57 protein-coding genes and 4 pseudogenes (2 of these 61 cut by a window edge) are annotated in these 54,582 nt (G+C 57.7%); 38 read left to right on the top strand and 23 right to left on the bottom strand.

What is annotated here, in order from left to right:
• From frr to lpxB, 12 genes are all read left to right on the top strand, one after another.
• Window positions 1-222: the final stretch of a ribosome recycling factor gene (gene frr / locus SULPSESMR1_RS08470; RefSeq protein ID WP_089420421.1), read on the top strand. The gene continues 342 nt to the left of window position 1, outside the view; only the last 222 of its 564 coding nucleotides appear in the window; the start codon falls outside the window, past its left edge; the stop codon is at window positions 220-222.
• 122 nt (window positions 223-344) lie between these two features.
• Window positions 345-1,019, top strand: coding sequence for a polyprenyl diphosphate synthase (uppS, locus tag SULPSESMR1_RS08465; protein WP_089420420.1), 675 nt, complete (start codon window positions 345-347; stop codon window positions 1,017-1,019).
• Window positions 1,016-1,810 carry a phosphatidate cytidylyltransferase gene (locus SULPSESMR1_RS08460; protein WP_089420419.1) on the top strand — a complete coding sequence of 265 codons (795 nt, stop codon included), beginning with the start codon at window positions 1,016-1,018 and terminating at the stop codon, window positions 1,808-1,810. The genes uppS and SULPSESMR1_RS08460 overlap by 4 nt, the downstream gene beginning before the upstream one ends.
• A gap of 6 nt (window positions 1,811-1,816) precedes the next feature.
• The gene (gene dxr, locus SULPSESMR1_RS08455; RefSeq protein ID WP_089420418.1) at window positions 1,817-2,995 is read left to right on the top strand and encodes a 1-deoxy-D-xylulose-5-phosphate reductoisomerase; all 1,179 of its coding nucleotides are present in this window, start codon (window positions 1,817-1,819) and stop codon (window positions 2,993-2,995) included.
• Window positions 2,996-2,999: 4 nt separating this feature from the next.
• The gene (gene rseP, locus SULPSESMR1_RS08450) at window positions 3,000-4,349 is read left to right on the top strand and encodes an RIP metalloprotease RseP (protein WP_089420417.1); all 1,350 of its coding nucleotides are present in this window, start codon (window positions 3,000-3,002) and stop codon (window positions 4,347-4,349) included.
• Between the two features lie 100 nt (window positions 4,350-4,449).
• Window positions 4,450-4,575, top strand: coding sequence for a hypothetical protein (locus SULPSESMR1_RS25725; protein WP_275888351.1), 126 nt, complete (start codon window positions 4,450-4,452; stop codon window positions 4,573-4,575).
• 123 nt (window positions 4,576-4,698) lie between these two features.
• Window positions 4,699-7,062 carry an outer membrane protein assembly factor BamA gene (bamA, locus tag SULPSESMR1_RS08445; protein ID WP_089420416.1) on the top strand — a complete coding sequence of 788 codons (2,364 nt, stop codon included), beginning with the start codon at window positions 4,699-4,701 and terminating at the stop codon, window positions 7,060-7,062.
• A gap of 8 nt (window positions 7,063-7,070) precedes the next feature.
• Window positions 7,071-7,643 (top strand): OmpH family outer membrane protein, encoded by a 573-nt coding sequence (locus SULPSESMR1_RS08440; RefSeq protein ID WP_089420415.1) that lies wholly within the window; start codon window positions 7,071-7,073, stop codon window positions 7,641-7,643.
• 79 nt (window positions 7,644-7,722) lie between these two features.
• Window positions 7,723-8,196, top strand: coding sequence for a 3-hydroxyacyl-ACP dehydratase FabZ (gene fabZ / locus SULPSESMR1_RS08435; protein WP_089420414.1), 474 nt, complete (start codon window positions 7,723-7,725; stop codon window positions 8,194-8,196).
• On the top strand, window positions 8,193-8,975 hold the full coding sequence (lpxA, locus tag SULPSESMR1_RS08430) for an acyl-ACP--UDP-N-acetylglucosamine O-acyltransferase (RefSeq protein WP_089420413.1): 783 nt from the start codon (window positions 8,193-8,195) through the stop codon (window positions 8,973-8,975). The genes fabZ and lpxA overlap by 4 nt, the downstream gene beginning before the upstream one ends.
• A 7-nt stretch (window positions 8,976-8,982) precedes the next feature.
• Window positions 8,983-9,774 carry an LpxI family protein gene (locus tag SULPSESMR1_RS08425; protein WP_089420412.1) on the top strand — a complete coding sequence of 264 codons (792 nt, stop codon included), beginning with the start codon at window positions 8,983-8,985 and terminating at the stop codon, window positions 9,772-9,774.
• Entirely contained in the window at window positions 9,774-10,928 is a 1,155-nt protein-coding gene (gene lpxB / locus SULPSESMR1_RS08420) for a lipid-A-disaccharide synthase (protein ID WP_089420411.1), read from the top strand. The genes SULPSESMR1_RS08425 and lpxB overlap by 1 nt, the downstream gene beginning before the upstream one ends.
• A 6-nt stretch (window positions 10,929-10,934) precedes the next feature.
• Here lpxB and mnmA read toward each other — a convergent pair whose 3' ends face one another.
• Window positions 10,935-12,077, bottom strand: coding sequence for a tRNA 2-thiouridine(34) synthase MnmA (mnmA, locus tag SULPSESMR1_RS08415; protein WP_089420410.1), 1,143 nt, complete (start codon window positions 12,075-12,077; stop codon window positions 10,935-10,937).
• A gap of 124 nt (window positions 12,078-12,201) precedes the next feature.
• Between mnmA and SULPSESMR1_RS08410 the strand changes: the two genes are divergently transcribed.
• Both SULPSESMR1_RS08410 and SULPSESMR1_RS08405 read left to right on the top strand, forming a co-directional pair.
• Window positions 12,202-12,492 carry a DUF1153 domain-containing protein gene (locus SULPSESMR1_RS08410; protein WP_089420409.1) on the top strand — a complete coding sequence of 97 codons (291 nt, stop codon included), beginning with the start codon at window positions 12,202-12,204 and terminating at the stop codon, window positions 12,490-12,492.
• A gap of 121 nt (window positions 12,493-12,613) precedes the next feature.
• A pseudogene (locus SULPSESMR1_RS08405) lies at window positions 12,614-13,147 on the top strand (response regulator); the annotation flags it as partial.
• Between the two features lie 106 nt (window positions 13,148-13,253).
• Here the strand turns inward: SULPSESMR1_RS08405 and SULPSESMR1_RS08400 are convergent.
• Window positions 13,254-14,240: a tyrosine-type recombinase/integrase gene (locus tag SULPSESMR1_RS08400; protein WP_089420408.1), complete on the bottom strand. Its 987-nt coding sequence runs from the start codon at window positions 14,238-14,240 to the stop codon at window positions 13,254-13,256.
• Window positions 14,241-14,257: 17 nt separating this feature from the next.
• Here SULPSESMR1_RS08400 and SULPSESMR1_RS08395 point away from each other — a divergent pair, with 17 nt between their 5' ends.
• The 11 genes from SULPSESMR1_RS08395 to SULPSESMR1_RS08350 all read left to right on the top strand — a co-directional run bounded on the left by SULPSESMR1_RS08395 (window position 14,258) and on the right by SULPSESMR1_RS08350 (window position 23,109).
• Window positions 14,258-15,655 (top strand): phage major capsid protein, encoded by a 1,398-nt coding sequence (locus tag SULPSESMR1_RS08395; protein WP_240311316.1) that lies wholly within the window; start codon window positions 14,258-14,260, stop codon window positions 15,653-15,655.
• A 107-nt stretch (window positions 15,656-15,762) separates the two neighbouring features.
• Window positions 15,763-15,951, top strand: a complete 189-nt coding sequence (locus tag SULPSESMR1_RS08390) for a hypothetical protein (protein ID WP_089420407.1) — start codon at window positions 15,763-15,765, stop codon at window positions 15,949-15,951.
• Entirely contained in the window at window positions 15,952-19,341 is a 3,390-nt protein-coding gene (locus SULPSESMR1_RS08385) for a hypothetical protein (RefSeq protein ID WP_089420406.1), read from the top strand.
• Window positions 19,338-20,270, top strand: a complete 933-nt coding sequence (locus SULPSESMR1_RS08380; RefSeq protein WP_089420405.1) for a hypothetical protein — start codon at window positions 19,338-19,340, stop codon at window positions 20,268-20,270. The genes SULPSESMR1_RS08385 and SULPSESMR1_RS08380 overlap by 4 nt, the downstream gene beginning before the upstream one ends.
• A complete protein-coding gene (locus SULPSESMR1_RS08375) occupies window positions 20,270-21,037 on the top strand; it encodes a hypothetical protein (protein ID WP_157728990.1) in 768 nt (255 codons plus the stop codon). The genes SULPSESMR1_RS08380 and SULPSESMR1_RS08375 overlap by 1 nt, the downstream gene beginning before the upstream one ends.
• Window positions 21,034-21,471 (top strand): hypothetical protein, encoded by a 438-nt coding sequence (locus SULPSESMR1_RS08370; RefSeq protein ID WP_089420403.1) that lies wholly within the window; start codon window positions 21,034-21,036, stop codon window positions 21,469-21,471. The genes SULPSESMR1_RS08375 and SULPSESMR1_RS08370 overlap by 4 nt, the downstream gene beginning before the upstream one ends.
• 3 nt (window positions 21,472-21,474) lie before the next feature.
• On the top strand, window positions 21,475-21,717 hold the full coding sequence (locus SULPSESMR1_RS08365) for a hypothetical protein (protein ID WP_089420402.1): 243 nt from the start codon (window positions 21,475-21,477) through the stop codon (window positions 21,715-21,717).
• Between the two features lie 67 nt (window positions 21,718-21,784).
• Window positions 21,785-22,438, top strand: coding sequence for a YcbK family protein (locus SULPSESMR1_RS08360; RefSeq protein WP_089420401.1), 654 nt, complete (start codon window positions 21,785-21,787; stop codon window positions 22,436-22,438).
• A complete protein-coding gene (locus SULPSESMR1_RS08355; RefSeq protein ID WP_089420400.1) occupies window positions 22,435-22,626 on the top strand; it encodes a hypothetical protein in 192 nt (63 codons plus the stop codon). The genes SULPSESMR1_RS08360 and SULPSESMR1_RS08355 overlap by 4 nt, the downstream gene beginning before the upstream one ends.
• Window positions 22,562-22,762, top strand: coding sequence for a hypothetical protein (locus SULPSESMR1_RS24950; RefSeq protein ID WP_162791884.1), 201 nt, complete (start codon window positions 22,562-22,564; stop codon window positions 22,760-22,762). The genes SULPSESMR1_RS08355 and SULPSESMR1_RS24950 overlap by 65 nt, the downstream gene beginning before the upstream one ends.
• A gap of 113 nt (window positions 22,763-22,875) precedes the next feature.
• Window positions 22,876-23,109: a hypothetical protein gene (locus SULPSESMR1_RS08350; RefSeq protein WP_157728988.1), complete on the top strand. Its 234-nt coding sequence runs from the start codon at window positions 22,876-22,878 to the stop codon at window positions 23,107-23,109.
• A gap of 268 nt (window positions 23,110-23,377) precedes the next feature.
• On the opposite strand, the gene SULPSESMR1_RS08345 is transcribed toward SULPSESMR1_RS08350, so the two are convergent.
• Window positions 23,378-23,938 (bottom strand): outer membrane beta-barrel protein, encoded by a 561-nt coding sequence (locus SULPSESMR1_RS08345; protein WP_089420398.1) that lies wholly within the window; start codon window positions 23,936-23,938, stop codon window positions 23,378-23,380.
• 404 nt (window positions 23,939-24,342) lie between these two features.
• Here SULPSESMR1_RS08345 and SULPSESMR1_RS08340 point away from each other — a divergent pair.
• The 4 genes and pseudogenes from SULPSESMR1_RS08340 to SULPSESMR1_RS08325 all read left to right on the top strand — a co-directional run bounded on the left by SULPSESMR1_RS08340 (window position 24,343) and on the right by SULPSESMR1_RS08325 (window position 28,587).
• A pseudogene (locus SULPSESMR1_RS08340) lies at window positions 24,343-25,147 on the top strand (DNA adenine methylase).
• A 344-nt stretch (window positions 25,148-25,491) separates the two neighbouring features.
• Window positions 25,492-26,682: a Hint domain-containing protein gene (locus SULPSESMR1_RS08335; protein WP_089420397.1), complete on the top strand. Its 1,191-nt coding sequence runs from the start codon at window positions 25,492-25,494 to the stop codon at window positions 26,680-26,682.
• Between the two features lie 20 nt (window positions 26,683-26,702).
• Window positions 26,703-27,152, top strand: a complete 450-nt coding sequence (locus tag SULPSESMR1_RS08330; protein ID WP_157728987.1) for a Hint domain-containing protein — start codon at window positions 26,703-26,705, stop codon at window positions 27,150-27,152.
• Window positions 27,153-27,597: 445 nt separating this feature from the next.
• Window positions 27,598-28,587 carry an AraC family transcriptional regulator gene (locus SULPSESMR1_RS08325; RefSeq protein ID WP_157728986.1) on the top strand — a complete coding sequence of 330 codons (990 nt, stop codon included), beginning with the start codon at window positions 27,598-27,600 and terminating at the stop codon, window positions 28,585-28,587.
• Window positions 28,588-28,767: 180 nt separating this feature from the next.
• On the opposite strand, the pseudogene SULPSESMR1_RS08320 reads toward SULPSESMR1_RS08325, so the two are convergent.
• From SULPSESMR1_RS08320 to SULPSESMR1_RS08300, 5 genes and pseudogenes are all read right to left on the bottom strand, one after another.
• Window positions 28,768-28,928 (bottom strand): annotated as a pseudogene (locus SULPSESMR1_RS08320) (transposase); the annotation flags it as partial.
• A 335-nt stretch (window positions 28,929-29,263) separates the two neighbouring features.
• Window positions 29,264-30,118 (bottom strand): DUF481 domain-containing protein, encoded by an 855-nt coding sequence (locus SULPSESMR1_RS08315; protein ID WP_089420394.1) that lies wholly within the window; start codon window positions 30,116-30,118, stop codon window positions 29,264-29,266.
• 122 nt (window positions 30,119-30,240) lie between these two features.
• Window positions 30,241-31,173: a LysR family transcriptional regulator gene (locus SULPSESMR1_RS08310; protein WP_089420393.1), complete on the bottom strand. Its 933-nt coding sequence runs from the start codon at window positions 31,171-31,173 to the stop codon at window positions 30,241-30,243.
• 241 nt (window positions 31,174-31,414) lie between these two features.
• On the bottom strand, window positions 31,415-31,942 hold the full coding sequence (locus tag SULPSESMR1_RS08305; RefSeq protein ID WP_089420392.1) for a hypothetical protein: 528 nt from the start codon (window positions 31,940-31,942) through the stop codon (window positions 31,415-31,417).
• A 223-nt stretch (window positions 31,943-32,165) separates the two neighbouring features.
• A complete protein-coding gene (locus SULPSESMR1_RS08300) occupies window positions 32,166-32,789 on the bottom strand; it encodes a PRC-barrel domain-containing protein (protein ID WP_089420391.1) in 624 nt (207 codons plus the stop codon).
• A gap of 352 nt (window positions 32,790-33,141) precedes the next feature.
• Here SULPSESMR1_RS08300 and SULPSESMR1_RS08295 point away from each other — a divergent pair.
• The 4 genes and pseudogenes from SULPSESMR1_RS08295 to SULPSESMR1_RS25720 form a co-directional block, all read left to right on the top strand.
• Window positions 33,142-33,345 (top strand): annotated as a pseudogene (locus tag SULPSESMR1_RS08295) (winged helix-turn-helix domain-containing protein); the annotation flags it as partial.
• A 165-nt stretch (window positions 33,346-33,510) separates the two neighbouring features.
• Entirely contained in the window at window positions 33,511-35,604 is a 2,094-nt protein-coding gene (gene ligA / locus SULPSESMR1_RS08290) for an NAD-dependent DNA ligase LigA (RefSeq protein WP_240311333.1), read from the top strand.
• A complete protein-coding gene (recG, locus tag SULPSESMR1_RS08285; protein ID WP_089420389.1) occupies window positions 35,601-37,691 on the top strand; it encodes an ATP-dependent DNA helicase RecG in 2,091 nt (696 codons plus the stop codon). The genes ligA and recG overlap by 4 nt, the downstream gene beginning before the upstream one ends.
• Window positions 37,692-37,803: 112 nt before the next feature.
• Window positions 37,804-37,932 carry a hypothetical protein gene (locus SULPSESMR1_RS25720; RefSeq protein WP_275888355.1) on the top strand — a complete coding sequence of 43 codons (129 nt, stop codon included), beginning with the start codon at window positions 37,804-37,806 and terminating at the stop codon, window positions 37,930-37,932.
• 183 nt (window positions 37,933-38,115) lie between these two features.
• Here the strand turns inward: SULPSESMR1_RS25720 and SULPSESMR1_RS08280 are convergent, their stop codons facing one another.
• Together SULPSESMR1_RS08280 and SULPSESMR1_RS08275 are read right to left on the bottom strand one after the other, a co-directional pair.
• Window positions 38,116-39,510, bottom strand: coding sequence for a methyl-accepting chemotaxis protein (locus SULPSESMR1_RS08280; RefSeq protein WP_089420388.1), 1,395 nt, complete (start codon window positions 39,508-39,510; stop codon window positions 38,116-38,118).
• A 58-nt stretch (window positions 39,511-39,568) separates the two neighbouring features.
• On the bottom strand, window positions 39,569-40,018 hold the full coding sequence (locus SULPSESMR1_RS08275; protein ID WP_089420387.1) for an iron-sulfur cluster assembly scaffold protein: 450 nt from the start codon (window positions 40,016-40,018) through the stop codon (window positions 39,569-39,571).
• Between the two features lie 69 nt (window positions 40,019-40,087).
• Here SULPSESMR1_RS08275 and hisI point away from each other — a divergent pair, with 69 nt between their 5' ends.
• Window positions 40,088-40,453, top strand: coding sequence for a phosphoribosyl-AMP cyclohydrolase (gene hisI / locus SULPSESMR1_RS08270; RefSeq protein ID WP_089420386.1), 366 nt, complete (start codon window positions 40,088-40,090; stop codon window positions 40,451-40,453).
• 270 nt (window positions 40,454-40,723) lie between these two features.
• On the opposite strand, the gene gluQRS is transcribed toward hisI, so the two are convergent.
• The 4 genes from gluQRS to SULPSESMR1_RS08250 form a co-directional block, all read right to left on the bottom strand.
• On the bottom strand, window positions 40,724-41,575 hold the full coding sequence (gene gluQRS, locus SULPSESMR1_RS08265) for a tRNA glutamyl-Q(34) synthetase GluQRS (protein ID WP_089420385.1): 852 nt from the start codon (window positions 41,573-41,575) through the stop codon (window positions 40,724-40,726).
• The gene (locus SULPSESMR1_RS08260; protein ID WP_089420384.1) at window positions 41,572-42,183 is read right to left on the bottom strand and encodes a class I SAM-dependent DNA methyltransferase; all 612 of its coding nucleotides are present in this window, start codon (window positions 42,181-42,183) and stop codon (window positions 41,572-41,574) included. Before SULPSESMR1_RS08260 ends, gluQRS begins: the two co-directional genes overlap by 4 nt.
• Window positions 42,184-42,225: 42 nt before the next feature.
• Window positions 42,226-43,578 (bottom strand): methylenetetrahydrofolate--tRNA-(uracil(54)-C(5))-methyltransferase (FADH(2)-oxidizing) TrmFO, encoded by a 1,353-nt coding sequence (gene trmFO / locus SULPSESMR1_RS08255; protein WP_089422231.1) that lies wholly within the window; start codon window positions 43,576-43,578, stop codon window positions 42,226-42,228.
• A gap of 329 nt (window positions 43,579-43,907) precedes the next feature.
• Window positions 43,908-44,693, bottom strand: coding sequence for an enoyl-CoA hydratase (locus SULPSESMR1_RS08250; protein ID WP_089422230.1), 786 nt, complete (start codon window positions 44,691-44,693; stop codon window positions 43,908-43,910).
• Between the two features lie 57 nt (window positions 44,694-44,750).
• On the opposite strand from SULPSESMR1_RS08250, the gene SULPSESMR1_RS08245 reads away from it, so the two are divergent.
• Window positions 44,751-45,170, top strand: a complete 420-nt coding sequence (locus tag SULPSESMR1_RS08245) for a PaaI family thioesterase (RefSeq protein WP_089420383.1) — start codon at window positions 44,751-44,753, stop codon at window positions 45,168-45,170.
• Between the two features lie 72 nt (window positions 45,171-45,242).
• Here the strand turns inward: SULPSESMR1_RS08245 and SULPSESMR1_RS08240 are convergent, their stop codons facing one another.
• Entirely contained in the window at window positions 45,243-45,476 is a 234-nt protein-coding gene (locus SULPSESMR1_RS08240) for a DUF1127 domain-containing protein (RefSeq protein WP_089420382.1), read from the bottom strand.
• Window positions 45,477-45,583: 107 nt separating this feature from the next.
• Between SULPSESMR1_RS08240 and SULPSESMR1_RS08235 the strand changes: the two genes are divergently transcribed.
• The 3 genes from SULPSESMR1_RS08235 (at window position 45,584) to rpsI (ending at window position 48,121) form a co-directional block, all read left to right on the top strand.
• Window positions 45,584-46,996 (top strand): PLP-dependent aminotransferase family protein, encoded by a 1,413-nt coding sequence (locus SULPSESMR1_RS08235; protein ID WP_089420381.1) that lies wholly within the window; start codon window positions 45,584-45,586, stop codon window positions 46,994-46,996.
• A gap of 160 nt (window positions 46,997-47,156) precedes the next feature.
• Window positions 47,157-47,618: a 50S ribosomal protein L13 gene (rplM, locus tag SULPSESMR1_RS08230; protein ID WP_089420380.1), complete on the top strand. Its 462-nt coding sequence runs from the start codon at window positions 47,157-47,159 to the stop codon at window positions 47,616-47,618.
• A gap of 2 nt (window positions 47,619-47,620) precedes the next feature.
• Window positions 47,621-48,121 (top strand): 30S ribosomal protein S9, encoded by a 501-nt coding sequence (gene rpsI, locus SULPSESMR1_RS08225; protein ID WP_089420379.1) that lies wholly within the window; start codon window positions 47,621-47,623, stop codon window positions 48,119-48,121.
• Window positions 48,122-48,258: 137 nt separating this feature from the next.
• Here the strand turns inward: rpsI and SULPSESMR1_RS08220 are convergent, their stop codons facing one another.
• From SULPSESMR1_RS08220 to SULPSESMR1_RS08185, 8 genes are all read right to left on the bottom strand, one after another.
• Window positions 48,259-48,948 carry a hypothetical protein gene (locus SULPSESMR1_RS08220; protein WP_089420378.1) on the bottom strand — a complete coding sequence of 230 codons (690 nt, stop codon included), beginning with the start codon at window positions 48,946-48,948 and terminating at the stop codon, window positions 48,259-48,261.
• A 173-nt stretch (window positions 48,949-49,121) separates the two neighbouring features.
• Window positions 49,122-49,865 carry an FkbM family methyltransferase gene (locus SULPSESMR1_RS08215; protein ID WP_089420377.1) on the bottom strand — a complete coding sequence of 248 codons (744 nt, stop codon included), beginning with the start codon at window positions 49,863-49,865 and terminating at the stop codon, window positions 49,122-49,124.
• Window positions 49,866-49,948: 83 nt separating this feature from the next.
• Window positions 49,949-50,566, bottom strand: coding sequence for a TetR/AcrR family transcriptional regulator (locus SULPSESMR1_RS08210; protein ID WP_089420376.1), 618 nt, complete (start codon window positions 50,564-50,566; stop codon window positions 49,949-49,951).
• Entirely contained in the window at window positions 50,559-51,428 is an 870-nt protein-coding gene (gene ppk2 / locus SULPSESMR1_RS08205) for a polyphosphate kinase 2 (RefSeq protein WP_089420375.1), read from the bottom strand. The genes SULPSESMR1_RS08210 and ppk2 overlap by 8 nt, the downstream gene beginning before the upstream one ends.
• A 56-nt stretch (window positions 51,429-51,484) precedes the next feature.
• Window positions 51,485-52,501 (bottom strand): alpha/beta fold hydrolase, encoded by a 1,017-nt coding sequence (locus SULPSESMR1_RS08200; protein ID WP_089420374.1) that lies wholly within the window; start codon window positions 52,499-52,501, stop codon window positions 51,485-51,487.
• Window positions 52,452-53,369 carry a homoserine O-acetyltransferase MetA gene (gene metA, locus SULPSESMR1_RS08195; RefSeq protein ID WP_089420373.1) on the bottom strand — a complete coding sequence of 306 codons (918 nt, stop codon included), beginning with the start codon at window positions 53,367-53,369 and terminating at the stop codon, window positions 52,452-52,454. Before metA ends, SULPSESMR1_RS08200 begins: the two co-directional genes overlap by 50 nt.
• A 30-nt stretch (window positions 53,370-53,399) precedes the next feature.
• A complete protein-coding gene (locus SULPSESMR1_RS08190) occupies window positions 53,400-54,272 on the bottom strand; it encodes an ATPase (protein ID WP_089420372.1) in 873 nt (290 codons plus the stop codon).
• Between the two features lie 139 nt (window positions 54,273-54,411).
• Window positions 54,412-54,582 carry the final stretch of an OmpP1/FadL family transporter gene (locus tag SULPSESMR1_RS08185; protein ID WP_089420371.1) on the bottom strand. Its footprint extends 930 nt past the window's final position, so only the last 171 of its 1,101 coding nucleotides appear in the window; its start codon lies off the right edge, out of view; it ends in the stop codon at window positions 54,412-54,414.

The raw sequence follows: 54,582 nt of genomic DNA, 5'->3' as shown, positions 1-54,582 counted from the left end.
GATCTGTCGAAAGTGGCGGGCCAATATGCCGAACACGCCCGCGTCAGCATTCGCAACGTGCGCCGCGACGGTATGGACCAGATCAAGAAGGGCAAGGCCGACGGTCTGTCCGAGGACGACCAGAAGATATGGGAAGGCGAAGTGCAGGACATGACCAACGCCTATATCAAGCAGATCGACGATGCGCTTGAACACAAACAGGCTGAGATCATGCAGGTCTGATCTGCATCCCACGTCGGGGACTATTGGTGCCCTGATGGCAGCCACTGGACGAATATTGATGCCCAAGGAACTTCACCATCGCTGATCACCCTCCAAACGGACCACGCCACGTCGCCATCATTATGGATGGTAACGGGCGTTGGGCCACCCAGCGCGGGCGCCCGCGTCTTTTTGGCCACCGCGCCGGTGCAAGGCGTGTGCGCGAGGTGGTGGAAAGCTGCCCTGATGTGGGCGTGGAATATCTGACGATCTTTGCCTTTTCGACCGAGAACTGGCGTCGCACGCAGGTGGAGGTGGCCGGTCTGATGAGCCTGTTTCGTCTCTATATCAGCCGCGAGGCCCGCGCCTTGGACGAGTTCGGCGCAAGGGTGCGCTTTATTGGCGATCGCGTGCGGCTGGATTCAAAGCTGGTCAAGCTGATGGACGAGCTGGAAGTGCTGACCGAAAACAACACCGCCGTTCACCTGACCATCGCGCTGAACTATGGCAGCCGCGACGAAGTGGCCCGCGCGACCCAGCGGTTGGCCCGCGATGTGGCCGCAGGCAAGCTTGATCCCGAAAACGTCGACGTGGAAACCTTGCCCAAATATCTTGACACCTGCGTGTTGCCCGATCCCGATCTGGTGATCCGCACATCGGGTGAGGCGCGGATTTCGAATTTTTTGTTGTGGCAGTCCGCCTATGCCGAATACGAGTTTATCGACACGCTGTGGCCGGATTTCACGAAAGAGGAATTCGCCAAGCTGTGCGCGTCATACGGGGACCGTGACCGGCGGTTCGGAGGGGTAAAGACATGAACACGAGCGATACCAAGTGGTCTGACCTGGCCGTTCGGATGGGATCAGCCGCAGTCATGGTGATCGTCGGTCTGGCTGGTGTGGCCATCGGCGGGCATCCGTTCAACTTGTTGGTCGCGTTGGTCTGCGGGCTGTCTGTGTGGGAACTGGTGCGGATGCTGGACCCGCAAAAGCCCGCGGTGGCGCTGCAACTGGCGCTGTTGTCGGGTACGGCGCTTTTGGTATCAGCTTATTTGCCTGCGGGCTGGGCGCTGCCGATCTTGCTGGCGCCGATGATGGTGGGCTTTGGTCAACTGTCACACCACCGCACGATATTTATGTCCTACGCGGTTCTGGTGCAGCTTGCGGGCTATGGCATCATGTCGTTGCGCGGCGATCTGGGATTTGGCTGGATGCTGTGGCTGATCGTGGTTGTGGTGGTTACCGATGTGGTCGGCTATTTCGCGGGCCGTATGATCGGCGGGCCAAAGTTCTGGCCGCGCGTCAGCCCCAAAAAGACATGGTCGGGCACCGCAACTGGCTGGATCGGGGCCGCGATTGTGGGCTGGATCACCGCCATATTGACCGGCGCCACCGGCGAGCTGATCGGTATTTCCATTGCAATTTCGATGGCCTCGCAGATGGGCGACATCGCGGAAAGCGCCATAAAACGGCACACCGGCGTCAAGGACAGCAGCAGGCTGATCCCCGGACACGGTGGTGTGCTGGACCGGTTCGACGGGATGATGGGCGCGTCGGTATTCTTGTTGATCGTCGGGCAGATCATCGGCTTTCCGCCCGGATTGGTCTGATCTGACATGACGCGCAGGCGGATTAGCATTCTGGGGGCTACGGGGTCCATCGGACAGAACACCATTGATCTGATCAAACGGGATGTGGACGCCTATGAGGTGGTCGCGCTGACGGGGGCGGGCAACATCGCGCAATTGGCCGCCGACGCACGCGCCTTGCGTGCTGACGTGGCTGTAACTGCCGACGAAAGCCGGTTGGACGATCTGCGCGCTGCATTGATCGGTTCCGGAATCGAGGCCGCGGCAGGGCAGGTGGCCCTGTCCGAAGCTGCTGCCCGGCCCGCCGATTGGGTGATGTCCGCGATTGTCGGCGCCGCAGGGCTGGCACCGGGTATCGCGGTGCTGCAACAGGGCGCGACGCTTGCGCTCGCCAATAAGGAATCGCTGGTTTGTGCCGGTTCGCTGATCCTTGAGACTGCACGCAAACATGACGCGCGTCTGTTGCCGGTGGACAGCGAACACAGTGCGGTGTTTCAGGCGCTGGTGGGCGAGGAAATGGCAGCGGTCGAGCGGATCGTGATCACCGCCTCGGGCGGCGCGTTCCGCGACTGGCCGCTGGCCGATCTGCCCAATGCGACGCTGGCGCAGGCGTCAAACCATCCCAATTGGAACATGGGCCAGCGGATCACCATTGATTCCGCGTCTATGTTTAACAAGGCGCTGGAAGTTATTGAAACACGGGAATTTTTTGGCGTGGAGCCGGAGATGATCGAGGTTCTGGTACACCCCGAATCCATGATCCACGCGCTGGTGGGGTTTCACGACGGGGCGCTGATGGCGCACGTCGGCCCGCCGGATATGCGCCACGCCATCGGCTATGCGCTGCACTGGCCCGAACGCCGTGCGCTGCCGGTCGAGCGGCTGGATCTGGCGGCCATCGGCAGCCTGAGCTTTCGCGCGCCCGACATTGCCCGCTGGCCCGCATTGCGGCTGGCGCGCGATGTGATGGCACGCGGCGGACTGGCAGGCGCGGTGTTCAATGCCGCCAAGGAAACCGCGCTGGACGGGTTTATCGCGGGGGCGCTGTGCTTTACCGCGATGGCCGAGATCGTCGAAGAAGTTTTGACGCAGATCGACGCGACGGGCGGTCATATTGACGCCCCAATGACACTTGATAACGTCGCCGCTGCTGACCATCTGTCACGCAAGACAGCACGAGACATAATAGAAAAAAGAGCAGGGTAGAGTTTTGGACATCATTGGATTGCTTCCACAGGCCGGCGGCCTGATCTGGATCATCGTCACTTTTGTCGTGGCGTTGAGCGTTATCGTAACAATCCATGAATACGGCCACTATATCGTCGGGCGCTGGTCGGGCATCCATGCCGATGTGTTCTCAGTGGGGTTTGGTCCGGTGATCTACAAGCGCACCGACAAACGCGGCACCCAATGGCAGATCGCTGCGCTGCCGTTTGGCGGCTATGTGAAATTTGCAGGCGATGCGAACGCGGCGTCGGGCAAGGATGTGGACGCGATGCACGAAGTTGGCACTGACGCGGCAGCCTTGCGGCGCACGATGCACGGTGCGCCGCTTTGGGCGCGTGCAGCCACGGTGGCGGCTGGCCCTGCGTTCAATTTTGTCTTTTCCATTCTGGTTTTTGCTGCGGTCCTGCTGACCACGGGCGTCGCCCGTGATCCGTTGACGGTGGGTGAATTGCGCCCGCTGCCCGCCGAGGTGAACCAACTGCAAACCGGCGATACAGTTCTGCAGATCGCAGGCGAACCCGTACCCTCGATCCGCGACGCAGCCTATGCCACATTTCTTGAAAACATGCCTAAAACCGCGGTGCTGGATTACCGCGTCGAGCGTGACGGGGCCGAAATGGACGTGCAAGGCCCCTATATTTTCCCACCGCTGATCGCAGCCCTCAGCCCGCGCAGCGCGGCAGTGGCGGCAGATCTGGACGTGGGCGACGTGATCGTGGGGGTGAACGGCACTCCGATCGTCGCCTTTGATCAACTGAAAACCGTCGTCGAGGCATCGGATGGTGCCCCCGTGGCGCTGTCGGTCTGGCGTGATGGCGCGGTTCTGGACAAAACCCTGACCGCCAAGCGCGTGGACGAACCGCAAGCGGATGGCGGGTTTGCCACGCAATGGCGTATCGGCATACAGGGCGGCATGGCCTTCGAACTGGGCACCGAACCTATGGGCGCGGGGCAGGCGCTGGGTGGCGCTGTGGCGCAGACGTGGCGGATTGTAACGGGGTCGCTGTCGGGTATGGGGCATATGATTACGGGCACGATCAGCACCTGTAACCTGTCCGGCCCCATCGGTATCGCCCAAACCTCGGGAACGCTGGCCAGCCAAGGTGCGGAATCCTTCGTGTGGTTCATCGCGGTGCTTAGCACTGCGGTTGGGCTGTTGAACCTGTTTCCGATTCCGGCGCTGGATGGTGGGCATTTGGTGTTTTACGCCTATGAGGCTGTGATGAAACGCCCGCCCAGCGATGGCGCGCTGCGAATTCTGATGGGAGTCGGCATCGCACTTGTGCTGACGCTGATGGTTTTTGCGCTTGGCAACGATGTGTTCTGTCCCTGACCGACGGGAAAGGGGTTTTTGCCTCATTTCCGCCATAATTAGCCAAACTGACGCCATAATCGCTGCATAGACATGATCCCGACATAAGGGGACATGCGTCATGCAAACACTGCAAAACGGATACAAAGGCCTGAGCCTTTTGATGCTTCTGAACTGGGATCGTGCGCTTTATCTGGCTACGATTGCTGCGGCTTTGTGGTTGGGCGCCTATCTCGGCAGCCTCTAAGTTGGCAACATCATTACAACATGTAACAGCTCGCCGTTCGCGGCGAGCTTTGTCGTTTTGACAAGGCCCGTCTTCTTGGGTACTCAGAGGGCCAATGGGTGTCTAAAAGAATGGGTCAAAACCATGAGACTGGGGAAAGAGGGCGGTGCTGCCAAGCGACTGGGTCGCGTTTACATCGCGACGGGGCTTTTGCGAGCCCTTGTTTTTTTTGTAGCAATAGCAGCAGTTTATACAATCACCACAACGCAGGCGCAGGCACAGTCCTATCGTTTTGACAGTGTGGTTATCGAAGGCAATGCACGGATCGGCCAATCAGCGATCCTTAGTCAGGCCGGAATCGGACGCGGTCAAACGCTGACAGCGGGCCAATTGAACGACGCATATCAGCGTCTTTTGTCCAGTGGGTTGTTCGAAAGCGTCGAAATTTCGCCGCAAGGCAACACATTGCGGATCACTGTAGTTGAGTTGCCGACCATCAACCGCATCAGTTTTGAGGGTAACCGGCGCATCAAAAACGATGCACTGATCACTTTGATCAACTCGTCCGAGCGTCGGGTCTTCAACCCCAGCCTTGCCGAGAAAGACGCAGCCGCGATCGCCGAAGCTTATTCCAACGACGGGCGACTGGCGGCGCGGGTCACACCGCGCGTTATCAAGCGTCGTGACAACCGCGTCGACCTGGTCTTTGAAATCTTCGAAGGCGATGTGGTCGAAATTGAACGTCTGAGCTTTGTTGGCAACCGCGTCTTTTCGGACCGACGCTTGCGCCGCGTTCTGGACACCAAACAGGCGGGCCTGTTTCGGGCGCTGATCAAGGCCGACACATTCGTTGCGGACCGGATCGAGTTCGACAAGCAAATGCTGCGCGACTTTTACTTTTCGCGGGGCTACGTCGATTTTCGCATCAATTCCGTTAACGCGGAACTGACAAACGAGCGCGACGGCTATTTTCTTGTGTTCAATGTGCAGGAAGGCCAGCAATTCAAATTCGGAGAGGTGACCACGGTCAGCGAAATGCCGGGTGTGGATGCAGACGAATACCAGGCGGTCACGAAAATCCGTCCCGGTGTGATTTACTCGCCCTCGCTGGTCGAGCAGGAAATCTCGCGCATGGAAGCGCTGGCAATCCGCAACAGCGTTGACTTTATGCGGGTCGAGCCGCGCATCACCCGCAATGATCGCGATCTGACGCTGGATATCGAATTTGTCATCAGCCGTGGCCCGCGAGTCTTTGTCGAGCGTATCGACATCGAAGGCAACACGACCACACTGGATCGCGTTTTGCGTCGCCAGTTCCCGGTGGCAGAAGGCGACCCGTTCAACCCGCGTGAAATCCGCGAAAGCGCGGAACGCATCCGTGCGCTGGATTTCTTTGAATCCGCCGAAGTGAACGCCCGCCAAGGCTCTGGCCCGGATCAGGTGATCGTTGACGTGGATGTGGTCGAAAAGCCCACGGGCTCGCTGAGCTTTGGCGGGACATTTTCGTCCACGGGTGGCTTCGGTCTCGCTGTGTCCTTTGTCGAACGCAACTTTGTTGGTCGCGGACAGGAACTGACGCTGAACTTTACCACAGCAGAAGAATCAGAATCCTATGGGCTGATTTTTGTAGAGCCTGCTCTACTAGGTCGTGATCTGACATTCGGATTGCAACTGCAGTATGGAACGACTGAGAGTGAATACTCGGATTATGATACGCAAGAGATCATTTTTCAGCCAAGTCTGGGCTTTCCAGTTAGTGAAAATGGTCGTTTGCAGGTGCGTTACACCGCCGAAGCGATTGATGTGCAGGCTAGAACTGCTGCCCTTGTCGGGTTGGTCATCGCTGACGATCTTTCAGTGGGCCGGCAGTTCCGCTCGTCGGTGGGTTATACGTATACCTACGATACACGCCGTTCAGGGCTGAATCCTAATGCTGGTGTTTTGCTGCAATTCGGTCAGGACTTTGCTGGTCTTGGTGGTGACAGCGAGTTTATCCGTACTACCGCGAAGATCGTTGGCCAGAAGCGTATTCTCAATGATGAGGTTACGTTGACTGCGACGCTGGAAGGCGGCGCGCTAAGCTGGCTGGGGGGCAACAACCGTGCGGTGGATCGCTTTATTTTGGGGCCCAGCATCATGCGTGGCTTTGAGCCGGGTGGTATTGGTCCGCGCGAATCGGATGGTACATTCGATAATGCTTTGGGCGGCAACCTGTACCTGACAGCGCGCTTCGAGGCGCAATTTCCGTTGGGTCTGCCGGAAGAATACGGTATTCGCGGTGCTGTCTTCTATGACGTGGGCAATCTGTGGGATCTCAGCGACGTGAATGGCGTTGCTGGTAATCCCAATGTAGTGGGCGCGGATGGTTCTTTCCGTCACGTCGTGGGGCTTTCGATCCTATGGGACACTCCTGTTGGTCCGTTGCGGTTCAACTTTACCGACGCGATCAAGAAAGAGACGTTTGACCGCGAGCAAAGCTTCGATCTGACCCTGTCGACCTCGTTCTGAGGATTGTGATGCGACGTTTTGCGCGCGTCTTTTTGACCCTGCTGGCCACTGCGCTGGCAGGGTCTTTTGTTGTTGCACAGGAACAGCCTGCGCCGACCCCCGCACCTGCGCAACGCAGTGCCGTGCAAACACCGATCCTGACGATTGACACCGAACGTCTGTTTTCCCAAAGCGCATTTGGCCTGCGTGTCGCGCGCGAAATCGAAGAGCGCGGCGCGGCTTTGTCGGCAGAAAACCGCAGCATCGAGGCCGAACTGGGCGCAGAAGAGCAAGAGTTGACAGAGAAACGCAGCGCAATGGAGCCGGGGGCATTTAGGGTGCTGGCCGACGCCTTTGACCAAAAGGTTCAAGACACAAGACGGGCGCAAGAAGCCAAGGGCCGCGAACTGTCGCAGCTTTTGGAAAAAGAGCAGATCGCGTTTTTGAACACGGCGGCGCCTATTTTGGAATCCCTGATGCGCGACTCGGGTGCGGGGGTTATCCTTGAACGGCGCAGCGTCTTTCTCAGCGCCAATGCCATCGACATCACCGATGCCGCCATCGCGCGCATCAACACCGCTTTGGGCGACGGGGCAAACTAGCTGCACCGCGCCGTTCCCTTGTCCAGTCGCGCGCGGCTTGGTACGCTAACAGCCTGATACACCACAGAAAGAGCAGCCTATGACATCCGAGCTTCTGAGCGCCGATATCCATCTGATCCAGCGCATCCTGCCACACCGCTATCCGTTTCTGCTGGTGGACAAGGTCGTGGATATCGACGGCTATCAGACGGCACGCGGCATCAAGAACGTGACGATGAACGAGCCGCATTTTCAGGGCCATTTTCCGGGTAAACCGATTATGCCGGGCGTGACCATCGTCGAGGCGATGGCCCAGACGGCCGCCGTAATGGTGGGCACCGCGCTGAACATGGCCGACCGTGATATGCTGGTTTATTTCATGGCAATCGACAGCTGCAAATTCCGCCGCATGGTCATTCCCGGCGACGTGTTGGAGCTTAAGCTGGAAACCCTTCGCGGCAAGCCTGGCGGCAAGGTCTGGAAATTCTCGGGCGTGGCGGAAGTCGAGGGCGAAATGGCCTGCGAAGCTTCGTTTACCGCGATGATGGATCTGCCCAAGGATGTCGCAGTATGAGTGGCATCCACCCCTCTGCTGTCGTCGAGGACGGCGCGCAAATCGACCCAAGCGTCACGGTTGGGCCGTTCTGTCTGATCGGTCCCGAGGTTGTGTTGGGACCGAACGTGGAATTGAAAAGCCATGTGGTGGTGACAGGGCGCACTACTGTCGGCGAGGGCACGGTGATCTTCTCTTTTGCGGTGATCGGCGAGATCCCACAGGATCTGAAATTCAAAGGCGAAAGCTCGGCCCTCGAAATCGGTAAACGCAACCGCATCCGCGAGCATGTAACCATGAACTGTGGCACCGAAGGTGGTGGCGGCGTGACCCGTGTGGGCGACGACGGGTTGTTCATGGCGGGCTGTCACATTGCGCATGACGCCCGCGTGGGAAACCGCGTTATTGTGGTCAACAATGCCGCTGTGGCCGGTCACTGTGTGCTTGAGGATGATGTGATTATCGGTGGTCTGTCCGGCATCCACCAGTTCGTGCGCATCGGGCAAGGTGCGATCATCGGCGCGGTCACGATGGTGACCAACGATGTCATTCCCTACGGTCTGGTACAGGCACCGCGCGGTGATCTGGACGGGCTTAATCTGGTCGGGCTGAAACGCCGCGGCGTGAAGCGTGCCGACATCACAGCATTGCGCGCCGCCTTCCAGATGCTGGCACAGGGCGACGGCACCTTTCACGACCGCGCCGAACGTTTGGGCACCGAAACCGACAGCGATTATGTCAAACAGATCGTCGATTTCATCTTGGGTGAATCCGACCGATCCTTTCTGACGCCAAAGTGAGACCGCGATGCTGGCGCTGATTGTGGGAACGGGGCAGATGCCCAAGGTGGTTGCCGATGCGCAGGACAGCCCGCCGCTGATCTGTGTGTTGCAGGGCAATGCACCAGACAGGTTGGTGCCTGATCTGACATTCCGGTTGGAAACATTGGGGTCTTTGCTGGTTGATCTGGGTGCGCGCGGCGTCACGGATGTGTGCTTTGTCGGCGGGATCGCGCGACCAGTGCTGGACCCTGACGCGCTGGACGCCGAAACGGCCCCGTTGGTGCCGCTGTTCCAGCAGGCGTTGAAGCAGGGCGACGATGGCGCATTACGCATTGTGTTGGATATCTTTGAAAAGACAGGCTTTGCCGTGCGCGGGGTCGAAGACCTTGTGCCGTCGCTGTTGGCCACTGGCGGTGTTTATGGCGACGCGTGGCCAGACGCCAGGATGCGACGCGACGCCGAAGTCGGGGCCGCCCACATCGCCAGCGAGGGCGCGCGTGACATTGGTCAGGCTTGTGTGGTGGCAGGCGGCAAGGTGATCGGCATGGAAGACGCCGCAGGCACCGACGCGTTGATTGCGCGCATGGGAGGCACCTCGAAAGACGCCCGCGCAATCCTGTTCAAAGCCCCCAAGCCGAAACAAGAGCGGCGCATTGACCTGCCGACAATCGGTCCCGACACGGTGGCCGCCGCGGCTAAGGCAGGCTTTGCCGGTATTGTTATAGATGCAGGCGACGTGCTGGTGCTGGACCATGCCGCGTGTGTGGCGCTGGCTGATCGGCATGGCATCGTCCTTTGGGCGCGGACGGGCGACTGATGCGGGTGTTTATCATTGCGGGCGAACCATCGGGCGACAAGCTGGGTGGCGCGCTGATGGCAGGGCTGCGAACATTGGTGCCGGATGTGACATTCGACGGTGTTGGCGGCGCCGAAATGCAGGCCCACGGGCTGGCCAGCCGCTTTGATATGTCCGAGTTGAGCATTATGGGCATCATGGAAGTGCTGCCCAAGTACCGCCACTTGAAACGCCGCATCGCGCAGACAGCCAAGGCGGTGATCGATACGGCACCCGATGTGGTGATCACCATCGACAGCCCCGATTTCTGCCTGCGCGTGGCGCGACTGGTTAAGGCGTCCAGCACTGTGCGCACGGTGCATTATGTAGCCCCGACGGTTTGGGCTTGGCGGCCCAAACGCGCCGGACACATGGCCGAGGTTATCGATCACGTTTTGGCGCTGTTCCCGTTCGAGCCACCCTATATGGAAGCCGCCGGAATGGACTGCGACTTTGTCGGGCACCCCGTGGTGTCCGAACCGCAGCCTTCGGCGCAGGATGTTGCGAATTTTCGTGTGCAATACGGGATGGAAGCAGCAGAGCCGCTGTTGCTGGTCCTGCCCGGATCGCGCAGGGGCGAGGTTTCGCGCCTTGCTCCGCGTCTTGGGGCGGCTTTGCGGCCTGTTCTGGCCGTATATCCGGATTTGCGCGTCGTTGTGCCCGCGGCCGCGTCCGTGGCAGAAATGGTGACCGCCGCAGTGGCCGACTGGCCGCTGGTGCCCAAGGTTCTGGACCCGCGCGGGCTGGACGTGGAAACCGCAGCATCTGCCAAACGCGTGGCTTTTGCCGCTGCTGATGCGGCCCTAGCAGCCTCTGGCACCGTGGCGCTGGAACTTGCCGCAGCCGATACGCCGATGGTCAGTGCCTATGACATGAACTGGCTCAGCCGCCAGATCGTGCAGCGAATGATGCAAATAGATACCGCCAACTTGATTAATATCGTTTCGGAAACCCGCACCGTACCCGAGTATATCGGGGGGCGGTGTCGGTCGGACCTGATCGCAGAGGGTGTGCTGGATTTGCTGCAAGACCCCGCCCCGCAACGTGCCGCAATGCACACCACAATGAAGCTGCTTGGCCGCGACGGAGAAGACCCCGGTCTACGTGCAGCCCGCGCGGTGCTGGCACGGCTTTAGCGGTTGTTAACCCTTGTGAATCCAGCCGCCACCAAAAATGCGGCTGCTGTCGCGATCATAGAACACACAGGCCTGTCCGGGGCTTACGCCTTCTTCGGGCAGGGTCAGTTCCACGGTCGCCTCGGTGGCCGAGATCGGACGCAGCACCGCGTCGGTGGGGGGGCGTGTTGACCGGACCCGAACCGCGATCGGCCATTCGCTGCGCGACATCATCGGTTCGTCGCCCAACCAGTTGATTTCGCGCACGGGAACGGTGCGGGTGGCCAGCATCTCTTTGGGGCCGACAACCACGCGGGCGGTGTCTGCATCCAGTTTGACCACATACAGCGGATCGGCCAAGCCACCGATGCCCAGACCACGCCGTTGACCGATGGTATAGTTAATCACACCGTCGTGGTTGCCCAGAACCTTTCCATCCATATCTACAATCTTGCCCGGAGCCGCAGCTTCGGGGCGCAACTTGCGAATAACGCTGGCATAATCTCCGTTGGGGACAAAGCAGATGTCCTGACTGTCGGGTTTGTCCGCGACGCTAAGTCCGTATTTTGCGGCCAGCGCACGGGTGGCGTCCTTGGACGGCAAATGGCCCAATGGAAAGCGCAGGTAATCCAGTTGCTGTGCTGTGGTCGAGAACAGGAAATAGCTTTGATCGCGGGCGGCATCGGTGGCGCAATGCAGCTCGGCCCCGCCGTCACCCATCTTGCGTTGGATATAGTGGCCGGTGGCCATGCAATCGGCTTCCAGATCCTTGGCTGTCTCCAGCAAGTCCTTGAACTTTACCCGTTCGTTGCAGCGGATGCAGGGCACAGGTGTGGCGCCGCCCAGATAGCTGTCGGCGAATTCGTCGATCACCGCGTCCTTGAACACGTTTTCATAGTCGAGAACATAGTGGGGGAAACCCATTTCCTCGGCCACGCGGCGCGCATCGTGGATGTCACGGCCTGCACAGCACGCCCCCTTTTTGGCCAGCGCCGCCCCGTGATCATAAAGCTGCAATGTCACACCCACCACGTCATAGCCTTCTTCGGCCAGTTGTGCGGCCACAACCGAACTGTCGACGCCGCCGGACATGGCAACAACGACTCGGGTCTCGGCGGGCGATTTGGCAAAACCCAGCGAATTCAGCGGGTGTGCAGTATCTAGTGGCATGACAAACTCCGGGAAGGTCAGGCAATATATAGGAAAATCCTAATTACTCTCAAGGGGCGGTTTCACCTAACCTTAAGTACGAAACACTCAGGTTGCCCCGATGAAGGCGCAACACGAGACAGTCATGTATCTGAAAAAAGTCTATGGTCCAAGGGCGGTCACGTTGCTGGACGGAACTGTGATGACGCAGGCCGATCTGCCCGATTCCAGGACGCGCCGCTGGGTGGCGTCGCGCAAGGCAGCTGTGGTGCGCGGTGTCCTTTACGGTCTGATCGGGCAGGACGCCGCACTGGAACGGTATTGCATCAGCGCCGAAGAATTCGAGCAGTGGGTGCGTGCCGTCAGCCTGCATGGCGAGGAAGCGTTGAAAGCGACAGCTTTACAGCGTTTCCGTACGCCCAAGTCTGGTTTGTGACAGATTAATTAATGACAACCTAAAGTTGCTCAGTTTACAGTTACGTATGGTAACGGGTGATTAACCTTTTTTGCCCAGAGTGAGATGACTGATATTTTAGTGACGTGATGCGGAGATTGTAATGCGCGTTTTGCTTGTTGAAGACGATCCCACGACCTCGAAAAGTATCGAACTGATGCTGACCCATGCCAACCTGAACGTCTATGCGACGGATCTTGGGGAAGAGGGGATCGATCTTGCAAAGCTCTATGATTACGATCTGATCCTTCTTGATCTCGATCTGCCTGACATGAACGGCCACGAAGTGTTGCGCCAATTGCGTCTGGCACGGATTGAAACGCCAATTCTCATCCTGTCGGGTGCGGACGACACCGAAAACAAGATTAAGGGATTCGGGTTTGGTGCAGATGATTACCTGACCAAGCCTTTCCACCGCGAAGAACTGGTGGCGCGCATTCATGCCATCATCCGCCGTTCCAAGGGGCATTCGCAGTCGGTTATCGAAACCGGGCTTATTTCGGTAAATCTGGATGCGAAAACTGTCAGCGTCGACAATAAATCGGTCCATCTGACGGGCAAGGAATATCAGATGCTCGAGCTTTTGAGTCTGCGCAAGGGCACGACGCTGACCAAAGAAATGTTTTTGAAGTATCTTTAGGAGCATACTTTATTGTTTACTATCAATATATTGCAAGCCTTGCAGTTCAGGTGGTAAAGGACGGTTCTAACATTCACCTTTCGTTTACGGTCCGTTCCAAACCTTACTTCCTCGCTTTTTGGGCTTCGGTTGCGCGCGCCTTCTGACCTGCTGGGCCTGAATACAGTCGAACCATGTTCGATGAGGTGTGGCCCGTCAGTGCTTTGACATGTTCTTCAGTCATACCGGGCAGGGCGGCGATTTCGGATGCCGCGGAGTGGCGCAGGGCATGGTTGTCATACTCCTCAGCACCAATTTCCCTGCGAAGTTCCATCATGCGGTTATAGGCGCTGTTGTACTTCATGGGGCGACCGTCGGGCAGGGTGATGATGTGCAGGCCGCGACGGGGTATCCCTGACAGCATATCCAAGAGCCGTGCGGTGAAGGGAACGTAGAGGCGAGCACCCGTCTTTCCTTGGCTGACCCATATCCCATCATCTTCGATTTGGTCCCATTGCATGGCCAGTACGTCGCTAATCCGCTGCCCGGTGCCTAACATCATCTCGAACAGCAGGCGCGTGTCTGGCGGTGCTTTGGCGCGCGCTGCGTCGATTAAATCTTGCGGCCAAGGCTTGCGTGGCGCCTTCTTGGTTTTCAAGTGTTCAAACTTGTGAATTGGGTTGCGATCTATCCACCCGATTTGCACTGCATGTTGCATCAGTACCGAAAGAGCGCTGACCCGTCGCTTTGATGTGGTCGGCTTGTCTGCCATACTGTCACGCATGTCGTATACGTTGTGCGGCTTGATGCTTGCCGGATCGAATGGCCCGATCTTTTCTTCGAGATACCGGAACGATTGGCGATAGCTTTTCTGCGTGTTCAGCTTTTTCCCCCGCCACTTTTCGGACGCCATATAGCTTGCAATCAGCTTCTTGATGTTGCGCTTTGCTTTCGGAACGGCGCGTCCACTACGTAAGCGGGCGTATTCTTGTGCAAACTCGGCGCTGGCGGGGTCGTCTGGCATACGATGCGAAACGCCGTCGCGTCGGTAGTAGAGATAGCCCATGCGGCCCATCTTGTAGACATAGGGCGGCAAGTTACGCTTCACCATTTCACGTTGTCCAGAGATTGAACGGCTTTCGCGTCAGCAAATTCCAATTCGATGCGCTTCCCATCGATGATGACTTTGCGGACAACACGCCCCTCTGCTTCGCACTCACGGACAAGGGGATCGGCTTTGCCTTCATGGTGCATGCGCTGGCCAACAGCAAAGGCGACAAGGACCGCGCTGTTGCACGGCTCGACAAGGACGGGCACAGCGGCATGTCGGCGGCCCTGTCGGGGGCCAGCGACAGCGCGGGCGGGGTGACCATCCCGCAGGCGCAGGCCGCCGAGGTCATCGAGCTGCTGCGCCCGCGTGTCACTGTGATCAACTCCGGCGCGCGGATCATCGACATGCCTGCAGGTGAAGTGCGCAATGCCCGTCAGGCCACCAGTGCGACGGCCAACTACGGGGCAGAAAACCACGTCACCGAAGAGAGCGAGCCGACCTTTGACAAGGTGGACCAGAGCTTCAAGACCCTGCGCACGCTGGTGCCGGTGGGCAATGCGCTCTTGCGTCACAGCGGGGCGGCGGTGATGCAGCTGGTGCGCGACGACATGCTGGACGTGATGGGCTTGCGCAAGGATCTGGCGTTCCTGCGCGGTGACGGGACGGCAGATACGCCCAAAGGTCTGGGCGGCTGGGTGCTGGCGGGGCACACGCAAACGGCGGTGGCCAAGACGGCGGCGGCGGTCGAGGCTGCACTGCGCCAGATGGTGTCGAAAGTGCAGGATGCCAATGTGGCGATGATCTCTTGCGGCTGGATCATGCGGGCTTCGACGCGCAACTTCCTTGCCAGCCTGCGCGAGCCCAACCACGGCTCCTATCTGTTTCCCTCGATCGACCAGAGCAACACGCTGCTGGGCTATCCGGTCAAAACCACCTCGCAGCTGCCGGACAATCTGGGCGTCGGGGGCGACGAAACAGAAGTGTTCTTTGCCGACTTCAACGACTGCATGGTGGGCGACAGTATGAAGCTGGTGATCTCGTCCTCCACCGAAGCCGCCTATGTCGACACCAGCGGCGATACGGTCTCGGCTAGTCCCATGAGCGCGCGGCGCGGGGCAATTCCCTTCGAGGTCGATGGCACAAGCTTCCGGATGCGCTTCTCGGTCAACGCCATGCTGGCCTATGAAGAGACCTTCAGCGAGAACTTTGTCGATGCGCTGCGGGCGATGGAAGGGCGCGATGTGCCCGACTTTACCCGTCTGCGTCGGATCTTCTGGGCCGGTGTCGGCCCCGATCAGCACACGCTTGAGGATGCAGGCGAGCTGATCTCGGATGTGGGCTTTGCGCAAGCGGTGGATCTGATCACGCAGGCGGCCCAAGCAGCCTTCCCCGAGGCCGCTTCGGGACAGGGAAGCGCCCCGGGAAACGCGCCAGCGGGGGGCAAGCCCCGCCCGAAGGCAAAGCCCGCGACCTGATTGATGCGCTTCAGGCCAGCTGGCTTGAGGCGGGTCAGGACTACGAGCGGTTCTGGCGGCTGACCCCGCGCGAGATCATCACGATCCTGCACGCTGCAGTCGCCAGAATGGAAAACGAGCACGAGCTGGCGCGGGCGCGCAACTTCGAGATGGCGGGGCTTGTGGCACTTGCCTTCCACGCCCCGAAAAAGCTCCCGAAATACTCCAAAACCAAGAGCAAATCTGCGGTGCCAGATGAAGTGGCACAAGCGCAGGTGCGCGCGTTCTTCATCGCAATGGCAGGAAGGAAGACATAGATGTCGCAATCGGTGATCGGCGCGCTGCGCGTCAACCTTGGCCTTGACAGTGCGAAGTTCAGCAAGGGGGCCAGCGAGGCGGACCGCGCACTGAGTAAGATGAAGCTGCAGTTTGCCGCTGTCGCCGGTGCGGCGGCGGCCTTCGGCGCGGCTTTGGCGACGGCGGCGCTGGCGGGGGCCAACCAGATCGATGCGGCGGCCAAAGCGGCGCGGCGTCTGGACAGCTCGATCGGGGGCTTTCGGGCACTTGAGCTGTCGGCAGGCGAGGCGGGGGTGAGCCTGTCTGGGCTCACCAACGACATCCAGACCATGAACCGCGAGCTGGCCAGTGTCGGCACCTCGGGCAACGGCAAGCGCGCGCTGGAGGCTTTGGGGCTGGAGCTGGCGGATCTGCAAGGCATTGATGCCGACGAAAAGCTGGCGGTGATTGCCGACAGGGTCAAGGCGCTGGGGCTGTCCTCGGGCAAAACCACGGCGATCCTGCGCGATCTGGGCGTGCGCAACCGGGAAATGGCGCTGCTGGTACTGCAGGGCGGCGATGCGATCCGCGACGCGCGGGCCGACATCAGGGCTTACGGGCTCGAGGTCAGCAAGGTCGATGCGGGTGCGATCGAGACGGCAAACGATCAGATCGGGCGGCTTGGCCTGATCTCGCAATACGCAGGCCAGCAGCTGGCGATTGCCCTTGTGCCATCACTTGGTGCAATGGCGCAGGCGATGACCGACAGCCTGAAAGAGGGCGGGTTGCTGCGGGCGATGATCGACGGGTTTACGCAGAACCTCGGCACGTTGGCCGGTGTGGTGACTGTCGCAGTTACCGCCTTCGGAGTGCGCTATGTCGGCGCTCTGGTGCTGGCCAAAGTGGCGACCTTCTCGCTCGGCGGGGCTTTGGTCGCATTGCGCGGTGCGCTGCTCTCCTCGGGCATCGGGGCGGTTGTGGTGGCAGCGGGTGTTCTGGTCGGCAAGTTTATCGATCTTTCCGGCTCGGTCGGCGGCTTTGGTGTGGCGATGAACCTGCTGAAGGATGTGGCGGCAGAAGTCTGGAGCCGGATTGTTCTGGCCTTTGATGCGGCTGGTTTCCAGATGGAGGCGGGCTGGCTGCGGACCAAGGCGGACGCCGTCGATGCGCTTGCAGGCATCGTGGAATTTACGCTTGAAACCAACAACAAGATCATCGGTGCTTTTGTCGGGGCGTTCAAGGCGGTGACCACAGCGTGGAATGCGCTGCCTGCGGCCTTCAAGCGGATCGGCGCGGAGGCGATCAACGGGCTGATCACAATGATCGGCAACGGCATTGGCGGTGTTCTGGAGCCCCTGAACGCGATCATCACCAAATTTGGAGGCACAGCCATTGCCCCGCCGGACCTTTCGGCGTGGAAGGTCGAGGTCGGCGATGCCGTGGACATCGCAGGCCAGGCCGGTGCTGCGTTCAGCGACGCGTTCAACACGCAATACATCGATGTCGGTATGGCGACCGGTGCAATGCGCGAGATGTCGGGCGAGCTGCGTGCAACCGGAGAACTGGCGTCTGGTGTGGGCGAGGCGTTGAAAGCAGGCGTTGTGGCCCCGCTGGCCTCGGTGGGGGTGCTGACCGACAGCGTGGCGGCGGCGCGCGCAGAGGCAGAGCGCACGTCGGATGCCGGTCGGGATCTGAATGAAGTTCTGGATGAGACCGCTGCGGCTGGCGGCAAGGCGGGCAAGGGGATCGACAAGGCCTCGAAAGCCCTGACGGAGGCGGAGAAAGAAGCCAAACGCCTGCGCGAAGAAATGCAGCGCCCGCTGGTCACCGCGATCGGCGGCGTGGCCGATGCCTTTGGCGACTTTATGGCGCGGGGCTTCAAGGATTTTAAGGGCTTTGTCGGCTCCATTCTGGGCGGCTTCCAGCAGATGCTGTCACAGATGATCAGCCTTGCGGCCCGCAACCGCATCATGCTGTCGATGGGGATGACGGGCGGCGGCGCAGGTGCTGCAGCTGCGGGCGTTCCCGGTGTGGGACAGGTTGGCGGCATGTTTGGCGGGGCCGGTGGTGGCGGTGGCCTGCTGGGCGGCTTGGGCGGTCTTGGCAGCGCGCTGACAGGCGGATTTATGAACTCGGTCGGTTCGCTGTTCAGCAGCGGTGTCGGCGGTATGTTCGGCAGCATCGGCGCGCAGGTGGGCACGGCCTTTGCAACCGGCACCGGCACCGCCATTGCGGGTGCGATCGGGGCCATTGCCGCACCGGTTCTGGCGGTGGCAGCCGTCTTCTCCTTCTTCAAAAAGAAGGTGACGGAACTGGATGCAGGCCTGCGGATCACCGTGGATGGCATGGATGCGCTGGTCGAGACCTTCAAAACCATCGAGACCAAAAAGTACTGGGGGCTGAGCAAGAAGGTCAGCACCTCCTACAAAGAAGCAGCGGATGATGTGGCAGCGCCCTTGCAGGCGGCGATCGGGGACATTGCCAAAAGCGTCATGGATATGGGCAGCTTCATCGGCTTTGATGCAGACAACATCGATCTCGCCAGCTTCCGGTTCAAGATCTCGACCAAGGGCAAGACCGAAGAGGAGATCCGGACGGCCATCACCGAAGAGATGGGGCGGCTGTCGGATGTCTTTGCGGACGCGATGGTGGGCAGCTTTGACGAGATCATCACCACCACGTCCAACATCTTTGGTGGCACTGCGCTGTCGGGGCTGTTCGGCAAGCTCTTCAACCGGACCACCACCGAAACGATCAGCCATGTGAACGAGAAGTTCGAGGCGCTGAAGCGTGTGGGCGAGGGGTCGTTTGATGCGCTGCAGCGGATCGTCAGCAGCCTGCAGGCGGTCAATCCGATGATGGATGCGCTGGGGCTGCAGCTTTATGATCTGTCACTGGTGGGCGGCGATGCCGCCAGCAGCTTTGTCGATCTCTTCGGCAGCTTGCAGGACTTCGGCACTATCACCGGCGCCTATTACCAGGAGTTCTACACCGCACAGGAACGCACGGCCAAGGCGACGCAGCGGTTGACGGAGCAGCTGTCGGATCTCGGGATCAACGCACTGCCCGCCAGCCGCGCGGCCTTCCGGGCGTTGGTGGATGAGGCCGACAGTCTGGGCGACAGCGAGCTGGTGGCAGCGCTGATCAAACTGTCACCGGCCTTTGCCGACATTACGGCCGCCTCGGATGCCCTGAGTGCCAGTCTTGCCAACAACACGCTGTTCAAAACCAAAGCGGACCAGATTTATGCGCAAACCGCAGGTGGGTATCGCGCCAGCCTCGAGGACATCCGGACCGCTGCGGGGGATGATGTCACCACGCTGCTGCGCGAGGTGGTGCGCGCGATCCGCGAGGGCGACCAGAGCAACGCGCGGCTGACCAACCGGCTCTTTAATCAGGCACGCCGTGCCGAACTGGAGCCCGGCACATGAAAATCATCCTGCCGGTGCCGGTCACCGGGCTGACCCTGACAGCCACCAATGTGGCCGAGGATGACCATGCGGTCTGGTCCGCACTCACGACCTACGCGCGGGGGGAGTTTGCCATCAGTCTGGTCACGCACGCGGTTTACCGGTCGCTGCTCGATGACAACACCGGCAACGATCCCGACCTAGAGGTGGCGGCGCTTGCGGATCCGCTGGTGGACAATCCCGACCCTGTCTACTGGCAGATCATCGGGGCCACGAACCGCTGGCGGGTCTTTGATCGAAAGCCGTCACAGCCTGCGGTGCAGGCGGGCTCGATCGAGTTTGAAGTGACACCGGGCGTGTTTATCGGTGGCCTTGCCGGATACGGGATTGTTGCCGACACCGTGCGGGTACGGGTCTATGCCGATCCGGACCTGATCTATGACCGCACGGTGGAGATGAACGACGAAAGCGCCGTAACCGACTGGCTGGCTTATTTTGTCGAACCGTTCCGCCCGCTGGAAGAGTTCGTGCTGACCGACCTGCCGGTGCTTGGCACGCCGCGTATCGTGGTGACGGCGACGGGGCCGGAGGTTGCGGTGGGCCAGATCGTGCAGGGCTATGTCTCCGAGCTGGGGATCACACCGCAGGACGGGATTGCGGCCTCGGGTCTCGACTTCAGCTTTGTGCAGACCGACGACTTTGGCAATCTCGAGACGATGAAGCGCGAGGCCACGCGGCTTATGGACTTCGACGTTGTGGTCAAGCGCAACAGCGTGGCAGCTGTGACGCGGATTCTCAAGGGTCTGCGCGGCGGGACACCTGTGGTCTGGATTGCCAGCGAAACCAACGAATATGCGGCGACAAACTACGGGTTCTATCGTGGCTACCGGACGCTCTACACCGGCGCGGATCACGCCATCATCTCAATCGAAGTACAAGGAATAGTCTGATGCCAGCACCAGTGCCCCCAACAGTGCCACCGCCCGCCTTGCGCAGCGAGCCCGCGACCTTCAAGGCACGGGCCGAGGCCAATGTAACCTTCTTTGCCACGCTGGTGGCCTATATGGACGCCGTGGTCACCTGGATCGGCACCAAGGTGACCGAGATCACCGCCATCGCCATGGCGGGCGATCTGCCGGAGCTGACCGGCAAAGCGGGCACGGTGCTTCAGGTCAACGGGGCAGAGGACGGGCTGGGGTTCCTCGACACCGGCACAACGGGCCGCGCGGTTCTCGAAAGTGAAACCGACGCCGAGGCGCGGAGCGTTCAAGGGCTTGGGGACGTCGCTCTGCTGAACTTCGCGGACCTGATCAATACCGACGCAGAGTGGGAAGGCGGCGTTGTAACAGACTACGCCTACATCACCCCTGCACAACTTAAACTCGCTATCCACACGTTCCGAGCGGCGGATTACACCAGCCAAACTCCGTGGAATGCCAGTAACCCGATATCTGCCCTTCACGGGTTAGGTCAAACCCCATCACGTTGGCGAGTGATGCTAGAGTGTACTACTCCCAGTCAAGGGTATTCTGTAGGAGACCGCATTGACATTACAAGCACTTCCGAAGGCAGTGGTGCTAGAGGCAACACTAGTTACGTTAACGCAACCAGCATAGTACAAGTTGGATCATCTATCTTTATACCTCCAGCCGGTGGAGGCGCTATCGCAGGCATGACCACGGCAAACTGGGACATAATTTTTGAGGCATGGCTATGAGCGACGAAACTGAATCAGCCGAAACCAAAGCAGGTGTTCCACAGCAATCGGGCCACCACGCTTACGATGGCGTCTCGTACAAGGGGTACTTTGTCGCGACGCAGGACCAGATTGCGCAGCTTGGTTACACATCAGGGGAGGCACCTGTGCCCGCTCCCGCAGTCGTCTTGTCGCAGAAATGTGCCGCGATCAAGGCCGAGGCCGCGCGCCGCATTCTTGCGATCTGTCCCGAATGGAAGCAGCGCAACCTGACAGCGCAGGCCGCCATCCTTGCCGAAAAGGGCCGGTCCCAATGGACGGCAGGCGAGCTGGACGCATGGACGGCGGGCGCGGCGCTCTGGGCGCAGGTGGCGGCGATCCGCGCGGCCTCCGATACGCTCGAGGCTACGGACCCGATCCCCGACGACATCACCGACGACACGCACTGGGCCTGATCCATGACCGTTTATGATTTGATACGCGACTTCTGGGCGGCCCTTGCTGCGGTCTTTGCCTTTCTTCTGTGGATGGTCCGGCTCGAGGCCAAGGCGATCGGCAACGAGCGCGAGATCCGGCGGCTCTGGACGCAGCGCAAGGAGGATCTGGAAGTTGCTGCCAGCGCCCGCAAGGAAACAAACGACATGCTCGGCGAAATCCGCACGGACGTGAAGCAGATCCTGAGCCGCGACAACCGGCCCTAGCAGGTCAACCACCCCGCAATCTGACCACCATGCCCCGCCAGCGGGGCTTTTTTGTATTGGAGACACCATGACCAAACTTTACAAACACTGGCGCGACTATCCCGTGTCGGATTGGCGCTGGCCGGACTTCAGCCCTCAGGAAATCGCCTGCCGTGGCACGGGGCGGCTGATGGTCGTGCCGGAGGCGATGGACAAGCTGCAAGCGCTGCGCAGCAAGCTGGGCGCGCCGATGATCGTCAACAGTGCCTATCGCAGCCCGGAGCACAACCGCGCTGTGGGCGGGGCCAGGGCCAGCAAGCACATGGAGGGGATCGCCTTTGATGTGCGGATGGATAACCACGACCCCGACACCTATATCGCGGCGGCTTTGTCTGTCGGCTTCAAAGGCATCGGAACCTATCCGAAGCAGAACTTTGTGCACGTCGACGCACGGCCCATGCGTGCAAGTTGGGGCAAGCCCTTTGCCAGGCGGCGCGCCACGCCAAAGTTTGCACCCGAAGAGCCCCGCGAGGCTGACACCGTTGCGAAAGACGGGCAGGCTAAGGCGACGCTGGCAGGTCTGGGCGGCGCAGTTGCGGCCTCGGGCGGCGTGGTCACCGGCGTCGGCGGGCTTGACCCAGTGGCCCAGTACATCGTCGTGGCGGGCTTCGTGGTGACCGGCGTGGCGCTGGTCTACCTGTTTCGGAAGCGGCTGGCGCGGCTGGCGCGGCTGGCGGAATGAGGCGCGCGGTTGCCGCCGTTGCCGTGCTGCTGGTGATTGTGCTGCTGGACTACCGGCAGGGCGGTGAGGACCGTGCGCGCGACCAGCGTGAAGACACCCTGCAACGATCAAAGGACATCTCCGATGCTGTCAAGGATACTGATGCTGCCCCTGATTGGCGTGACCAGCTGCGCCATCGGCACCAGTGACGCGGCCTTTTGTGGGCCCGACTACACCGGCGCCATCGAGCGGCTGGCCGAAGCATTGCCCGATCCGCTGACGCCCGATGATGTAGGGAGGGCAGGGACCGCCGTTGTGCGGGGGCATGACGCGGGGTGTGGGTGAGCCCTGATCCACAGCAGGTGGGCTTTCAAAAATTTGATCGAGGGCCGCGTAGTGCCCGGCTTGGCCATGCGCCGTCCAGGCAATTGCGAATGCTGCATGAAGGGGCTGGCTACGTGACACGCGTCGTCGCTGATCGTGATGCCCGTGTGGCAGTTGCCGTGGTTGCAGCACTGTCGCGCTCAGTTTCATGGAAAGCCTATTGCAGCGGATTTCTGGGCAAACAGCCAATTTGCCACACATGGAGGCAAAGCACGAAGGGCATTGATAGCATGACATTCGCCACAAACGATGTTTTGACTCTGATCATATTGGTTTTGGTCGCATTGGTGATCTGGCTGATGACGTGATGAGCAGGGTCACTACAGTTGCTTTTGCAGTCTGGTGCCGGACGCAGTCGGACGGGGCAGGGACCGCCGTGGCGCGGACCATGATACGGGCTGTGCGGAAGCCATCAGCACATACATCGTTTGCCACCAGCAATGATCATTGCAGCGTCCCACGTCGGAGATCGTTACATAGTGCCAAGGCCAACATGAACTTCGCTGAAGTATCTGGAATATCCAGTTGCAAGGCAGCCAGTAATCGAACTGCAAGACTTCTTTTGAGTGAAGCGGATTAGAAACGGTACCCTACGAGAAAGGATGTGCTGTTGTACCCGACATCAGCGCCAACGATTGTCGCGTCCTTAAATGCTTCTTGGTACTTCAGCTCGGTGAATATCTGACCTCTTGGTAGGGCGTAACTTGCACCAAGGCTGATTTGACCACCTGCGACAGCATCACTTCCTGAGAAAGCGGGAAATGCCGTGTTGCCATCATATTTGACATCTACAACACCCAAGCCAAGACCGACATAGCCCTCGATCGTGCTGCTAATTGCAAAGGGGTAGCGCGCATTCACCATAAGAGAAGCTGTTTCAACGCCGCTGACGAAGCCGTCGTAACGACGGTCGGTCACCATGATATCAAGCCCGAACTCGAAGCCACGTATAGGATCCAGATAGGCACCGACACCAAAAGTACTTCCATGGTCCATCGCAAAGTTTGTGCCACCGTAATTCAGGCCAGAACTATCTTCGAGTGCGACGCCGCCATAGATTTCGTAGGATATATTCTGGGCATTTGCTCCGGTGCCAGCAAGGCACACTGCGGCAATCGATAGTCCAAGAATTTTCATGTGATGTCTCCAAGAATAACTAATTAAAACCAAAAAGACGGTATTTTCAACTTATCTTAGGTGAACTTACCTCAACTTTCTCAAAACACGAAGACTTTTTTGCGATAGCGGTTGCAGCGCTCCAGCAGAACCCTGCTGCCGTCGGGCGGGCAGGGACCGCCGTGGTGCTACGGCATGATGCGGGGTATGCGTAAGCCCTGATCCACAGCCTGTGGGCCTTCAAAAGATTTGACCGGTGGCTGACCGTCGCCGGAAGAAAACCCGCCCGTCACGGGCGGGGGTGACGCTATGCGCCACCACGCAGCCTAGTTTGGAGACCAGCTGCGCCGACATCCGAGAAGGATTATGTCGCCCGACTCCCGCGAGAGTGGGGCACGTCTAATCCGGAATCATAAAACATGACAATGACGAGAGTTTCTGCAGCCGCACCTGTTGCCCCTTGGCTTGGAGGAAAGAAGGCCCTGCACCAAAAGATCATCGCGCGGATCGACCGCATCGAGCACGCTGCCTACATCGAGCCCTTCGTGGGCATGGGTGGTGTGTTCCTGCGGCGCGCATGGCGGCCCAAGCTGGAGGTGATGAACGACCTGAACGGCGAAATCACCAACCTGTTCCGGATCCTGCAGCGTCATTATCCGCAGTTTCTGGACATGCTGCGTTTCCAGGTGGCGTCACGCCGCGAGTTCGAACGCCTGCGGCAATGCCAGCCCGACACGCTGACTGATCTGGAACGGGCCGCACGGTTCATCTACCTGCAGCGGTTGGCATTCGGCGGCCAGCTTGGTGGTGTGTTTGGCGTCAGCAACGGCCACGCACGCTTCAGCCTGTCCAAGCTCGAACCGCTGCTGGACGCCGCGCACTCGCGGCTGGAAGCGGTCGTCTTTGAAAACCTGGACTGGCTTGATGTGATCCGTCGCTATGACGGACCCAAATCCCTGTTCTATCTCGACCCCACCCTACTTCGGCGGTGAAAACGACTATGGCAAAGGCATGTTCGACCGGTCGCAGTTCGAGGTGATGGGCGAAGCGCTGGCTGAGATAGAGGGTGCATTTGTTTTGTCGATCAACGACACGCCGGAGATCCGCGACGTGTTTGGGCAGTTCCACCTCGAGGAGGTTCAGCTCAAGTACACCATCTCCGCGCAGTCGGCCAAAGTGGCGCGCGAGCTGCTGGTGTCAAACCGTGAGATTGTGACGGGATTGATTTAGGGGGCAGTCGGCAGCCGGGTGGGCGTCAATATCCAAATTTGTAGTCTCAACGGGCGGACCGCCGTGGTGCAGGGGCATGACGCGGGCTGTGGGTAAAGAGCGCGTTGTGCGTGAGGGAAGCGACAGCACAGCTTCATTGAGGTGGCTGGCCCAAACACAGATCACTTAATAAGAAACATAAAATTGAAAGCTTCTTCAACAACCACTGATTGAGTGAATATCCACAGAGCGAACATTGCTATCCGAAACATGTAAAACAAAACCTACTTACTTGCCAAAACTCAAGTGATGATCCTTATCAATAGATTAGTGCAAAATCGGGTATGGATTCTGGAGTAGTTTAAATGGCACAGCAACATTCGTGGGCTTGGGTTACCGACCGGGGACTTGCGCCGAACTCACCAGAGAACCTAATTGGATACAAATTTCAAAGCGATCCTACATATAGTCGAGTGATATATCGGGATGGTGATGAGAACGGTTCCGTTGGGAGTACATCAACAGGCACCAGTCATACCAACGATGGTGTGGCGTTCGATGGGGAGACCTACAATATATCGCATCATTGGTCTTATGATGCACTGATTACCTATGCCGACGGTACCACTTTACAAACACAAATTATGGTGATGCGATTAGTTGACGATCCGGATAATCCAGGCGTGGGCCCTAGTGATAAGAAGCTAATATTTCGTCTTCATGATAATGCCATTCAGAAAGTGTTCGAAGGCTCAGACGGACCTGGTGGAGAAGATTATGCGCTTGATAAGATTGCATCAATTGAAATCACTGAGTTTATAAGCCAAGTAAACGCGCGAAGCACAAGCAACGCTTTGGAAGATGACTATCCGATGGTCTGTTTTGCCAAGGGGACGTTCATTAAGACACTAGAAGGTGAGGTTGAGGTTGAAAATTTAAAAGTTGGTGATTTCGTTCTTACGTTGGATTCGGGGTACCAAAAACTAGAATGGATTGCTTCAACAAAGGTCGACGCAGAAACTCTAAAAAGAAACCCAAGCCTGTACCCTGTAACAATTAAGAAAGATACTATTGGTAAAGGAATGCCTGGTAAAGATTTATATGTTTCGCAGCAACATCGTATTTACATATCTTCGCAAATTTCAAAAAATATGTTTGGTGAAAATGAAATTCTTGTTCCTGCAAAAAAGCTAGTTGAGTATTCTGGAGTGGAAATTGATACATCTCTCACTGAGGTGGAGTACTATCACATTCTGCTTGACAGTCATGCCCTTGTTTTTAGCAATGGTGCGATAACAGAAAGTTTATACTTAGGAGTCGAAACTCTTAAAACGCTATCTTCCGAGCAAATTAGTGAAATCTCTCTCCTTTTCCCTGAACTTTTACCTGAGACTGGGCTTCAGAATAGCGCACGTCTAGTAATTCAGAAGCAGTCGTTTATTTCAAACTTGATCAGGCGACATAAAAAACACAATCGTTCACTAGTTTCGGTTGAGAAACACCACACCTTCAATAACCTTGGGAGCGATTTTCTTTTTCAGGGAGCACGCTCGTGATTGCGCAAGGCTCTAAGGTGATGATCGATTCAGACAGAGGTGCGCGGTCAGTTCAAAAACTTTGTGCTGGTGAGTACGTGTTAGCTCCATTGTCTGAAAAGTTATGCCCTATCCAATATACGAGGAAAAATTCAATTTTCACTGAATTGTTATCTGATTGGACAGCGAAATATCGACCAGTAGTTATTCCAATGGGCGCGATTGGATCTAAGATTCCTTATAGCAGTGTCATAGTAAGCGCTAGTCAAGAGATTTTGATAGCGATTCGAAAGCCACGCATCAGATATAAGGTATGTGAGTGGGTGCGTGCATCAGACCTTTGGACGCATGGAATCTTAACGGAAGAATATCCCTATCCATATATAGAGTATTTCGAGGTGGCCTTATCAGAAGGAGCTATGATCGGTGTCGAAGGGCTAATTTTAAAATCCCTCTCATCTGATATGGCTGTTATTAATAAGAAAGGATAGCGTTTAGGGATGGAATACCTTTTGTCATTTCTTGCATTGACGTCTTTGGTGTCCTTCTCGATTGCTATGGGAGCACCCTTTCTCGCATCCCTTTTTATCTATATCGTCTCGATATTATCTATTCTGTTCGTTATATGTCGAACTTCATAAAACTATCTAGGGTGTGTAGTTTGAAGTTTATTGTGTCAAGTTTGGCCTTATAGGGGAAGGCGATCGAAGCCTGAAGTTATTATATATATGAAATACGGAGAGTGGAGATGTTTTACTTTTCAATTTTATTTCTTGTAGTTCCGCACTTTACTCTCCAGTTAGGTGTACTACATTATACTCAGAATACAATATGTCTTGTTGATCTGTGCAGAGGGCAATCTTTCAATTAAGTCAAAGCCTTGCGGAGAATTGGCTTGGATCCTGAGTTGCCTATGTTCGTTGATGGGAGATGATTTTGGCTGGACTTTTTCACACTTCGTCGACTATTGATACACTTGCGAATGCTTGGGATAGTCCCATGTTCGGAAAGGCTAAGAAATTTAGATTTATTTCGGACCGCACAAAATTGACCGAAGAGTCAATAGCTCTTCCTAAATCTGGGTTTCGTTTGACTAGGCTGTTTTCTACAGGCCACGAAATAGAGATTAGTGTGCACGACACAGGTGCGCTTCTCCTCCCGCTCAACGGGCGTGTTGGAATTCGGGTTGCAGGTTCAGAAGTCTGGGCCAACTCTGGGAAGAGTGCCCTTTTAAGTCGCCCTTGCGATCGCTGGTCTGTTGTGGATCCGCTTAATGATGAATTTTGTCAATGTTTGGTGTTCCAGTTTTCTAAAGATCTCTATTCAGATAGAGACTCTGAAGGCTTAATTTCTGGAGAGTTGCTTGAAATTCTTCCATATGGGATGGAACTGCGTTTTAGTGATGCGCATAACTATCGTCTAGTACGATATTTGCAGTTGCTTTCTGATGAGTTGAGTCCAGGGTCTCCTGTTGTTCCTACTGAACGATATCTAGAGGGCATGGAAATCCTGCTTGAAGAGTGTGTTAAAGACGCTATTTTTCATTTAACGATCTCGGATTATTCCCAAGTTGCTAGTTCTCGCGACGTCGAGAGAGCGAAGCTAGTAGAGGCGTTTATCCGTGAAAAATTTCATGAACCGCTGCGTGTAGCTGAAATTGCAAGAGATATTGGAATGGGAGTGAGAAGTCTTCAGACAGCATTTAGAAAAACGTATGGTATAACAATACGGCAAATGATTGCAGATACTCGAATTGAGTATGCACATCGTCGACTGTGTGATCCGCATCCCCAAGACCAAGTTTCAACAATAGCTTATGAATGTGGGATTACACATTTGGGTCGGTTTTCTCAGGCGTACGCCCGGAAGTTTGATGAACATCCAAATGAAACAATCTCTCGCGCACGCAATACTTCAATTTCTTAACCTTACAGGAGGGTTGGCGTAGTTCAGGTAGTGTTAGGGAGCGTCTGATCTACTGCTTCGGCTGCGCTGACTTCGGATCAATCGGGCTTTGATTTTGCGGGTGGGGCCTGACTTCGCGCTGGGAATGCCAGAATTGGCAGCCCTGACGCGCTCAACGGCTGATTTTGGGCAGAGCCCACCTTATGCCATCAGCTTTCGTCGGACGAGGAACAGGTTGCCAAGGGCGAACAGCGTGAACAGCTCGCGCGGTTCTTCGCCAGACCCCGATAGCGGGTCTTGATGTAGCTGAACTGGCGCTTGAGTGCGCGGAAGGGAAGCTCGACCCGAGCCCGCAGCTTGGCTATGATCCGGTTGATGTCTTCGTCGATGGGATGAAGCGCGCCGCCTGTCGGCGCCTGGCGCCCCAGAACTTATCGGGGCCAGACAATACAGCCTCTGACCTGATCCTTGGTCAACAACCTGCATCTGATCGGCGGGGCAGGTCAATGCCCACGTGGGGTATATCTTCAAAGCCGTGAAAATGACGCATTGCGTAAGTTTATGAAGAATGGGTTGGCGTTCCACGTCATCAACAAAGGCGAGCGCACAGACAGAAACAGGGAATGGTATCCCCATTCCCTGTTCAGATTGCCCTTGGGCGGCGCGAGGTAAATCCCACCCAAGGAATTCGTCTGATTTAGAACCCCATCACAAGCGAAACGCCAAGAGTGTTGTCTGTAGATTTCAGACCGGCTGTCGGGTCGGTATTATAGTCGGTGCGGTAGCTCAAGCGTGTAGACAGGTTGTTCGATACTTTAAAATTGAGACCAGCATCGTTCGAGACAATCGTGTTTGTGTCAGAACCAAGTACGTCGGTATCATTGGTGAATGAAACCGTATCAGTAAGCGCGTAAAAATAACGCGAGGACACGATGAAACCAACCTCAGTGTCAGACACGCCAGTCGCGTCTTTATAATAACGCGCGCCAGGGCCTGCTTGAACACGCCAAGTCTGGTTCGGCTCGCTCAGCACCCGGTAGCCCGGACCAAAGCCAAGGAACGCATCGGTTTCCGAGCCGGGCAGGATTGCCCCGGTGTTGTTGGTCAACAGGCCATCATACTGGAAGCGGCCAATCCCGAACATGTAGAATTCCGGTGTAAAGTAACGGCTGGCCTCGTAGGTGCCAAAGAACTTTTCTTCGTTCTTCGTGCCGTTTGCTTCGCCGTATTCGACCGCGAACCCAATAAGGTGGCTCCAATCACCTACTCCGTAAGTGAGACGGCCCGCACCAGCCAATTCCCCATTATCGGTATTGCCGGAGGTGCCCGAGGCAGTTAGGGCGAACGAGCCGCGCCAACCTTCTGCGACACCATTCGGGCCAAAGCGGTCTGCGTCATTGCCGTTTCGTTGGTCACGTTCAACTTGAGTAGTGACGTCGTCTATCTGATCGTTCAGACCGGTGACACCTGTCACAGTGCTTTGTGCCATTGCAGGATTAGCAATGATCAGAGCCAGTGCAGAGGCAGTGGCAATTTTTGTGAGCATTTTCATGGGACAATCCTTCCCAATAGAAGTGATCCGAACCGTATTTGGTTCGAAAGCATTGCTGCTAGGTTTGGATTTATCACCCACCGATACATGAGGATAATTCGGATTGTTTATAGATAAAGCGACTATTTCTTGTCTTTAAAATTAACTTTGGGGACAGGTTCATAGCCTTCCATGAGATCCAGTTCACCCAAGAGCGATTCCTGAGCCTTTTCAGCACCCTGCACTACGGCCTTCAACGTCCGTCCGGCTAGCTCTGCAAGATCCGGAGTTAAGTCTGCCCGCAAGACCACCCAAGACGGGTAAGGAAATCGTGGCGCATCTGCCACAAGGTGGAGCTTTCCATTGTCCAGATATCTTTTTACCGACCTTGCGGGCAGAAATGCAGATGCACACCGGTTGACGACATATTCCATTGTAAGCGCCCCCAACGCCATGGAGCGGCCAGAATCTATCAAATGGGGGAGCGCGAACGCAAGCGCATGGGTGAACTCAGGCCCCCAATCTACGGACACATATCCCAATAGCCTTTCCAAGCTTGCGTCCGGATAAGAGGCCACTAGGATCAACTCATCATCCAAGGCCGGTTCCACGATCAACCCGGGGCGCAGTTGGGGTGTATAAAGTAGTGCTGCCTGCACGATGCCCTCGACCAGAAAACGTGTGATACGGTCTGGCGAACCTACTTCTGCATGGATACTCAATTCTGGCATTTCAGTTTGGAGAGAATCCAGCCAGCGAAATCCTAACCCTGGCCAGAGTGAATATTGTGCACCGATACTGATTGCTCTCTTGTAGCCATCCGGAATGGAGATTTTTTGACGGGACTCTTCCCAGATTTTTAGAAGACTCAGGGCATAGGGTTCAAATTGCTGACCCTCGGCTGTGAGTACCGCCCCAGCCTTTGACCGAGTGAACAGTTGGTGACCCAGACTGTCCTCGAGACGTTGAATACGTAGGCTGATAGCAGATTGCGTCACGAAGAGCCGACCCCGCGCCGCGACGAACGAGCCGGTGTTGGCGACTTCGATAAATGTCTTGATCAGGGTGATATCCATAAGAATAATATGCCTCAACGATCTTTCTGACGAGCTTTAAGTAACCCCCCCGAACCCCTCAAGTAGAGACTCTAAGTCTTGATATGCTGAAAGCTAAATAGATGCAGTTTTGTTTAATTTTCAACTCAATAGGGCAGCTGTCTGCTCGTTTCCACCGAAGAAACCGGGAGGACGGTGCCTTTACAAACGCAAGTGGTCGCCGCAACCAGCGACGACCATTCGTGTAAAAATTAGGTGAAAGTTAATTCTTGCCGCCAGATGTGGCTGGGTTCAACTTTTCGACTTCTGCTACAACGGAATCTGCAAAGCCGTTAATCATCGCTGTATAAAAATCGCTCTGTGAGGGGGCGATTACCACATATCCCTCTGGTATGGCTTGGTCTGCTGCATATGCTGCAATGTTGACTGGGAAGCTTTGACCGCCGATATCGTTATTTGGGTCAGAAATATCCACCACCCCTTGGATTTCATTGAAATCGTTGGAGCCAACCAGCATCGGATTGCCGTTCAGGGAAATTTGACGAATATCGATGCGGATTGTGGGGTCACTTGCATCATCACTTGTCAGTACGCGAGAGGCTATGGCTGTCTGCAGGTCAGCTTCGATTTCTGGGAAGACCTGCAAGGCGTTGCTGTTTGTAGCAGCTGACATTGAAGCTTCGACATTGATGTCCGAGAATTCCACTTGTTCCTGAGCCGCAGCCGCCGAACACCACATTGCAACGCTCACTCCAGTTGCAAGTCCGATTATCTTGAGAGAATCTAACATTGTTGAGTCCACTTCTAATTTTATGCTGCGAGCCAAAATGCTCTTAGCGAATATGAGAGCACAACGTCTGTTAGAGTGGATTGGTTCCTCAACGGCAGCCAGAGGTAGGCGGAGTTATGCCTGCGGTGGTCAGACGTATTGACCAAATGGTTCAGGTGAAAATCTGGGACTCGTCTTTCAAAACAGCCCCCAATCTTAAAGGTTTGGGGGCTACTTACCTCGGTCAGTCGGACAGCTTGTCCTTTGTTTCTTCGATGGAATTGGTATCGTCCGTGACTGTCGCATCAGCATCTTTGGTAGCTGTGTCTGCGGTTGCGTCATCTGAAGCAGGGGTATCCGTTGATGTCTCGTCGCGAGTTGCTGGTTCGGACGCCGTACCTGCGTCTTCTGTCGTGTCAGCACTAGCCAAAAATTCACCCAGCTGTGTGTCATCCGGCAGGCTTTCAAGCTCAGTTTCGTCGATTTCCGGACGCTCTTTCAGCGCTTCTTTCGTCGTATCCAGCTTTATCATCTGCTGCTCCGCGTCAAAGGTTAAATCTTCGAGTGGTAGAGTAACAGTATATTCGCCAAGGCCGAGAAAGCCACCGACGCCGACTACTACATTTGCTCCGCCGTCACGGTCAATAATGTAGTCGATATCGCCAATTGTATCACCATTGGGATCATAAACGTTTTTTCCGATGATGTTGCCTACGGTCATTTCACTGATTGAGCTGAATTTAGGGGCGATCGCCGGTTCTGTTGCCGTAGTCGGGTCGGCGCTCGGTGTGCCGGTGATCTGAGCAATCGCTCCACTCGCGATCAACGCGGACACAGCAGTTGTCACCATGAATGTCCTGAGTGTCATTTTTTTCACTTCGTTTGTTTTGAATAGTAGTAATCCAACATGCAGGTGAGAAAGTTGGTTCCAGAAGTTTCACGTGGAAACGTGAAGCAGGCAAAGATCTGCTTGCGTCGACCCGACATCAACGATTTTCCGCCTATAATTGAGCACTGATCAGAATACATTCTGTCATGGCGTCGCTCAAAATATCTGCTCTCATTTGGTCTTGAACATCGTGTTGATGATCTCGGCCACACGCCCTAGTGCAATTGCGTGACCTGCTGGATCCAGCGGTATAAGTTTCGCACTTTGTTTTCGCTTTGTCCGTATAATTTTGGCAGACAAGCCGTTGAATCTGCGCCTAAGCTAAGAAATTTTGAACCATCTTTACGGTGGCATGGACGAGCCCGAGTTGAAGATTATCGACGTGTTCATTTGCAAACTGCGCAAAAAGCTCAGCACGGCGACCGGTGGGCAGAACTATATCGAAACGGTCTGGGGGCGCGGTTATGTCCTGTGTGATCCCGAACCCGGTGTGCTGTCGGGGGACGACCGCCAGCGACTGGCCATCGGTGCATAAACGCGGGATCTGCACCGGTTCACGCAAGGTGTAAGAACATTACGACCGCGTGCGCAGACATTTCTGACCGGAATGAACTGGACCTGCTCCTGTCACGCTTCTATCTCTAGGGCGCGACATCACGAAAGAGGCAGGTCCGTGTCCGACACCATCTTGATTGCAGACATGACCGACACGCAGGCGCGTGACGAACTGGCCCGGCTGGCCAAGATTCTGGGAGATGCGAACCGCGCCTATCACACCGAAGACGCGCCCCGGATCAGTGATGCCGATTATGACGCGCTGAAACGGCGCAACGCTGAAATCGAGGCGCACTTTCCCGAACTCAAACGCAATGACAGCCCCAGCGATCAAGTGGGAGCGGAGCCTGCTGACGGGTTCTCGAAATTGCGGCACGCAGTTTCCATGCTGTCGCTGTCCAATGCCTTTGAAACCGAGGACGTCGATGATTTCGACATGCGGATTCGCAAATACCTTGGCCTTGGCGCAGAAGTACCGCTGCACTATACCGCAGAGCCCAAGATTGACGGATTGTCCCTGTCGCTGCGCTATGAAGACGGCGTGTTGGTATCTGCGGCCACCCGTGGCGACGGACAGGTGGGTGAAAACGTCACCGCCAACGCTTTGACCATCGACGACATCCCGCAGCGCATCGAAGACGCCCCCGCCATCCTTGAAGTGCGCGGCGAGGTTTATATGAGCCATGCGGATTTTGAGGCCCTGAACGCCCGCCACCTGGAACGGGGGGGCAAAACCTTTGCTAATCCGCGCAATGCGGCTGCCGGATCGCTGCGCCAGCTTGATGCGTCGATCACCCGCGCCCGACCGCTGAAGTTTTTCGCCTACACTTGGGGTCAGATTTCCCGACCTTTGGCCGAAACCCAGATGGCGGCAATTGAGCAGTTGGCGCAGATGGGATTTCAAACCAACCCGCTGACGCAACTTTGCGACAGCCCTGCCGGAATGCTGGCCCATTACACCAAAATCGAACAGATGCGCAGCCAGCTTGGCTATGATATCGACGGCGTGGTCTACAAAGTGAACGACCTGGCGTTGCAGGGCCGGTTGGGCTTTCGGTCAACCACGCCACGGTGGGCCATCGCTCATAAATTTCCCGCCGAACTGGCATGGACGCGATTGGAATCCATCGACATTCAGGTCGGCCGCACCGGCGCGCTTAGCCCCGTGGCGCGCCTGGCGCCGGTCACGGTGGGCGGTGTCGTGGTCGCAAATGCTACGCTGCACAACGAAGATTACATTGCGGGCCGCGATTCCAAGGGCGGAGAGATTCGCGAGGGCAAGGATATCCGTATCGGTGACTGGGTTCAGGTCTACCGTGCAGGTGATGTGATCCCTAAAGTCGCTGATGTTGACCTGAGCAAGCGCCCCGCAGATGCCACGCCGTTCGTGTTTCCCCAGACCTGCCCCCAGTGCGACAGCGACGCCATCCGCGAGCCGGGTGACGCGGTGCGCCGTTGTTCCGGCGGGCTGATCTGCCCTGCGCAGGCCGTTGAAAAACTGAAACATTTTGTGTCGCGTAGTGCCTTTGACATCGACGGTTTGGGCGCCAAGCAGGTCGAACAGTTCCATGCAGACGGCTGGATTGCCGAGCCTGCGGATATTTTCACCCTGCGCGACCGCTATGGCAGCGGCATGCAACAGTTGAAAAACCGCGAGGGCTGGGGTGAAAAGTCGGCCACCAATCTTTTTGACGCCATTGACGACCGCCGCCAAATCCCGCTGGGGCGGCTGATCTTTGGTCTTGGTATTCGTCACGTCGGCGAAGCGGCGTCAAACCTGCTGGCGTTGCACTATGGTACGTGGGCCGCGTTTGCCGATGCAATGGATGTCGCTGTCGATCCGGAAAGCGACGCGTGGGGCGATCTGACGGGCATCGACGGTGTGGGCTCTGTAATGGCCGGATCGCTGACCGCCGCTTTTGCCCAAGAAACCGAGCGCGCCGCCATTGACCGGCTAATCGCCCATCTGGAGGTGCAGGCAGCCGAGCGTCCCGACACCTCGGCAAGCCCTGTGGCAGGCAAAATCGTGGTCTTTACCGGCACCCTCGAAAAGATGACTCGCGCCGAGGCCAAAGCACGGGCCGAAAGTCTGGGTGCGAAAGTCTCGGGCTCGGTCAGCGCCAAGACCGATATTCTGGTCGCAGGGCCGGGGGCGGGATCGAAGGCAAAGAAAGCCACCGAACTGGGCATCGAAACACTGGACGAAGACGGCTGGCTGGCGTTGATCGAGGGCGCATGAGCGGGCGCCCCGAACCGCTGTTTCCGCTTTTTGCTGAAGTGCAAACGCTGGACGGTGTTGGCCCCAAAACGGCTGATTTACTGGCCCATACCGGTATCACCACGCCGCGTGATCTGCTGTTCACGCTTCCGCACACCGGCATCGACCGCACCCCGCGCACCACGCTGAAAGATGCGCCGTTGCCCGGCACCTACACGGTGATCGTCACCGTGGGCCACCACCAGCCGCCGCGTAGCCGGGGCGGGGCGTACCGCATCACGGTCGAGGACAGTGAGACCGCCTTTCAGATCGTTTTCTTCCGTGGTCGGGCCGATTTCCTGTTGCATCAACTTCCCGAAGGGGCACGGCGCGTGGTGTCTGGCAAGGTCGAGATGTTCGACGGCATGGCGCAGATGCTGCACCCTGATCACATCCTGCCCGAGACCGAAGCAGGTGATATTCCGGCATTCGAGGCGGTCTATCCGCTGACGGCCGGTATTACGCAAAAGGTGATGTGGAAGGCCACACGCGGGGCCCTGACCCGTGTGCCAGAGATGGCCGAATGGATTGATCCCGCGCAATTGGCACACGCGAAATGGCCTGATTTCACCCAAGCCGTCGCGCAGGCCCATGCTCCGCAATCGCTGCGCGACATTGCGATCACCGCACCCGCACGCGAGCGGTTGGCCTATGACGAATTTATGGCCCATCAGATCACATTGGCCTTGGCCCGCGCTGCCGAGCGACGCAAACCCGGGCGGTCCAGCGTGGCCACGGGCGCGTTGCAGCGCAAGGTTCTGGCCGCGCTGCCCTACCGTCCCACAGGTGCGCAGGAGCGCGCGATTGCCGAGATCACCGAAGATATGGCGCAGCCGCACCGGATGAACCGCTTGTTGCAGGGCGATGTGGGGGCGGGCAAAACATTGGTCGCGTTCATGGCGCTGCTGGTCGCGGTCGAGGCGGGCGGGCAGGGCGTGTTGATGGCGCCCACGGAAATCCTTTCGCGTCAACATCTTGAAGGGTTGCAGCCATTGGCCGAGGACGCGGGCGTGGTGTTGGAACTGTTGACAGGGCGTGACAAAGGCACCGAACGCAAAGCCAAACTGGCGGCATTGGCCGACGGGCGCATTCAGATTTTGGTGGGCACCCATGCGGTGTTTCAGAAGGATGTAGTTTTTAACGACCTGCGGCTTGCGATCATTGACGAACAGCATCGCTTTGGCGTGCGGCAACGGCTGGCGCTGGGGTCCAAGGGCGCGCAGGCGGATGTGCTGGTGATGACCGCCACGCCAATCCCGCGGTCGCTGTCGCTGGCGCAATATGGCGATATGGATGTGTCTGTGCTGGACGAAAAGCCGCCCGGACGCAAACCGATCCGCACGGCACTGGTCAGTACGGGCCGCATGGACGAGGTGATCGACCGTTTGCGCCGGGCGATTGCCAAGGGGCAGCAATGCTATTGGGTCTGTCCATTGGTCGAGGAAAGCGAAGCAGTCGATCTGACGTCGGCGGGCGAGCGGTTTAAACGGTTGCGTGCTGCACTGGGTGAAGGCGTGGTCGGGCTGGTGCATGGCCAGATGCCCTCCGCAGAAAAAGACGCGGCGATGGCGGCGTTTCAGGCGGGTGAAACCTCGGTTTTGGTGGCCACTACCGTGATCGAAGTGGGGGTGAACGTGCCCAACGCCACCATTATGGTGATCGAGCGTGCCGAGATTTTTGGTCTGGCCCAGCTGCACCAGCTGCGCGGACGTGTCGGGCGGGGTGAAGCGGCCTCGACCTGTTTGCTGATGTATCAGGCACCACTGAGCGAGACCGGTCAAAAACGTCTGGAGGTTCTGCGCGAAACCGAAGACGGATTTGTAATCGCCGAAACCGACCTGCAAATGCGGGGGGCGGGCGATGTGATCGGCACCGCGCAATCGGGACTGCCGCGGTTTGCCGTTGCCGACCTTGAGCGGCAGGCGGGGTTGATGGCCATTGCACAAAGTGATGCACGCAAGCTGTTGGCCGATGACCCCAAGTTGGAAACCCCGCGCGGCAAGGCTGCGCGCATGTTGTTGTGGTTGATGCGACAGGATGAAGACATCCGTTTGATTTCAGTGGGTTAGCTGTGGATTCCGTTTTGATCTTCCACTAAGTTCGCAAATGTTCCTATAAAGTTCTTTACAGAGCGTTAAGGATGTGAGAACAAAGGGGCAACAAAGAACGGGAGATGCCCAGATGACCACCATGCGAATGATCAAATCCATCGCCACCCGCGCTGAAAGCACATTGTTGCAAGATGCGATGGGCGCTGCTGCTTTGATGGTGATGCTGGTTGTCGGATTGCACCTGCCTGCATTTGTCTGATTTTCTGCCTGCGATGTCGTGCCGGCTGTCCGGCGTATCTGTCCCAAATTGATGCGCTTTAACGGGATTGCCTGTCCCAAGTTAACCAAGATCCCCCTTGGCTGGACATTCCGGATCCCACACGATAGCCGCTTTTCCTGCGCCGCCATCCTATACGGGATGCGCGGCGTTTTTTTTGTTGCGTCAGAACGTATAGGCCAGCCGCAAGCCGCCCCAATGGGTGCCGTTGATAATGATCGGGGCCGACAGATCCTTCATCATGGTGAAATTGCCGCCCCCCATGTCGCGGCGGTAGACCTGTAACAGAAACGGATCGGTGTTGCGCCCCGCCTTCAGGCCGACGCGATCATCAAAAATGCGTCGATTGCGGCAGTTGGCTACATTCCACACCGGATCGGGCCCCTGCGGCTGCGAGAATTTGCGATTGTGCGTCGGTAAATAGCCGTTCACATCCACCGCAGCACAGAACACCACACGATCGTCAAAGCGCAACGCGGGTTCCTGAATGTCCGGCATCACCTGATCCATCAGCGTGGTAAAGCCGGTCATGACCTGTTCCGGCGCACTGCCCGGCACCGGCCGGTAGGTGCGGTCGAACATCTGTGTACGCGTGATTCGCCCTTGGGCAAGAGCCTGTTCCAGACGGGTGCTGGCGGTGGCCGCGCTTTGCCGCACATAGTCGATCAGCGGTGCGTCTTTGGTGGTGCCGCCTAATGCCGCACTGGTCTGTACGATCTGTTCCGATCGGTCAATCAAACGGTTGATCCGCTGGTGCGTGGATTTGATGCCTCTGGTGGTAAGTGTGACCGCAGTTTCGATCCCCGCAAGGTTTGGCGAGAAGCTGGCCATCGCCACATCCACCACCTGTGCGCGATCGGCGATTTTTTCAACCTGATCAAAGGCCCCCTGCATCGAGCTTTCGATCTGGGTCAGCGCGGTGTCGCTGGCGGCGGTCAGATCAATAACAGTTCCAGCGGTGGTCGCGATGGTCTTTGCCTCGGTGCCCAGTTGGGTCATCCAGTCGGTCAGTGCCTCGATGTTGCGGGTGATGCGGGTGGCGGCGTCCTTGGTTTTCTGGCTCAATTCGTTGATTGCTTCGGCCACCACGGCAAAGCCGCGCCCGCTGTCGCCCGCGCGGGCCGCTTCGATCTTGGCGTTGATGGCCAGAGTGTTCACCTGCATCGCAATGGCTGCGATCTGGGTGTTGTTGTCATTCACCGCGTCCAGCGTGTCGCTGATGGTCAGGGTGCGTTTGCGCAGCTCTTGCACCCAACCGGCAACTTCGGTGGTTCGGGTGCCAAGGCCGCGTATGGTACTGGCCGAGGATTTCACGTTCTGCGCAGCATCGCGGGTGCTTTTGGTTAGTGCTGTGGTGGCATCGCAGACTTCCGCATTGGCAATTTCAATCTTGGTGGCCGATTGGGTCAGAGCCGCCAGCGCAGTGCGTTGTTCGCGGGCCTGGGTTTCGACAACGTCCAAAAACCCGGCGAGATCGACAATTTCGTAACCCAATTCTGACGCGCGCGCAGACAGCCGGTTGATCTGTTGAAGTTCGGAAAACTCGGAATGTGTAGTCATCTCGCCCCGCCAGTTGGTGTTTACTGGCTAGCACCGATTGGTTCACAAGTTCCTAATATCAGGCGCAATTGGCCTGCAAGGCCTGTTGCGTCGCCTCGGCGGCAGCTTCGATACTTAGCAATATGGACGCATGGCGGTTGCGGTATTCGCGTGCCGGTTCCAGCACCTTATAGCCGTCAAACGGAGCCTGCGGCGCTGGTCCTGCATCCTTTAGCATCGCGCGCAACTGGTCGCGGGCGGTTTCAACCTCGGCCAGCGTGCGCCCGATCACGGCGCCGCCGGTTACGGCTGCGGCTGCCTGACCCAGCGCGCATGCCTTCACATCTTGACCAAAGGCCACAATCACACCGTCCTGCACGCTGACATCCACCGTCACGGTCGATCCGCACAGCGGCGCACGTTTCTTGACCGTGGCACCAGGAGAGGCAAGCCGCTCGCGGTGGGGGATATTGGTGGCCAGCGCCAAAATCTGGCCCGAGTAAAGTTTGATAAGGTCGCTGTCAGCCATGTCCGCTTTCCTTTCGGTCTGGCTTGATACATAAGCGCCTCGGCCCAAGATGCAAAAAGGTTTTCTGTGATGTCCCGCCAAAGTTTTGATCCCGCGACGCTAACCTATAACGACGCAGGGCTGATCCCCGCAATCGCGCAGGACGTCACCACCGGCGAGGTGCTGATGATGGCGTGGATGAACGCAGATTCCATTGCCCGAACGCTGGAAACCGGCAAGGTCACCTATTGGTCCCGCTCACGTCAGGCATTCTGGATCAAGGGCGAGACATCGGGGCACGTGCAGGAATTGGTCGATTTCCGTTTTGATTGCGACAGCGATTGCCTGCTGGTCGTGGTCAACCAGACGGGGCCAGCCTGCCACACCGGGCGGCAAAGCTGTTTCTATCGCGCGGTGCGCGGTGGCGATGTGATCGAATTGGAAGCCGCTCCATAAAGTGTTCTGCACCAAGCGATTGCTGCTGACATCGAGATGAACGCTAGTGATCGGCTGTGCGGCGATATGAGATATAGCTGAGAGAAAGAAATTATACAATAAATTACATTCGGTTATGAGTGGTACTTGATGTAGTTCAGGGCCGACGTACCCTTCGTGTGGTACAAGTTTTTCCAAAAGAAAAAACGCAGGCTCTGGCCTTTGACGGGTTGGTTCATGTCAACGGAAGTTGGTCTCTGATGTCTCCGAACCGTGGCGGGCGCTGCCGGATTAATCCAGTCCGACCCATCCTCGGATATCGTGCGGCGTGAACCCCTCGGCGCGGTATTTGGCGATGGCACGGGCGTCGTCGCGTTTGGCCAGCCGTTTGCCAGCATTATCGCGGATCAGGCGGTGATGGTGATAGACTGGAGTGGGCAGGCGCAACAGGCGCTGCAAGACCACATGAATGCGCGTCGCTTCGGCCAGATCAGCACCGCGCACAACGTGAGTGATATCTTGGACTGCGTCGTCCAGCACCACGGACAAGTGATAGGAGGTGCCCATGTCGCGGCGGGCCAGCACAATATCGCCCAGTGTTTGTGTCAGTTCCTCGGTGCTGAAATCAACCGTGCCCGCATTCAGGCCGGTTTCAGTGTAGCGCAGATCGCGCAGCAGTGGCATGGTACGGGCCATGTTCAGGCGCAGGGCGGAGGTGTCGGGGATTGGCGCATCGGGATCCGGCACATGGCGGCACGTTCCGGGATAGATCGGACCGTCAGGACCGGTAAGCACCGCACCTTCTTGTGGAGCGGACAGGGCCACCTGAATGTCGCGGCGATTGCACGAGCAAGGATAAATAAGACCTGATTTCCACAACTTGTCAATGGCTTGCCGGTAGTTGTTCATGTTGTCTGATTGGCGAAGGACAGGCGTTTCCCACGTCAGGCCCAGCCACGCCAGATCATCATATATCTGCGCTTCAAATGCACAGCGCGCGCGCGAGGTGTCGATGTCTTCGATCCGCAGCAAGAACCGCCCGCCGTGGTCTTGTGCCATTCCATGCGCCAATAACGCGGAATAGGCATGGCCCAAATGCAATGGCCCCGTTGGAGATGGCGCAAAACGAGTTGTGAATATCACGCTTTTTCAATCACATATACGGCGGCGTTCAAGTTGATTCCGGGCAGATGCGGGCCATCTTCACGAAACAGAAGACGTGCGGCACCGCAGTCGATCCATTCGGATAGCGCCCCTTCAAAGGCGGGTTCCTTTAGCGTGTGGTCGTTCAGCGAAAACACCAGCTTGCCCCCTTTGGGCAGTTTGCGCATCAGCGTGTGCAACATTCCCGCAGGGGCGGCCCCTGCGCCAATCGCACCCACGGCGCTGAACAGCGTGTAGGCACCGTCTTCAAAGGGCAAGGCGGCACCGGCTTCGACCTGCGTGAGATTGCGATAGACGCCTTTGGCGCGTGCGCAGGTCAACATCTGGGAAGACAGATCAACGCCGTCAATCACCTTGAACCCTGCCTGGTGCAGCGATTGACCCGACAGGCCCGTGCCACAGCCAAAGTCCAGCACGGGGGCGTCGGGTCCATCTGCAAACCGGTGCAAGGCAGCGGCGCAGCGGTCGGGGGTGACATAGCCGTGTTCGACAATCTCGGCCTCGTAGCTGGTGGCCCAGTCGTCGTAAACTTTGCGTGTTTCGTGCGCATCGCTGGCTGCGAAGGCTTTGTTCAAAAAAGAAGACATGGAACAATCGTAGGGCCAAGTGATCCTATCGTCCAGTCTGCGCTAGGCAATCACGGCCTGCGGGGCCAACCAGCCTTGCCAATCTGCCTTGGCGCGGTCGGTATAGGCTTTGTAGCGGTCCTTGCGGCCGCGACGTCCGCCTTTCAGCCCGTCGACGGGGGGGAACAGACCAAAATTCACGTTCATCGGCTGAAAGGTTTTGGCTTCGGCGCCGCCGGAAATATGGGTGATCAGCGCGCCCATCGCGGTGGTGTCGGGCGGGGTGTCCAGCGATCCGCCCAGCAGTTCGGTTGCGGCCATACGGCCCGCCAACAGGCCCATCGCAGACGATTCGACATAGCCCTCGACCCCGGTGATCTGACCCGCGAACCGTACATTGGGGCGCGAACGCAGGCGCATCTGGCCATCAAGTAGCGTGGGGCTGTTGAGAAATGTGTTGCGATGGATGCCGCCCAGACGGGCAAAGCTGGCGTTTTCCAGACCGGGGATCATCTTGAACACTTCGGTCTGTGCGCCGTATTTCATTTTTGTCTGAAATCCGACGATATTATACAGCGTGCCCAGCTTGTTGTCGCGGCGCAGTTGGACGACGGCATGTGCCTTGACGTCGGGCTGGTGCGGGTTGGTCAGGCCCACTGGTTTCATTGGGCCGTGGCGCAGGGTTTCGCGCCCGCGTTCTGCCATCACCTCGATCGGCAGACAGCCGTCGAAATAGCCCGCGGTTTCGCCTTCGTGAAACTCGGTTTTGTCGGCGGCCAGCAGGGCGTCGATGAAGGCGTCGTATTGTTCCTTGTCCATCGGGCAATTGAGGTAGGCAGTGCGCTCTTCCTCGGTTTCGCCTTTGTCATAGCGCGACTGCATCCACGCGCGTTCCATGTCGATGCTTTCATGGTAGACGATGGGGGCGATGGCGTCGAAAAAGGCCAGCGCCTCGGCGCCGGTCTCTTTGGCGATGGCCTGACCCAGCGCGGTCGATGTCAGCGGGCCGGTGGCAAAGATCCATGTACCATCGTCGGGCAATTCGGTGATCTCGCCATATTCCACAGAAATATTCGGATGCGCCAGCAGCGTGTCGGTGACAGATTGCGCAAAGGCCTCGCGGTCCACGGCCAGCGCGCCACCGGCGGGCAGGCGATGTTTGTCTGCCATTGCCATAATCAGCCCGCCCGCCGCGCGCATTTCCCAATGCAGCAGGCCCACGGCGTTTTGTTCGCTGTCGTCAGAGCGGAACGAGTTTGAGCACACCATCTCGCCCAAAAGGCCGGTTTGGTGGGCAAAGGTGCCGACCTTGGGGCGCATTTCATGAATGACGACCTGCACGCCCATATTGGCGGCCTGCCATGCTGCTTCGGACCCGGCCATGCCGCCGCCCACGATATGAAGGGTATCTGTCATCCGGTTGATGTAGGGCAGGGCGCGTCCATGCGCAACGGGGCGCAGACATGCAAAGGCCGCCAACGGTCAGGTTTTGCGGGAATGTCAGGGGGTATTTTGGGGTCGCCGCTGCGGGAATGGTCGGTCAGTGAGAGTTGACCTGGAGGGACCTTCCGCCGACGGCGACCCAAAATGGAATTGGGCCATTTGGCTTGTCTACTTTGTGACACAGTATTGCCCGATTTGCCAGAGATTCCGCCGGGACAATCCGTATCAAATTGGAAACAATTGCTAATATGGCTGAAAGCCGTTGCAATACAGAGCCTTGCACAATGCCAGCCGTTTTCATCTTATTGTTCCCAACGTGGATCACGTTTGTCCAGAAACGCCGCAATTCCTTCTTGGGTGTCTTGGTGCAGCATATTTTCAACCATGACATCGCCCGTATGCGCATAGGCCGCATCGGTGGTCATCGACAATTGCTCGTAGAACGCCTGTTTGCCGATTTTCACCGCAGTCCCCAGTTTCGAGGCAACCGTCGTGGCAAGCTCTTGTGTCTCTGCCGCCAGATGTTCGGGCAGCACCGCGCGGTTGATCAGGCCAAGCGCCTCGGCGCGATCGGCTTCGATGAAATGGCCGGTGGTCAACATTTCAAACGCCTGTTTGCGTGGAATATTGCGGGTCAGCGCCACCATCGGGGTTGAGCAGAACAGCCCGATGTTCACGCCGTTGACGCCAAACCGTGTGCCGGTGGCCGCGATGGCCATGTCGCAGGTGGCAACCAATTGACAACCTGCGGCCGTGGCGATGCCGTGGACTTGTGCGATTACCGGCTGGGGCAGGGATTGGACACGCGCCATCATTGACGCGCAGCGGTTGAACAGATCGGCGAAATACCCTCTGCCGCCGTCTGGCTTTTGGCGGCCTTCGGTCATCTGTTTCAGATCGTGGCCCGCGCAGAACGCCTTGCCGTTGCCTGACAGAATCACCGCGCGGATGCTGCGGGTTTCGGCGATGTCATCCAAGGTGGTGTGCAGCGCCAGAATCATTTCGTCTGACAGGGCATTCAGCCGTTCGGGCGCATTCATGGTCAGATGGGCCACACCATCCGTGACCTTACGTTCAAGAATTGCCATCTTGCCCTCCAGCTGTTTGATCGTGACCTTAAGACAGGGACGGACAGAGGGAAAGACATGCAAACGGTAATGAGTGCAGAAGATCTGATGGCCTTTTTGGTGGCCGAATTTGATCAGGTTGCAAACGATTTCATCGTCGAGGAGGTGGGCGGTGGCAAGATCCGTGTGCGTATGGCGGTGGCCGAGCGGCACTTGCGCCCGGGTGGCACTGTGTCGGGGCCTGCGATGTTCGCGCTGGCGGATGTGGCGGCCTATCTGGCGACGCTGGCCCTGATCGGCCCCAAGGCGCTGGCGGTGACTACGAATTGTTCCATCGACTTTATGCGCAAGCCGGCGGCGGGCGTTGATCTGGTTGCAGATGCCACGGTGCTGAAACTGGGCAAACTGTTGTCGGTGACGGATGTATTAATACGCTCATACGGGATGGACGCACCTGTTGCCCGCGCCACCCTGACCTATGCGATCCCGCCACGCTGAGCGCCGCATATGAAAAGACCGCCGGGGCGAACCCGGCGGCAAGGAAGAGGTCTGGTGCGCGTCACAGGGAAGTTACGCCCGCCAGAATACCCGGCGCGACTCGATAAAAGCCGTGCGCGGGGTTAATCCCACATCGTCCAACTGCTGTGGCGTCAACTGGCTGAGTGCCAGGCGCGTGCGGCGGCGTGTGGCCCATTTTGACACAACAACGGCAAACTTGATCGCGGCAACAGAGATGACTGGCAGCGAACGTGTGTCGCGCAGGTGCATCAGGATGTCGGCGGGAAGGGCTGTTGTCTGTGCCATGGGAAATCTCCTTTGGTTTTTCCGATGAATTGTATTGACACAATTTGGCGTTATTGCCATGAATATTGATACAAAGTCCGGTACAAAGAATCTATGGAAATATTGTAATGGATACAATTTGGCCCGAAACGCTGCCCACAGGCGCAGGCCCCAAGTACAAAGCTGTGGCCCAGATCATTCGTGACGGGATATTGGACGGGGCTTTGTCCCAAGGCGCGCGGTTGCCGCCCGTGCGCGATCTGGCGTGGCAGTTGAAGATCACGCCGGGCACAGTGGCGCGGGCCTATACCATTCTGACCGACGAGGGTCTGCTGAATGCCGAAGTCGGACGTGGCACCTTTGTGGCGCCACCGTTGGACGAAGACACAGCCTTTGCCCCGCCGATCGAGGTCGACAGCGCTGCTCATAATCGTGAGGCGCAGGATTGGCGCGTGAATATGGTATCGCCGCATCTGCCCAGCGTCGGCCAAGCGCAGCTTATTCGCGGCCTGTTGGCTGATATCGCCCGTGATCCACCTTCGGGCATGATGCATTATCCCGACCGGACCAATGCGCGCCCCGCCCGCGAGGCGGTGGTGACATGGCTGGCTGCGGCCCAACTGGGGCATATGGATCAGGGCGATGTGGTGCTGGCCAATGGCGGGCAAAGCGCGATCTTGTTGCTGATGCAGGCGCTGCTGAAGGGGCGCAAGCCAGTGGTGCTGGTCGAAGAACTGTCCTATCCTGGTTTCCGGCGGGCGGCTGAACTGGTGCGCGCCGATGTGGTGCCTGTGGCGATGGATGCGCATGGCGTCATCCCCGAAGCACTGGCCCGCGCCGCCGCCGCCCATGACGCACAGGTGTTTTGCACCTCGCCCGAGGTTCATAATCCCACTTGTCTGTTCACACCTCTGGAACGTCGCCGCGAACTGGTCGAAGTGGCCCGCGCCTACGATCTGCAAATTATCGACGACGACTGTTATCAGATTGCCGCGGCGCGAGCACCATCCTATCGGATGTTGGCGCCCGAGCGGGGCTGGTACGTTTCGTCAATCTCGAAATCTCTGACGCCCGCGCTGCGCGTCGGGGCGGCGATTGCCCCGCACGGCAGGGCGGCACCGCTACGCCGTGCGGCGGAACATGCGTTTTTTGGTTTGCCCACGCCGATCTTGGATCTGACGGCGGCCCTGCTTGCCCATCCGCAATTGCCAACCCTGACAGCGCAGGTGCAGGCGGGTATCAACCAGTATGTGCAATCGGCTGTGAACATCCTTGGCGGTTATGACGTGCGTTGGCGCGAGAATGTGCCTTTCGTCTGGCTGCCGCTGCCCGAGGGCTGGCGTGCGACCGCTTTTTGTCAGGCCGCCGAAGCACAGGGCGTGCAAGTGCGCGCAGGCGAGGAATATGCAGGCCGCGAGGCGCGCAGTACTCATGCCATTCGCTTTGCCATCAACGCTGGCGTGCATTTGCAGACCTTCGAGGCGGCGGTGGGCCGTTTGCGGGCGCTGCTGGACAATCCACCCGAGCAGATCAACGTCTGAAAGTGGGGTATAATAATACCTTATTTGCAATACGCTGATTTCAAACAGTTTTAAAAGGTTTGCGCCGCTTGACCGCCCGTATGCGTGCTATATAACCCGCCCATCGCATACTAGGGACACGTCGGACGTGCTCCGCAACAGCAAACAGGAAACTCCTGCAATGAAAACCTTTACCGCAACACCTGCGGACATCGACAAGAAATGGATCCTGATCGACGCCGAAGGCATCGTTCTGGGCCGTCTTGCCACGATCGTCGCAAGCCGCCTGCGCGGCAAGCACAAGCCGTCGTTTACCCCCCACATGGACATGGGTGACAACGTGATCATCATCAACGCCGAAAAGGTGCAGCTGACTGGCAAGAAGCGTCAGGAAGAGCACTTTTGGCACACCGGCCACCCCGGTGGCATCAAGTCGCGCACCAAAGAGCAAATCCTTGAAGGTGCACACCCCGAGCGTGTGGTCACGCTGGCCGTTAAGCGGATGCTGCCCGGCAACCGTCTGAGCCGTCAGGTTATGACCAACCTGCGCGTCTATGCTGGTGGCGAACACCCCCACGAAGCGCAAAACCCCGAAGTTCTCGACGTTAAGTCGATGAACAAGAAAAACACGCGGAGCGCATAAGCATGGCCGACGAAATCAACACACTCGAAGACCTGCAAGCTGCCGTGACTGAAAACGTCGGTGGCGTGCAAGGCACAGAAACAGACCTGACCCCGCGCGAGCCCGTTCGTGACGAATTCGGCCGGTCCTATGCCACAGGTAAACGGAAAGATGCGGTTGCCCGCGTCTGGATCAAACCCGGTTCGGGCAAGGTCACCGTGAACGGCAAAGAGATGAACACATACTTTGCCCGTCCGGTTCTGCAGATGATTCTGGCCCAGCCCTTCACCGTTGCCGGTGTCGAAGGCGAATTTGACGTGGTTGCCACAGTCAAGGGCGGCGGTCTGTCCGGTCAGGCCGGTGCGGTCAAGCACGGCGTATCCAAAGCGCTGCAACTCTACGACCCCAGCCTGCGCGGCGCGTTGAAAGCTGCAGGCTTCCTGACACGCGACAGCCGCGTTGTGGAACGTAAGAAATACGGCAAGGCCAAAGCCCGTAAGAGCTTCCAGTTCTCGAAGCGTTAATTCGTTTTTTACTGTCGAAATTGGGAAAACCCGCGCCACACCGGCGCGGGTTTTTTCGTGTCTGCATGAGGTGGATACAGGAAAGGCGCGCAATCCAAATGGATCACGCGCCTTTTGCTGGTTAGAAGGTGGCTGGATCAGCCGCCGAAAGCGTAGGAAACGGTAAAGCCCAGTAGACCGCCGCTGTCATTTGTGTCTTCGTAGAGAACCTGAAACGCGGTGCTGTCCGAAATGGCATAAACCGCGCCCAATTCGCCATAGACGTTGTTGTCACGGTCAGAGTTGCCCACCAGACCCACCAGCGACCAACGGTCGTTCAGCCCTGCTTCGAATGCGAACTCCTGATCGCTCTTGCCGGTGTCGGGGTCGACGATTATGGCAAAGGCACCATCAACCGTGTCGGTGACAGGAAACGCCAACGTGGCGGTGATTTCTTCCGAATGGCCAGCGGTGTTGTTCAACCAGATATAACCATATGTCAGATCCCACGACATGCCGTTGCCGAATTCCGCGCCATAGCCCAGATTGGCCTCGTATTCCACGTCATCTGCGGGATCTTGGTACAGGGTCGTGACGGTCAGACCTGTGTGAAACCCTGCATAGGCCAGTTCGACAAACCCTTCGAGTTCGTTTTCGGCGTGGTCCAGATTGTCTGATGTGACAAAACGCGCTGTGGCGGCGATGCCTGCGGACCAGGACAAGCCGGGGCGGTCCTGAACCGGATCAAAGATCGGGTCGGCACCAACAGCAATGTTTTCCTGAGCAAAGGCCGTACCAGCGAGAAGCGTCGCGGACAGGCCCGCGCCGAGGAGGGTTTTGATCGTCATATGTGTGCTTTCAGTGAGAGGTCCGTGGCTGATCGGGGACTTGCTGGGACTGTTTTGAGTGAGTCTTTGACTAAGGTATTACATTGGGGCCTGCAACGCAAAAGGCAGCCGCCCCGTTTCCAAGGCCGCCGATAGGCGAAATCGCCCTTTTTTAGTGCAGGTTCTCCGCCGCGTCAGTCGGGTTTGACATACCAGTCATCAAAGCGCGAAACATCTTCCAGGACGCGCACATAACCTTTGGAGGTCAGCAGGTTGTAGATATTTTCACGCTGAGGGGCATAGTTGTGTTCGACCGTCATGATGCGAAACGACCAGCGGTCGAAATCAACCGCGTTGAGGATGTCGAATTCGCTGCCTTCGGTGTCGACAGACATATAGTCGATCACGTCCGGCGCGCCATGTTTTGACAACAGGTCGTTCAACGAAATAGTGGTGACATCATAGGTTGTGCCACGCAGTTTGCGTGACTTTTTCACAAAGCTGGAAATCGCCGAGTTCACGCCACGGGGCGCTTCGGTGAACTTAAGGGTCTCGCTCGACGCGCGCCAGACACAGAGCTTTTCGATGGCGCATTTGCGGTTTGCCACCAGATCAGCCTGCCAGTTGCGGGCAGGTTCGGCAAGGATGCCAGTCCAGTCAAAGGCGGTTTCCATCAACCACGTATTGTTCAATTCGACTCCGTTGGTAGCGCCGAATTCAACGAAAAAGCCGCCTTTTATAAAATTCAGCTTCGACAGGGCGAACAGATCTTGCCGCAGTTGTGATTTTGACTGATCCAGCAAATCAATGCAGGCGCTGCGGTGTTCTGGCGGTATCGCCTTGATGAACCCCAGATCAAAATAGCTGGTTTCACGTGCTTTCAGATCGCGCAGACGGTCTTTGCGGGTGATGGTCGCATTCGAAAAGATATTGGTCATAAACAGGGAATTCACTCTAATGTGCATTTCCTTGAAGTTGATAGGTCAAGGGGGGCGCTGTCACAAGAGTTTACTGTTTGACTTCAGTTGTCCGGCGCCACCAATCCCAGGCCACGCAGATAAATACCGATGCCGCTTTCCAAAAGATCTTCGGGCGGGAACGGGCTGGCGCGGCCGGGGCTGTTACGTGCGAACAGTTCGACGACGCCGTGGCTCATGGCCCAGATGTGGGCACTGAACATCGAGGCGGGTGGGCGTTTGTCGGCGGGGATGTGTTGCGACAGATCGCCCGCAGCTTTTTCCAGCACACCGTTGGCACGGTTGGCTGCGGCGGCCAGTTCGGGTGTGCGGTTGATCGAAATGCCGCTTTCGAACATCGCGATATAGTGGCCAGGATGTTTGCGCGCAAAGGCCAGATAGGCGCGGCCTGTCGCCTCGAACGCGGCCAGCGCCGAGGGTTGGCCGGATTGATAGGCATAATCCATCAGGTCCGAGAAAATCTCGTAGCCTTGCAGGGCAGCTTCGGCAATCAGGTCTTCGCGCCCTTCGAAGTGGCGGTAGACAGCTGCAGGTGTCACGCCCGCCTGTTTGGCCGCCTCCGACAGGGTAAAGCCGGTGGGGCCCTTGGCTTCGATCAGCTCAAGCGCTGCATCGACAAGGGCCTGTCGCAGATTGCCATGGTGATAGCCGCGCTTAGACATCCCAGATGTCCGGTCCGCCGCAGATCGAAGTGTCAATCTCACCAATGGCTTGGGCGTCCTTGTTGCTGTAATCCAACCCGTGCAACACGCAGCGGATCGCGGCCAGACGGGCACGGCGTTTGTCGTCAGAGCGCACGATGGTCCAAGGGGCGTGATCCGAATGGCTCCGGTCCAGCGTCTCGCGGATGGCTGTGGAATAATCGTCCCATTTTTTCAGCCCTTCAACGTCGATCCAGCTGAGCTTCCATTGTTTCAGCGGGTCGGCTTCACGGTCCATCATCCGGCGCAGTTGTTCCGCGCGCCCCACGTTCAGCCAGAACTTGAACAGGTGAATGCCGTCATCCACCAACATGTCTTCAAACGGCTGCACTTGTTGAAAGAAATGGTCGCGTTGGGCGTCGGTGCAAAAGCCGAATACTTTTTCAACGACGCCACGATTGTACCAACTGCGATCATAAAACGCGATTGTGCCCGCAGTGGGCAAGCGTCTGATGTAACGTTGAAAATACCACTCGCCGGCCTCCTTTTCGGTGGGTTTCGGCAGAGCTACCACATTGGCGCTGCGCGGGTTCAGGTTTTCGCGGAACCGTTTGATTGTGCCACCTTTGCCAGCCGCGTCGCGTCCCTCGAATACACAGACTACGCGGGCCCCGCTTTCCAACGCCCAAGCTTGCATTTTGACCAGTTCGATCTGCAACTGTTCCATCTGCTTGTCATAGGCTTTGCGCGACATGCGCTCGGAGTGGGGATAGCTGTCGGACAGCACGTCGTCCTTGTCGGCCCGCGCGATGGTCTTGCGGATGTCTTCGGGTGCTTGGCTTTCGGCAAATGCGCTGATGGTGCCGTCGAATGGTTTGGTCACGCGGCGTGCTCCCCTGAAGTGACTTGAATTAACATCAATATGGTGCGGCGGCGCGCTTAACGCAAACCCGCACGTTGTGCGGCACGGTCGATTGCGTCGGTTACGGCCCGCGGATCGACGTGTTGGGGCATGTGGCCGACGCCGGGCAGTACGGTCAGGTTGGCACCCGGCACCTGTTGCGAAAGCGGGACCGAATGGACCGTCAGCGGCACAGTGTCGTCTGCATCACCGTGGATGATCTCGAAGGGCATGGTCAGGCTTGGCAGTTGCGCCTTCATTGCCACCATATGAGGGCGCAGGGTGTTCACCTGCCGCACATTGGCGCGCAGGGTGGTGCGACGCATCGACAGGCCAGCACCGATATAATCGGCATAGCCTTCGGGTGCGGATTGCGGCGCAAAGATGCTGTCGATGCGGTTTTTTACATAGGGACGGGGGGTAAAGGCGGTGATCAGCGGCACAACCAGCGCACCGCCCCAAGGTGCCCCCAGAACGGTATAGAACGGTCCCAGATCGCCCGGCCACGGCTGCGCTACACCGGCAACCATGACCACGGCGGCGGTGTCATCCGGTCGCGCCAGCGCCCACGCAAGCGCGACAGAGCCGCCAAAGCTGTGGCCCAGAACAACCGGATTGCTGACGCCCAACTGGTCGGAGGCAGCTTGCAGCAGGGCGGCCTGCGCCTGCGGCGAGGTGCCCTCGGAGGCCCACGCGCCGCCGAAGGCATCACGGGGCCGTTCTGTCCAACCCAATCCGGGGCGGTCGAACAGGATCACGCGATAGCGATCGGTCAGGCGTTCAGAAAAATTAAAGATAAAGTCGCGCACATTGCCGCCCGCACCGTGGATCAGCACCAGATCGGGGCCTTGGCCCATGACCACTGCGTGGACCTTGGTGCCGTTAACATCCAGAACCTGCCCGACAGGAGGGTGACTTTGCTCGGCCCGCGTCTCGCGCAAATGCGCAGAAATCTGCACGGTGGCCACAAGCGCCAGCCCGAGAACAACACCCCAGATCAACAATTTACGTTCCAATTTTGGCCAGATCAAAGGGTGTCGACTGGTAGATTTCATTGATCCAGTTCCCGTACAAAAGGTGCGCATGACTGCGCCAGCGGTTTTGCGGTGGTTGGCTGGGGTCATCGTGGGGGTAATAGTTCATCGGCACGTTGATTTCGGTGCCGGCGGCCACGTCGCGATCGTATTCCTGCTTCAGCGTGTCACTGTCGTATTCGAAGTGGTTGAAGATATACAACGCGCGATGATTCACATCCTCGACCAGACAGGGACCGACCTCGTCACTGCCTAGCAGGGTGCGCAAGCTGTCGACGCTGTCGACTTCGGCCTGCCGCATTTCGGTCCAGCGGCTGACGGGAATAACGCAATCATCTGAAAAACCACGCAGATAGGGGGATGCAGGCGCAAGGTTGCGGTGCCGGAAGCAGCCGAATGCCTTTTTGTCCAACATGTGTTTTTTCACGCCGTGAAAGTGGTTTATCATCGCCATCCCGCCCCAGCACACGCCAAAGGTGGAATGCACGTTGGTCTGGGTCCAGTCCATCACGCGCTGCAACTCGTCCCAATAGCCGACCTCGTCAAAGTCGAGATGTTCGATCGGTGCGCCGGTGATGATCAGCCCGTCGAACTTTTCTTCGGTGACTTCGGAAAACGGGCGGTAAAAACTTTCCATATGTTCGGCGGCGGTGTTGCGGGTGTTGTGATCGGACATGCGGATCAGGCTGAATTCGATTTGCAGCGGGGTCGCACCGATCAGACGGGCAAACTGGGTTTCCGTCTGGATTTTCTTGGGCATCAAATTCAGCAGCGCGATGCGCAGCGGGCGAATGTCCTGACTTGCGGCCAGTTCCTCGTCCACAACCATCACGCCCTCGCGGGTCAGCACGTCGTAAGCGGGCAGGGTGGATGGGATCTTGATGGGCATTTTTTCGGTCCGGACTTGTTCAGGAGAGGTTCAGATAGGGTTTTGCGTGCGCCGCTCAAGGGCTGCGGCGATCAGGTCTTGGAAATCGGCTGGGGATTTCATGGCCGCAACCTCGTCGGCGGTCACCGTAATACCCCAGCGCGACATGGCCTCATAGCGCGGCTGACGGTGGGCCAGCGCGCGCGCATAGGTCCAGCGGATAAAGCTGTCGGGGTTCACGGCGGTCTCGGAAAGCCCTGTTTCCGCAAGATATTCCTGCCAGCACTGTGTCAGGAATACAGGCTGGTAGGCCATCGGTTTTGGTGCTTTGTCAAAGCGGTGGATCAGCTCTTGGGTGTGGGCTTCGGTGCCTTTGATCCATACCGGCAGGCAGCACGCCGAAAGTTCGGTCATCAGCACATCGTGATCGTCGTTTGCATCGACCCATTCGCAGATCGACCCGCCGGTGTCACAAATGAAATGCGGATAGCCGTACAGCGCGCGCCCACGTTCGGCGAAATACGCGGTGTCGCGCAGGGCGTTGATCTCGGCCTTGCGGAACTGCTCTTGTCTGCGGGTGTATTCAGCGATGGGCAGACCACCAAGCTCCGGATCGCCCGGCTTACCCAGATAGGTGGCGACGGGCGATAGATTGTCAAAGGTGATGTTGGATCCGATATAGATACTGTCGGTCATCAACAGATTGCGCAGGAACGGCACCTTCATCGCCTCGGCCTTGGCGTTGTCGGCAATATATTCGCCCATATAACGCGTGCCGATGCGGTAATCGATCGAGTAGTGGAACCAGTCGCCCGAAGCCCGCAACAGCGTCGACATATGGGTTTTTCCCAAACCTGACATGCCATAGACAAGCACAGATTTTTCCTTGGCAGCGCGCCAGCTTGCGGCATCTGGATAAAGCATCGGTCGGGGTCCGTTATCTGTTTGATGTCGTTCCTAACCGAGTGCTGCAAAAGACACCAGTTCAGGCGCTGCGTCAGACGGAAAAACCCGCAGCCTTTCGGGCCGCGGGTTTCAGATGTCGTTCACGATGTGGGCTGGGTCAGAAGTTGTATCCGACCTTTACGCCAATCGCGACGGCGTGGTTGTCTTCGAAGTTTGCGGCAGGCGCAAAGCCGGGAATGGCTGTTTGCGCATCACCGATGTTGATATATCGGATGCCGGTGGTGATCTTCATGTTGTCCTGGGTATAGACCGCAGCCAATGCAAGGCT

This window comes from Pseudosulfitobacter pseudonitzschiae (genome assembly GCF_002222635.1).
GTDB lineage: Bacteria > Pseudomonadota > Alphaproteobacteria > Rhodobacterales > Rhodobacteraceae > Pseudosulfitobacter > Pseudosulfitobacter pseudonitzschiae_A.
This window is presented reverse-complemented; position numbering and strand designations above follow the sequence as displayed.

What these genes read in the sequence shown, in the direction of transcription:
- SULPSESMR1_RS08400 (WP_089420408.1), bottom strand. Translation starts at nt 14,240, where the DNA reads ATGGTGAAGCGTAACTTGCCGCCCTATGTCTACAAGATGGGCCGCATG.
- SULPSESMR1_RS08215 (WP_089420377.1), bottom strand. Translation starts at nt 49,865, where the DNA reads ATGACCAATATCTTTTCGAATGCGACCATCACCCGCAAAGACCGTCTG.
- hisI (WP_089420386.1), top strand. Translation starts at nt 40,088, where the DNA reads ATGTCCCGCCAAAGTTTTGATCCCGCGACGCTAACCTATAACGACGCA.
- SULPSESMR1_RS08390 (WP_089420407.1), top strand. Translation starts at nt 15,763, where the DNA reads ATGGAAAACGAGCACGAGCTGGCGCGGGCGCGCAACTTCGAGATGGCG.
- SULPSESMR1_RS08240 (WP_089420382.1), bottom strand. Translation starts at nt 45,476, where the DNA reads ATGGCACAGACAACAGCCCTTCCCGCCGACATCCTGATGCACCTGCGC.
- rplM (WP_089420380.1), top strand. Translation starts at nt 47,157, where the DNA reads ATGAAAACCTTTACCGCAACACCTGCGGACATCGACAAGAAATGGATC.
- SULPSESMR1_RS25720 (WP_275888355.1), top strand. Translation starts at nt 37,804, where the DNA reads ATGACCACCATGCGAATGATCAAATCCATCGCCACCCGCGCTGAAAGC.
- SULPSESMR1_RS08260 (WP_089420384.1), bottom strand. Translation starts at nt 42,183, where the DNA reads ATGTCTTCTTTTTTGAACAAAGCCTTCGCAGCCAGCGATGCGCACGAA.
- SULPSESMR1_RS08380 (WP_089420405.1), top strand. Translation starts at nt 19,338, where the DNA reads ATGAAAATCATCCTGCCGGTGCCGGTCACCGGGCTGACCCTGACAGCC.
- SULPSESMR1_RS08190 (WP_089420372.1), bottom strand. Translation starts at nt 54,272, where the DNA reads ATGCTTTATCCAGATGCCGCAAGCTGGCGCGCTGCCAAGGAAAAATCT.
- SULPSESMR1_RS08300 (WP_089420391.1), bottom strand. Translation starts at nt 32,789, where the DNA reads ATGACACTCAGGACATTCATGGTGACAACTGCTGTGTCCGCGTTGATC.
- SULPSESMR1_RS08200 (WP_089420374.1), bottom strand. Translation starts at nt 52,501, where the DNA reads ATGAAATCTACCAGTCGACACCCTTTGATCTGGCCAAAATTGGAACGT.
- metA (WP_089420373.1), bottom strand. Translation starts at nt 53,369, where the DNA reads ATGCCCATCAAGATCCCATCCACCCTGCCCGCTTACGACGTGCTGACC.
- SULPSESMR1_RS08220 (WP_089420378.1), bottom strand. Translation starts at nt 48,948, where the DNA reads ATGACGATCAAAACCCTCCTCGGCGCGGGCCTGTCCGCGACGCTTCTC.
- lpxB (WP_089420411.1), top strand. Translation starts at nt 9,774, where the DNA reads ATGCGGGTGTTTATCATTGCGGGCGAACCATCGGGCGACAAGCTGGGT.
- fabZ (WP_089420414.1), top strand. Translation starts at nt 7,723, where the DNA reads ATGACATCCGAGCTTCTGAGCGCCGATATCCATCTGATCCAGCGCATC.
- SULPSESMR1_RS08315 (WP_089420394.1), bottom strand. Translation starts at nt 30,118, where the DNA reads ATGAAAATGCTCACAAAAATTGCCACTGCCTCTGCACTGGCTCTGATC.
- SULPSESMR1_RS08375 (WP_157728990.1), top strand. Translation starts at nt 20,270, where the DNA reads ATGCCAGCACCAGTGCCCCCAACAGTGCCACCGCCCGCCTTGCGCAGC.
- SULPSESMR1_RS08360 (WP_089420401.1), top strand. Translation starts at nt 21,785, where the DNA reads ATGACCAAACTTTACAAACACTGGCGCGACTATCCCGTGTCGGATTGG.
- SULPSESMR1_RS08345 (WP_089420398.1), bottom strand. Translation starts at nt 23,938, where the DNA reads ATGAAAATTCTTGGACTATCGATTGCCGCAGTGTGCCTTGCTGGCACC.
- SULPSESMR1_RS08275 (WP_089420387.1), bottom strand. Translation starts at nt 40,018, where the DNA reads ATGGCTGACAGCGACCTTATCAAACTTTACTCGGGCCAGATTTTGGCG.
- mnmA (WP_089420410.1), bottom strand. Translation starts at nt 12,077, where the DNA reads ATGCCACTAGATACTGCACACCCGCTGAATTCGCTGGGTTTTGCCAAA.
- recG (WP_089420389.1), top strand. Translation starts at nt 35,601, where the DNA reads ATGAGCGGGCGCCCCGAACCGCTGTTTCCGCTTTTTGCTGAAGTGCAA.
- SULPSESMR1_RS08425 (WP_089420412.1), top strand. Translation starts at nt 8,983, where the DNA reads ATGCTGGCGCTGATTGTGGGAACGGGGCAGATGCCCAAGGTGGTTGCC.
- SULPSESMR1_RS08370 (WP_089420403.1), top strand. Translation starts at nt 21,034, where the DNA reads ATGAGCGACGAAACTGAATCAGCCGAAACCAAAGCAGGTGTTCCACAG.
- SULPSESMR1_RS08385 (WP_089420406.1), top strand. Translation starts at nt 15,952, where the DNA reads ATGTCGCAATCGGTGATCGGCGCGCTGCGCGTCAACCTTGGCCTTGAC.
- SULPSESMR1_RS08330 (WP_157728987.1), top strand. Translation starts at nt 26,703, where the DNA reads ATGATCGATTCAGACAGAGGTGCGCGGTCAGTTCAAAAACTTTGTGCT.
- SULPSESMR1_RS08335 (WP_089420397.1), top strand. Translation starts at nt 25,492, where the DNA reads ATGGCACAGCAACATTCGTGGGCTTGGGTTACCGACCGGGGACTTGCG.
- SULPSESMR1_RS08440 (WP_089420415.1), top strand. Translation starts at nt 7,071, where the DNA reads ATGCGACGTTTTGCGCGCGTCTTTTTGACCCTGCTGGCCACTGCGCTG.
- SULPSESMR1_RS08235 (WP_089420381.1), top strand. Translation starts at nt 45,584, where the DNA reads ATGGATACAATTTGGCCCGAAACGCTGCCCACAGGCGCAGGCCCCAAG.
- trmFO (WP_089422231.1), bottom strand. Translation starts at nt 43,578, where the DNA reads ATGACAGATACCCTTCATATCGTGGGCGGCGGCATGGCCGGGTCCGAA.
- SULPSESMR1_RS08280 (WP_089420388.1), bottom strand. Translation starts at nt 39,510, where the DNA reads ATGACTACACATTCCGAGTTTTCCGAACTTCAACAGATCAACCGGCTG.
- SULPSESMR1_RS24950 (WP_162791884.1), top strand. Translation starts at nt 22,562, where the DNA reads ATGCTGTCAAGGATACTGATGCTGCCCCTGATTGGCGTGACCAGCTGC.
- rpsI (WP_089420379.1), top strand. Translation starts at nt 47,621, where the DNA reads ATGGCCGACGAAATCAACACACTCGAAGACCTGCAAGCTGCCGTGACT.
- lpxA (WP_089420413.1), top strand. Translation starts at nt 8,193, where the DNA reads ATGAGTGGCATCCACCCCTCTGCTGTCGTCGAGGACGGCGCGCAAATC.
- SULPSESMR1_RS08460 (WP_089420419.1), top strand. Translation starts at nt 1,016, where the DNA reads ATGAACACGAGCGATACCAAGTGGTCTGACCTGGCCGTTCGGATGGGA.
- SULPSESMR1_RS08250 (WP_089422230.1), bottom strand. Translation starts at nt 44,693, where the DNA reads ATGGCAATTCTTGAACGTAAGGTCACGGATGGTGTGGCCCATCTGACC.
- SULPSESMR1_RS08305 (WP_089420392.1), bottom strand. Translation starts at nt 31,942, where the DNA reads ATGTTAGATTCTCTCAAGATAATCGGACTTGCAACTGGAGTGAGCGTT.
- SULPSESMR1_RS08245 (WP_089420383.1), top strand. Translation starts at nt 44,751, where the DNA reads ATGCAAACGGTAATGAGTGCAGAAGATCTGATGGCCTTTTTGGTGGCC.
- ligA (WP_240311333.1), top strand. Translation starts at nt 33,511, where the DNA reads ATGACCGACACGCAGGCGCGTGACGAACTGGCCCGGCTGGCCAAGATT.
- SULPSESMR1_RS08365 (WP_089420402.1), top strand. Translation starts at nt 21,475, where the DNA reads ATGACCGTTTATGATTTGATACGCGACTTCTGGGCGGCCCTTGCTGCG.
- dxr (WP_089420418.1), top strand. Translation starts at nt 1,817, where the DNA reads ATGACGCGCAGGCGGATTAGCATTCTGGGGGCTACGGGGTCCATCGGA.
- uppS (WP_089420420.1), top strand. Translation starts at nt 345, where the DNA reads ATGGATGGTAACGGGCGTTGGGCCACCCAGCGCGGGCGCCCGCGTCTT.
- SULPSESMR1_RS08410 (WP_089420409.1), top strand. Translation starts at nt 12,202, where the DNA reads ATGTATCTGAAAAAAGTCTATGGTCCAAGGGCGGTCACGTTGCTGGAC.
- SULPSESMR1_RS08210 (WP_089420376.1), bottom strand. Translation starts at nt 50,566, where the DNA reads ATGTCTAAGCGCGGCTATCACCATGGCAATCTGCGACAGGCCCTTGTC.
- SULPSESMR1_RS08310 (WP_089420393.1), bottom strand. Translation starts at nt 31,173, where the DNA reads ATGGATATCACCCTGATCAAGACATTTATCGAAGTCGCCAACACCGGC.
- bamA (WP_089420416.1), top strand. Translation starts at nt 4,699, where the DNA reads ATGAGACTGGGGAAAGAGGGCGGTGCTGCCAAGCGACTGGGTCGCGTT.
- SULPSESMR1_RS08355 (WP_089420400.1), top strand. Translation starts at nt 22,435, where the DNA reads ATGAGGCGCGCGGTTGCCGCCGTTGCCGTGCTGCTGGTGATTGTGCTG.
- SULPSESMR1_RS25725 (WP_275888351.1), top strand. Translation starts at nt 4,450, where the DNA reads ATGCAAACACTGCAAAACGGATACAAAGGCCTGAGCCTTTTGATGCTT.